Raw genomic sequence first — 56,247 nt, forward strand, 5'->3', positions numbered from 1 at the left:
GAGGCGGTGGCGCGGCCGTATCTGCAACGCGGGGAACTGGTGCGGGTGCTGCCGGAGTGGTCCTTCCCGACCGTGACCGGCTGGGCGGTGTTCCCCGGCCGCCGCCTGATGCCGGCCAAAACCCGCGTCTTCCTCGATATGCTGGAAGGGGCGTTCGCCGACGTTTAGGCAACGAACAACGGCGCGATGCCAGCTGGCATGACGATATTCAGGACGATCAGGCTGGCTGGACGGGTGTGCAAGCGCGCCTTGCGCTTACTTTAGCTGCGCCATCTGTTCGCCCAGCTTGACGGGCGCGGCTGGCTGCCAGTCCGGGTTGAACTTCAGCACATCTTTTTGGAACAGCATGACGACGGTGGAGCCGAGCAGGAAGCGGCCCAGCTCGTCGCCTTTTTTCAGCACGATGTTCTGGTCGGCGTACTGCCATTCGGTCACTTGCGGCAGCCGTGGCGGATTGACCACGCCATGCCACACGGTCGCCATGCTGCCAACGATGGTGGCGCCCACCAGCGTCATGACAAACGGGCCGTGGGCGGTGTCGAACACGCACACCACGCGCTCGTTGCGGGCGAACAGGCCGGGGATGCCGCGCGCGGTGGTCGGATTGACCGAAAACAGCTCGCCCGGCACATAGATCATGCGGGTCAGCTTGCCATCGATCGGCATGTGGATGCGGTGGTAATCGCGCGGGCTCAGGTACAGATTGGCGAAGCTGCCATGCTGGAATTGCGCGGCCAGCTGGGCGTCGCCGCCGACCAGCGCGGTGGTGCTGAATTTATGGCCCTTGGCCTGGAAAATCTGGTCGTCCTCGATATCGCCGAACTGGCTGATGCGGCCGTCTACCGGGCAGACGTAAGCGGCGTCCGCCAGCGGGCGCGCGTCCGGGCGCAGCGCGCGGGTAAAGAATTCGTTAAACGTCTTGTAATTGGCGATATTCGAATCGAGCGCCTCGTCCATATTGACGTTGTAGCGACCGACAAACCAGCGGATCAGGCGGGTCGTATAAGCGCCGCCCCTGGCGCCGGCGACGCGCCCGGCGAAATTGGTCAGCGCTCCCTTGGGGAGCAAATACTGCGGCAAGACGGCGAGGCGATCGGACACGATAGCAAATCCATGCAAATTAACGATCGCGCATTATAGCGCCCGGAATTGTCATATTCGCGAGGCGGCGTTATGAAATTTCGCGAAACCTTGTTAAAAACTGAATTATCTCCATTGAATGGAGGCATAATTTCAGGCATTCCAAAACTTGCCGAGCCCGCATCATGCCTATTCGTTTGACGCAAATAGCCGCCGCCGCGATTTCCCTTGGTGTTACCGCCGCCCGGGCCGATGTCGAACAGCCCAAGCCCGCCGAGCAAATGATGAAAGTGGAGATAAAAGGCTCCGCCGCAAAATATGACGCGCGGCGCGATGATACCGCCAGCAAAACCGTGGTTAGCGCCGAGGAAATACAGAAATATGGCGATACCTCGGTCAATGACGTGCTCAAGCGCCTGCCCGGCATTACGGTCGGCGGCGCGGCTGGCCGCAGCGGCGGCGAAATCCGCATGCGCGGACTCGGCGCCGGTTACACGCAGATTCTGATTAACGGCGAACGCGCGCCGGCCGGCTTTGCCATCGACTCGCTGGCGCCGGACGTAATTGAACGCATCGAGGTGCTGCGCGCCGCCAGCGCCGAGTTCAGCACGCAGTCGATCGCCGGCACCATCAATATTGTGTTGAAGAAGGCGCTGAAATCCGCGCAGCGCGAGGTGAAGTTCAGCCAGTCCAAGAGCAGCCGCGCCAGCTCGCCGAGCGCCAGCCTGCAAATGTCGGACAAGAATGGCGCCACTTCGTACTCGCTGGGCGCCAACGCCTGGCGCTTCATGTATGACCGCGCCACGCCGACGCTGGAAACCGGCACCGACGCCGACGGCATGCCGGACCTGGCGCGCACCGCCACCTGGCAAGACGCGGGCCGCGGCGAAGGCTTCAATCTGTCGCCGCGCATCAACTGGGCGCTGGACAATGGCGACACGCTGACTTCGCAATCGTTCGTCAACTGGAACCGCTTCAACAGCAACAGCCGCAGCCGCACGGAAGTGGAGTTCGGCGAAGGCCCGGACTACGACCGCATCGACAGCAGCTACAGCAACCACGGCGGCTTCGCCCGCACCGAGCTGAACTGGATACACAAGCTGGAGGAGGGCGCCAAGCTGGACCTGAAGGCGGCCGTCAGCGCCAACCGCAACACCTCGGATTCGCACCAGCTGGGCGGCAACCACGGCGAGCTTGCCACGCTGTACCGCGTTGTACACTCGGAAAGCCGCGAGCAGGGCTTCAGCACCCAGGGCAAGTATTCGACGCCATTCACCTTCGGCAAGCCCGACAAGGAGGCGGATGCCACCGAGCACGCGCTGTCGCTCGGCTGGGACGCCGGCGTGACTGAGCGCGACGATCTGCGCATCCAGCGCGACGCCGACCTGCCCGGCAGCATGCCGATGAACAGCGATGAAGGATTCGACGCCCGCGTCACGCGGCTTGCGCTGTATGGCCAGGATGAATGGAATATCACGCCCAACTGGTCGGTCTACGCCGGCGTGCGCTGGGAAGGACTGGACACGCGCGCCGATGGCGGCGCCGTGGATGCCGTCGAGAACCGCTCCAGCGTGCTCAGCCCATTGATGCAGACGCTGATCAAGCTGCCCAACAAGAAAGACCAGATCCGCCTGGCGCTGACCCGCACTTATAAAGCGCCATCGACCGCGTCGCTGATTCCGCGCCGCTCGACGTCCACCAACAACAGCCCGACCGAGCCGGATCGCCGCGGCAATCCCAACCTGAAGCCGGAGCTGGCGCTGGGCCTCGACGCCTCGTTCGAGCATTACTGGGGCGAGGGCGGCCTGCTGAGCGCCAGCGCCTCGGTGCGCCGCATCGAAAACTACACGCATCAGGGCTTGTTCTACGAGGATGGCCGCTGGGTGGCGAACGCGATCAACGATGGCCGCGCCGAGACGCGCGGCATCGAACTGGAGGCCAAGCTGCCGGCCAGCGTGCTGATGGATGATGCGCCCAGGCTCGATCTGCGCGCCAGCATCAGCCGCAACTGGTCGCGCGTGGACGCGGTGCCGGGGCCGGACAACCGTCTCGACCAGCAGGTGCCGCTCAGCGCCACTATTGGCATCGACTATAAAACGCCGGATGGCCAATTGAGCACCGGTAGTAATTTCAGTTTCCGCAACGGCGGTCTGGCGCGCGTCAGCGGCACGCAGGGCGGCTATACGTCGGTGCGGCGCGATCTGGATGTTTATGCGCTGTGGAAGCTGGACGAGCAGAATAAGCTGCGCTTCGCCATTTCGAATTTATTGGCGCAGGATTACACCACCGAGAGTATCTATAACGACGCCAACGGCACGCTGAACCGGATCAGCGTGGCCGCCGGGGAAACCCAGTTCCGGCTCACCGTGGAAACCCGGTTTTAACCACGCCCCCGTCATTCCCGCGCAGGCGGGAATCCAAAGAACGCGTGCCAGTTCGCTCAACATGGATTCCCGCCTGCGCGGGAATGACGCGGTACTAGATTCTCGCCGCGCCTTATTCTTCTATTACACCGCACACAGTTGTGGAAAATATCCGTTTTTATCGCTATATTGGTATTTGTTTGGATATCTGTGGAATATCTTCGTCAAGTTATGGTAAATTGCGGCTATCAAATCTCACACATTGTCACTTGTGGTTTTTAAATCCAACCCATCGATAAGAAGGAAATAAGATGACGACTTACCAGGAATACAAAGCCAAGATCGCCGAGCTGGAAAATCTGGCCGAAACCGCGCGCAAAGATGAAATCGCACAGGCGAAAGAGAAAATCGCCAGCATCATGCGCGACTATGGCCTGACCATTGCGGATCTGAGCGGCGTAGCCAAGGCTAAAACGTCCAAACCGCGCGCGCCGGTACCAACCAAATACCGTGACGACGCCACCGGCCAAACCTGGACCGGCCGTGGCCGCGCGCCAAAATGGCTTGAAGGCAAGAACAAAGACGATTATCTGATTAAGTAATCATTTTGCCAAAGCTGGTGGCCAGGGTTTATATTGAATAAACCGGGCACCAGCTTTATTCTTTTTCATCGGCCGTGAGCCAGACTGATGCATTTCGTGAGATGATTGCGACATGCCATCCATTCCACTGTTTCCACTGAAAACAATTCTCTTCCCTGATGGGCATTTGCCCTTGCAGGTGTTTGAAGTGCGTTATCTGGATCTGGTCAAACGCTGCATCGCCAAGGGCGAGGAATTCGGCGTCGTCTCGCTGCTCGATGGCAGCGAAGTGCGCTTGCCGGATCAGCATGAAACATTGTCCGCCTGCGGCACCATGGCGCGCATCATGGATTGGGCGGCGCCGTTGCCGGGGCTGCTGCAAATCTCCTGCATCGGCACCACGCGCTTCCAGATCAAATCCGCCGAGCAGCTCAAGCATGGGCTGTGGATGGCCGAGGTCGACGAGGTGGCGGAAGACATGGTCGTACCGATTCCGAGCGAACAGCAGGACGTCGCCAATGCGCTGGGCGCGCTGATCCGCTCGCTTCAAAAGAAACAGATTTCGACCGCCAATATGTCGCTGGCGCCGCCGTACCGGCTGGACGAGGCGGGCTGGGTGGCCAACCGCTGGTGCGAGCTGTTGCGGCTCGACCTGGAAGAGAAACAGCGCCTGCTGTTGCAGGAGAACCCGGTGCTGCGCCTGGAACTGGTGCAGGACGTCCTGAGCGAGAACGGCCTGCTCGACTCGCATTAATCGGCGTGGGCAGCGCCGGGCTCATCCAGCGCGTGGATGCGCACCGACCACATCACGCCCGCCACCAGTAATGCCATGGCGGCGATTTCCAGCCCGCGCGGCCACTGCTGCTTGTAGATGAAGCCGTACAGCAGCGCGAACAGCGTTTCAAACAGGATCAACTGGCCGGACAAGGTCAGCGGCACCTTGCGGCTGGCGACATTCCACAAGTGGTTGCCGATGGCCGAGGCGCCGAGCGCAATGATCCCGTTGACGGTCCAGAACAGCGTCCAGTCGCGCCCGCTGGCTTGCGCTGCCGCGCCGGTCACGTCGCCGAGGAACAAGGCCAGCGCGGCCAGCGCGATCACCAGCGCGATCAGGCCGCTGGACACGCCGTACAGCGCCGACCATTCGCCGCTGCTGAAGTGGGGATTGCGCTTCAGGTAGCGGGTGTTGTCGACCGAGTACCAGGTCCAGCACGCCAGCGCGCCGGCCGCGCACGATACGCCGAACAGTTTCTGCCCCAGCGGCAAGCCGTTGCCGGCATCATGGGTGAAGACGTCGAGATTGATGCAGGCGATGCCGGCTGCAACCAGCAATAGCGGCCAGGTCAGCTGTTTCAGCGGCACCGCGCCGTGGTCTTTCTGGCCCATCAGCGTGACCGAGATCGGCAACACGCCAATGATCAGCGAGGTGGCCGCCACGCCGGCGAACTTGACGCCCAGCGCGAGCAACATGTAATAGACGATGTTGCCGGCCAGCGCGTGCTTGACCATGGCGCTGATGTCGGCGCGGTCGAGCCGGCGCAGCAGCGGCAGCAGGCGCGTCGACATCAGCGCGGCGGCGATCAGCCCGTAGGCGATATAGCGGCCGCAGGCCATTTCCAGCGGCGTGAACGCGCGCAGGAATTCCGGCGCGATGAACACCATGCCCCACAGCGCGCCCGCCAGCAAGCCACACAACACCCCTTGCCACATGGTTGAAAATCCTTAGAAGAGGGCGTGCATCAGCCACCAAATGCCGGCGACGTTGAGCGCCACCGTGCACCAGTAGGCCAGCTGGAACGAGGTCTTGACGGTCTTGTGGCGCAGCAGGCGCTGCGCCAGCAGGCCGCCGGGCCAGCCGCATAGCAGGCCCATCAGCAGCAGCGTGCGCTCCGGGATGCGGCTGCGCCGGTCGATGGCGGCCGACTTGTCGAGCGCGTAGGCGATGAAGCAGGCGACGCTGGCGACGCCGTAGAACGACGCCAGCCACAGCCAGGTCAGCGCGGCGTCGGGCGCGATCAGAAGTAGCTCAGGCCGAGCGCGGCCTTGACTTCATCGGCGGTCCTGGCCGCCACTTCGCGCGCCTGCATCGTGCCTTCCTTCAGCAGCTGCATGATGTAGCCCTTGTCTTTTTCCAGCTCCTCGCGGCGCGCGCGGATCGGCGCCAGCAGTTCCTGCAGCACCAGTTCCAGGCGCTTCTTGACGATGGAGTCGCCCAGGCCGCCTCGCACGTAGTGGGCTTTCATTTCTTCCAGCTTGTCCTTTTCCGGATCGAAGGCGTCCAGGTAGATGAAGGCGACGTTGCCTTCCAGGTGGCCGGGGTCTTCCACGCGCAGGTGCAGCGGGTCGGTGTAGACCTTTTTGACGGCGGCGGTGATCTCGGCGGCGCTGGCGCCCAGGTTGATGGTGTTGCCCAGCGACTTGCTCATCTTGGCCTTGCCGTCGATGCCCGGCAGGCGGCCGATGTCCGGCACCAGCGCCTTGCACTCGGTCAGGATGTCCTTGTTGGCGATGCGGTTGAAGCGGCGCACGATTTCGTTGGTCTGCTCGATCATCGGAATCTGGTCTTCGCCGACCGGCACCAGCGTGGCCTTGAAGGCCGAGATGTCGGCCGCCTGCGAGGCCGGGTAGGTGAGGAAGCCGGCCGGGATGTCGCGCTCGAAGCCGCGCAGCGCGATTTCGGTCTTGACGGTCGGGTTGCGCTCGAGGCGGGCGACGGTGACCATGTTCAGGTAATAGAAGGTCAGTTCGGCCAGTTCCGGAATCTGCGACTGGATCAGGATGGTCGACTTGGCCGGGTCGATGCCGACGGCCAGGTAGTCCAGCGCCACTTCGACCACGTTGCGGTGCACCTTGTTGGTGTCGTCCATATTGTCGGTCAGCGCCTGGGAGTCGGCCAGCATGATGAATTGCTTGAACTGGTGCTGGTATTCGACGCGGTTGCGCAGGCTGCCGACGTAGTGGCCCAGGTGCAGCGGACCGGTCGGACGGTCGCCGGTCAGGATGATTTGCGGGCCTTTCGGCGCGGTGGCGACAGCTTCGTTGGTTTGTTCGGTCAGACTCATCAGGGTTCCTTGACGTTGCCCCGAATCTGGCGCTTTGGATGTAAAAACGCCACCAGACTAGGGCGGCGTTGATAAAAATATCACATCACTATGGGTATACAGTGGCCGCGCTCGCTAGGAGCGGCGCCAATATGTGCGGGTGTGAAGCGGGGCATAAAAAATCATGGCCGTATGGTTGCAGTTTGGTGGCGGTCTGTCAAGGTGCTGTGCCGCCGCAAGATGGCGCGGCGGCACGGAACTATGCTGGAGGAGGGCGGTCTGACAAGGATGTAGTATGCCAAACATCGATATGGTTGCTGTAATGGATAATCTGATCAAGGGCGGCTTTACCGAGCAGCAAGCGCATGTGTTGTCGCAAGAGCTGCTCAAGCTGATTGACACCCATCTGGCCACCCGGGATTACCTCGATCTGCGCCTGGCACAGCTTAAGATTGAAATTATTCAATGGATGGTGGGCTTACTAGTGGTGCAATCCGGCGTGATTGCCGCGCTCTTCAAGCTGCTGCATTAGTGGTATATTGCTTCACTGGAAATCTTTCTCGTGGAGCCGTCATGCGATTTACCGCTGTAGCAGCGTTGCTTGCCTTGTCCTTCCCCGTCTTTGCGCAAACGCCGGCCATGGCGCCGGACATCCCGGCCAAGTTCGACACCATCATCCCCAACGCCGACTACGTCAAGCGTGAGGTCATGATCCCGATGCGCGATGGCGTCAAACTGCACACGGTTATCCTGATCCCGAACGGCGCCAGCAAGGCGCCCATCGTCCTGACCCGCACGCCGTACAACGCCAGCGGCCGCGCCAGCCGCAACGTCAGCCCGAGCGTGCTGGCCACCGCCGGCCAGGGCGACGAAACCATGCTTGGCGAAGGCTACATCCGCGTGTTCCAGGACGTGCGCGGCAAATACGGGTCCGAGGGCGACTACGTCATGACCCGCCCGCTGATCGGCCCGCTGAACAACACCCGCAACGACCAGTCCACCGACGCCTGGGATACGATTGACTGGCTGGTCAAGAACATCCCGGAAACCAACGGCAAGGTCGGCATGATCGGCTCGTCGTACGAAGGCTTCACCGTGCTGATGGCGCTGACCAATCCGCATCCGGCGCTGAAAGCGGCCGTGCCGATGAGCCCGATGGTGGACGGCTGGCGCGGCGACGACTGGTTCCACAACGGCGCTTTCCGCATGCCCAACCTGCGCTACATCGCCAGCCAGACCGCCGCGCGCGGCGCCGGCAAGCAGCTGGCCACCGGCGTCTACGACGATTACGAAGGCATGCTGCGCGCCGGCTCGGCCGCCAGCTACGCCGCGCAATTCGGCCTGGATAAACTGAATTTCACCAAAAGCTGTTCGAGCATCCGTCCTACGACAGCTATTGGCAGCACCAGGCGCTGGACAAAATCCTTGCCGGGCGCGAGCTGAAAGTGCCGACCATGAACGTGGTCGGCTACTGGGACCAGGAAGACATCTACGGCGCCTACGCGGTCTACGCCGCGCTGGAGCCCAAGGACAAGGACAACAACAAGAACTACCTGGTGGTCGGCCCGTGGCGCCACAGCGGCGTCAATTACGAAGGCTCGACCCTGGGCGCGCTGAAATTCACCGGCGACACGGCGCTGGAATTTCGCCGTGACTTCATGCAGCCCTTTCTTGACCAGTACCTGAAGGATGGCGCGCCGGTGGCCGACACGCCGCCGGTGCTGTTCTACCAGACCGGCGTGAACCGCTGGCAAAAGCTGCCGCAATGGCCGCTGGCCTGCGCCGACAACTGCGCCACGCCGCTCAAGCCGATCTACCTGCAGGCCGGCGCCAGAGCTGGGCTTCGAGGCGCCGCAGGCGGACCCCGGCTACGACGAATACGTGTCCGACCCGGCCAAGCCGGTGCCGTTCGTGCCGCGTCCCGTGCGCATGGGGGAGCGCAATGTGTGGCAGCCATGGCTGGTGTCGGACCAGCGCAGCTTCTCCGACCGGCCGGACGTGCTGACCTATGTGACGGAGCCGCTGAAAGCCGGGCTGCAGATCGCCGGCGCGCCGGTGGTCAACCTGTGGGCGTCGACCACCGGCACCGATGCCGACTGGGTGGTCAAGCTGATCGACGTCTATCCGGACGAAGTGCCGTCGCAGCCGGAGCTGGGGGGCTACCAGCTCGGCATCAGCATGGATATTTTCCGCGGCCGCTACCGCAACAGCCTGGAAACGCCGGCGCCGATACCTGCCAACGCGGTGGAGCGCTACCGCTTCGCGCTGCCGAACGCCAACCACGTGTTCCTGCCGGGGCACCGCATCATGGTGCAGGTGCAATCGAGCTGGTTCCCGCTGTACGACCGCAACCCGCAAACCTATGTGCCGAACATCTTCTACGCCAAGCCATCCGATTATCGGAAGGCGACGCTGAAGGTGTTCCACAATAGCGCGATCGAATTGCCGGTGGTCGAGGCGGCCAAGCGTTAAGCACATGGCGATGGCAGCCGGCGCACTGCCAGTTCATCCAGCACATGGCGGTGCGCTAGCGTGGGCGCACGCTGTCGGTCAGCACGTCGGCGCGGAAGTAGCGCAGGTAGCCTTCCATGATCTGGTTGGATTTGCCGGCCTTGTCCAGCGCCTCGCGCAGAATGGCCTGGTCGTCCGGCTTGAGCGCGTTGGACAGGTAGGCGCCGCTATGGCGCCACGGCAGTTCCGGGATCGGCTCCATCTTCAGCTTCTCTTGCAAGCCATGCACGCGCGGGTCGCGGCGGATCGCGCCAGCCATCAGCGTCGGCCCCATGATGGTGACGTCGGCCGACCCGGCGTTCAGCAGCCGCGCCACGGCGATCACATCCACCTCCACAAACAAGCGCCCCTGTTTTTGCAGCTCGTTGACCAGCGCCGCGTAGTGTTCGCCGTAGTCGAAGCCGCGCACCACCGCCACGCGCAGCTCCTTGCGTGCCAGCAGGTCCTGCGCGCTGGTGAGCGGCGCGCGGCCGGTTGCCACGGAAATCAGCATCGCCCGGTGATTAATCATCGGCACAAACGTGCCTAGCTGGTCGCGCTCCGGCGTGCGCGACGCCGGCACCAGCAGGTCCGCCTTGCCAGCCTTGAACATGGCCACCTGGCGCGCGCGCGGCACTACCGAGAAGACGATATTGCAGCCGGTTTTGCTGGCGACGGTGCGCAACAGGTCCGGGTAAATCCCTTTCACATGCTCGCCATCGATGATGACGCTGGCGCCGTTGGACGACACCGGCGCGGCGATCGCACGCGAGCAGCTGGCGCTGGCCTGCGCCGCCAGCACCGTCTGCGCCGCCAGGCAGGCCGCCAGCAGGCCGCGCAGCCTCATGCCGGCACCTCGTGCTTGCGGAAGTAGCCGCGCGCCACGAAGATGGCAACCGCCTGCATCGCCGCGCACAGATAGAAGGTGCTGCCGACACGCCAGTCATCCAAGGCCAGGTGGCTGACTTCACCCAGAATCGCGGAACCCAGCAGCGGCATGATGATCACGCCCACGCTGCTGATCGATTGCAGTGATCCCATCAACTCGCCCTGTTCATTCGGCGGCGTGCTCTTGGAGATGATGCTTTGCAGCGCCGGGCCGATGGCGAACGACAGCACATTGCACAGGATGAGCACATACATCATCCAGCCCTGCGTCACCAGGCCATACAGCAGATAGGTGATGGCGCCCGACACCAGGCCGAGCACCGACAGCCGCACCTCGCCGAAACGCTTGATGAGGAAGCCGAGCAGGCCCGCCTGCACCACGGCCGCCGTCAGGCCGACGCAGAACAGCGCCGCGCCATTCTGGCCCGGCGTCCAGTTGAAGCGGAAGGTGGTGTACAGCACCCAGGTGGTTTGCAGCAGCATCGCCGCCAGCGTCACCAGCGTGTAGGTCAGGATCAGGCCGCGAATGTCGGTGCGGCGCGCCAGCTTGTTCAGCGCCGCCAGCGGATTCAGCTTGGACAGCGTGAACGGCGCGCGCTGCGCCGCCGGCAGCGACTCCGGCACCACGAAATAGCCGTAGACGAAATTGGCGGCCGACAGCGCGCCTGCCACGTAGAACGGCAGATGCAGGTCGACAGTGCCGAGCAGCCCGCCCAGCATCGGCCCGCAGATGAAGCCCAGGCCAAACGCCGCGCCGATCTTGCCGAAGCTCTTGGCGCGGTTCTCCGGCGTCGAGATGTCCGAGGCGTAGGCCGCCGCCACCGACATGCTGGCCGACGACATGCCGCCGATCACGCGGCCGAGAAACAGCCAGGCCAGGTTCGGCGCCCACGCCGTGGTGAGGAAGTTGATGCACATGCCGGCCATCGAATACAGCAGCACCGGGCGGCGGCCGATCCGGTCGCTCATCGCGCCCAGCATCGGCATGAACAGGAATTGCATCAGGCCGAAGACGGCGCTCATCATGCCGTACCAGTAGGCCTGGCCCTCGCGCGTGCCGGTGAATTCGCCCACCAGCACCGGCAGCACCGGCACGATCAGGCCGATGCCCAGCATGTCGATGAAGACGCAGATCAGGACGAAATTCAGATTGCCCGGCGCCGCCGCCGTGTCGGTTTTGCTCATGGGAGGAGGGCGCCGCTTAAGTCGCGGCCGGGCTGGCGGCCCATTCGACGATGAAGTTGTCGCGGAAGGCGACCAGTTCCCGCATGCGCGCCTCGCCCAGCCGGCGGCCGGCGGCGGTCTGCATCTTGCCGGGCAGCGTGGCCAGCTTGGTGTCGATGTGGTCGAGCGCATAGCCCTTGTCGTCCAGCTCGCGGTGCAGCGCCATCGGATCGTCCGGATGCGCCAGCGCGGAACCCATGCGGCCGGCCGTGTAGAACAGCCGCGCCAGGCCGACCGCGCCCAGCGCGTCGAGGCGGTCGGCGTCCTGCACGATTTGGGCTTCGATGGTCTCGGGGCGGAGGTTGGCGGAAAAACTGTGGGTTTCGATGGCGTGGGCCACCGCCGCCAGTTTGTCTGGCGGGAAGTTCAGCGCCGCCAGCTGGCGGCTGGCCAGCAGCGCCGCCTTGCGCGAGGCCAGGTGGCGCTCCGGATCGTTCTTCGGCAGGTTGACCAGGTCGTGCAGGTAGCAGGCGGCCAGCACCACCAGCGCGTCGGCCTCGGGATGGTCGTCCAGCAGCAGGCCGGCGTTGCGCCAGACGCGGTGCAGGTGGTTGGTGTCGTGCGCGCCGTCGGCGTCCTGCGCGGCGGTGGCCAGGGCGACCAGCCGCGGGTGCCAGCTACTGAGCAAGCTATTCATCTGTCTCTCTGTGATATCGGCGATGTGTGGCAAATCATACAGGCTTGCCGCCGCCTTGTGCAGCCAAAACCATGGTCTGACTGTCAATCTGTGTATTGCGGAAAGGTTATTTTGTTGCCTTAACGCACTTATTCAGTGCTATTGATCTTGACTTAGGGTAACATTACGCCTAGTTACCAGTCACTTTAGCAATGAAGGAAAAGCTATGTCCAACGTAAGCGAACTCAACGCCTCGGCCTCGACCGCCGGCGAATACCTGGCCTTTACCCTCGGCCAGGAAGAGTATGGCATCGATATCCAGAAGGTCAGCGAGATCCGCAGCTACGAAACGCCAACCCGCATCGCCAATGCGCCGGATTTCGTCAAGGGCGTGGTCAATCTGCGCGGCATCATCGTGCCGATCGTCGACATGCGCATCAAGTTCAACCTTGGCACGCCGTCGTATGACCAGTTCACCGTCGTCATCATCCTCAACATCGGCCACCGCGTGGTGGGCATGGTGGTGGACCGCGTGTCGGACGTGACCACGCTGACGCCGGACCAGATCAAGCCGGCGCCGGAAATCGGCTCGGCGCTCAACACCGAACATATCGTCGGCCTGGGCACGATCGAAGAGCGCATGCTGATCCTGGTCGATATCGACAAGCTGATGTCCAGCGCGGACATGGGCCTGATAGACAGTACGGCGCTGGCGGCATAACCACCGGCGACATCACAGCGGGCCACCCCCGATGCTGATTCCGTAGTTTTGTTTTTGTTGTTACTCTGAGAGGTAGGTGCAAGAATGAATATGTTGGCGAATATCAGTATCGGAAAACGCCTGGCGTTGGGTTTCACGATTATTCTGGCGTTTGCGATGCTGATTACCGGCATCAGCGTGTGGCGTCTGCAGGGCGTGGCTTCGGCCACCAGCGAAATGATGCAGGTGCCGCTGGCCAAGGAACGCATGATTTCCGACTGGTCGGGCAAAATCGACAGCGGCATCCGCCGCACCACCGCCATCGCCCGTAGCAGCGACCTGTCGCTGGGCACCTACTTCGCCGAAGAGTCCAAGGCTTCGTCGGCCGGCTCCTCCGAGCTGCAAAAGAAAATCGAGGCGCTGATTACCGACGCCGACGAGAAAGAGCTGTTTACCCGCATCGGCGAGCAGCGCAAGGTCTACCTGTCGTCGCGCGACCAGATCAACAAGCTGAAAACCGCCGGCGAACTGGAAGAAGCGACGCGCATCTTTGAAACCGTTTTCCGCCCCGGCACCGCCAAGTACCAGGAGTTGATCGTCGAGCTGCTGAAAATGCAGCGCGCGAAGATCGACGCCAGCGCCGCCCACATCGACGAAGTGGCCAACAGCAGCCGTCATCTGCTGTTCGTGCTGGCCGCGCTGGTGCTGGTGTTCGGCCTGACCGCCGCCTGGCTGCTGACCACCGGCATCGTGCGTCCGCTGCAGGAAGCGGTGACCGCCGCGCGCCGTGTCGCCAGCGGCGACCTGACCGGCCATATCGACGACAGCGCCAAGGACGAAACCGGCCAGCTGCTGTCGGCGCTGAAGGAAATGAATTCCAGCCTGCTCAACATCGTCACCGAGGTCCGTCACGGCACCGACCATATCACCACCTCGTCGACCGAAATCGCCCAGGGCAACCAGGACCTGTCGCGCCGCACCGAGCAGCAGGCCGGCGCGCTGGAGGAAACCGCGTCGTCGATGGAAGAACTGACGTCCACCGTCAAGCACAACGCCGACAACGCGCGCCAGGCCAACCAGCTGGCCGCGTCGGCCGCGCAGGTGGCCGTCAAGGGCGGCGCCGTGGTGGCGGAAGTGGTGGGCACCATGGATTCGATCAACCAGTCGTCGAGCAAGATCGTCGACATTATTTCGGTCATCGACGGCATCGCCTTCCAGACCAATATCCTGGCGCTGAACGCCGCCGTGGAAGCGGCGCGCGCCGGTGAGCAGGGCCGCGGCTTCGCCGTGGTGGCGTCGGAAGTGCGCAACCTGGCGCAGCGCTCCGCCTCGGCCGCCAAGGAAATCAAGGCGCTGATCGGCGACTCGGTGGAGAAGGTCAACCAGGGCAGCAAGCTGGTGGCCGACGCCGGCACCACGATGGACGAAATCGTCGCCAGCGTGCACAAGGTCAGCGACATGATCTCTGAAATTACCGCCGCCAGCAGCGAGCAAAGCGCCGGCATCAATGAAGTGAATCAGGCCATCGGCTCGATGGACGCGGTGACGCAGCAGAACGCGGCGCTGGTCGAGCAAGCCGCCGCCGCGGCGGAATCGATGCAACAGCAGGCCGCCGCGCTGGCGCAAGCGGTCAGTGTGTTCAAGGTCGATGGCACGCCGCGCCTGCAAAACGCGCGCGCTGCGCGCTCGCCGCTGCAAATCGCCCGCAGCGTTTAAGCCTCCACGGCCGCTTGTGCGGCCGCGCGGTCGATCGCCTGCTGCGACAGGCGGTCGGCCTCGACGTTGCGATGGCGCGGCACCCAGCGCAGGCTGACGCCGTCCAGCGCCGCCATCAGCGCCACCACGCGCGCCCGATGTTCCTCCACGCCCTTGGCGCCGCGCGCCGCGCCGAGATTCACATCGTTGATCACCACCTGGCTGTCGCCATACACGGCCAGGCCGGTGGCGCCGATCTCGCGCGCGGCTTCCAGCAGCGCCGTCAACGCCAGGTATTCCGCTTCGCTGCTGTTGCCATGGCCGGCGCGGCGGCTGATTTCCACTCGCTGCCCGTCCGGCCCGCACAGCAGGGCGCCAATGCCGATCTGGCCTGGATTCGGATGGGCGGAGCCGTCAAACCAGCCGCGCCACGCGGCGGACGGTTGCATGCCGGCCTTGCGCTGCGCCAGCTTGTGGGCGGCATTGGCCTGGCGCGCCAGGCGACGAGCCTCGTCGCGCTGGCGCTGCGCCTCACGTTCGGCCAGCAGGTGCGCGAGTCCCGGCGCGCCGGCGGCCAGCGTCAATACCTGCAACAGCGCCTGTGCTTCGCTCACCTGCGTGCGCGCCGCCAAACGGCGCGCGGCCACGCGCTCGCCCTTGAAGGCGGCCGTGGCCAGCGTATCGAAATCAGAATGATCCATTAATCGCGGCGGCGGTTGTCCGGATGGTGGTCGTAGCGGTTCGGCACACCGTCGCCATCGCGGTCGCGGTCATAGCGGTTGGGCACACCGTCATGGTCGCGGTCCCCGCGTCCGCCGCGTCCATGATGGTCGCCGCGGTTGTCGTGACGGTCGTAGCGGTTGGGGATGCCGTCATGATCGCGGTCGCCGTTCGGGCCCCGGTTCCAGCGGGCTTGTTCGCGATACCAGCGGCCATCACGCTGCTCCCATCGCGGCTGCTGGTAGACGTAGCCAGGACGCGAAGCTTATCCAGCTGCCGCCCACCCATTCGTGGCGGTTGCCGCGCCAGTCCCAGTAGCCGGGCGCCCAGATGTAGCCGGCGCGCGGTGCTGGAATGCGCTCATAGCGCGGCGGCGGCGGCGCGACGGTGATGTAATCGACGCGGCCTGGGCCGCCAACGGTGACCCAGCCGCCCGGCGCAAAGCGCCAACCGCCGCCGTCACGCACCCATTCGGCCTGACGCCAGCTGCTGCCGACCACTTCGCGCTCCCAGTGGCCTGCCGCCCAGACGTGGCGGTGGCCATCCCAGTTCCAGTAGCCCGGCGCCCAGACGTATCCCCGCCGCGGCGCGGGCAGGGTTTCAATGCGTGGAGGTGGCGGAGCATTGCCAATCACGATGCTGACACCGACTTGCGCGGAGGCGGTGGATGGTGCAAACGCTGCCGCGCTCAGTGCGAGGATGGCGGTAGCAAAAATTGGCTTGATCATGATAGTTCCTCCGTTCTTTGATTGCGCTGCTGATGCGCATGAACGAACTATATCAAGCGGTGTTGTTCGTGGTGCTGTCTGATGCAACTTTTTACATATGACACAAAGCCGAGCAAATCAAATGTGCGCCGGCGCACAGCTTCAGATGTTGTTGGCTTTGGTGGCTTCTGCTGCCATCACGGTGGCGCGTTCTTCCAGCACCGACTGCAGTTTTTGTTCAGGCGTCAGGCGCTTGGCGCTGACCACCACCGTTTGCATGTTGGCGTCCGGTGCGGTCGCGCCGGTGTGGGTGAGCGCGTACGCGGCGCCGCAAGTCAGGGCGGCGGTGACGACGAACAGGGCTTCAAAGTTTTTCAGGACATTCATGATGATCTCCTTGCGTTGGTTAAAGTGAGCTTCGATGTAGTCACTGTATCCAAAGGCGCCGCAAGCTGCGCCGGGATTGCGACGAGACGCCGTTTCGGCGGGCCGAAATGCATTCTGGCGGGATGGGAGGGCGGTTTTCCCCGCTCCCCCGGCTAAGGAGGTGCAAATCGATAGCGAGGGGCTTATGCCGCAATTCATCCGCACCATCCTGCAAGCCTGGGCCGAGCGGCGCCGCGCCCGTCGCCGTGGCGCCAACCTGCGCGCAGGGAGGGATGCCGGCCGGCGCTTGGGCCGCGTTGGCGGCGGTGGCCATGTGCCCGCGTCTGCGCGCGGCCACGGCTCGGCGCGCGTGCTGTGGATCGCCGTCGCCGGCGTCATCCTCGCTGCGGCGGGCGGCGCGCTGATCGCAGGTCACGCCCGCCATCTTGCCGCGTCTACCGGCAGCACGCCGCAATCCGCCGCCAACGTCCGCGCCGCCAATGCCTACCAATCCACGCTGCCGGGCATCGCCTTCATCGTGCCGCAGCAACCCGGCATCAGCGCCAGCTTGCATCCAGGCGGCGCCTTGCTGATCGCCGCCAATCTGCAAGCCGCGCCGCCGGTGCGAGTGGACCTGTGCAGCCAGTTGCGCGGCCCCGGCGACCCGCGCCTGTTGCCGCTGCGGATAGGCTACCGCTTCGACGACGTCAAACGCTGGGTCAAGCGCAATGAGGAAAGCAGCGTCCAGATCTCGTTGCGCAATGTGCTGTTGATCGCGGACCGGGATAGCGGCGCCGACGCCATGCCCGAGGTGCAAATCGAAGGCAGCGCCCGTGCCGATTTCAACGACCCGCTCAGCGAACCGTTGCAACTCAGCTGGCGCGCCCGTGGGGGCGACACCCGCTGGCTCAGCGACGCCAGCTTCGGCCAGATCGAGCAGGGCGCCAGAGGCCAGGTGGCGTTGCGCCAGCAAGGCTGGCTGCTTTGGGGCGCCGGCTCCGCGCTGCGCATCGAACGCCGCTCCAACGCCATGTGCCCGCAGGCCGGCGAACTGCTGGTCCAGCTCTATCGGCCCGCCATGCCCGAGGACAGCCGGGTGGCGCAAGGCGTATTCGGCGCGCGCGCGCAGGCCGGAGCAGGCGCGGCGCTGGTCACCGCGTTTCCGGCGCGCGGCCGCGCCGTCAGCGCCTATCTGGCGCCGGGCGAGTATCAGGTGCCACAGGCTGCCGCCGTCGCGCTGGAAGACCAGGCCTTGTTTGAGCAGTTGCAGGCGCAAGGCCTGATCCGGCTCTCGGCCAGCGGCGCCATCGACATCGCGCCACGCGATTTACCGCAATGGCAAGCGGCGAACAGTACAGAGCGCGCGGCTGAACTCAGCGACTGGAAGCAGGTCCGGCCCGGCGTCGCCACGCGCAAGCTGGTCAAGCGCCTTTACTACCAGGCCGACGGCGCTTATGTCCGCCAGCAGATCGACATCTACAACAGCGAACGCCGCCTGCTGGCATGGCGTATCAAAGGCCCTGCCGATCTGCCGCTGGACTGGAGCGTGACGGCCGGCGGCAACGCCAATGGCAAGGCGCCGCTGATGGTCGCCACGACCAGCCAGATGCCGGTGGCTGCATCGCGCCTGTTCGCATCGCTTCCACAAGGCTGGCAACCATGGAGCCGTGTCGCCCGCTGGCCGCAAGCCGCCGAAGGGCGCGACGGCAAACCCACCGTGCGGCTGACGCTTGCCTTGCCGCGCCCCGCCAGCGGCGGCGAAGTCCTGCACATACTGGTGGCGGGCCATGTGGCGACGGCCGGCAGCGAAAACCTCGACAGCGTCCATGGCGCCAGCGCGCGCCTGGCGCCGGCCTGCACCGGCCGCGCCTGTGCCAGCGGCAGCGATGTCCAGCAGATCACACTTACCTTGCTATCCGGCGCGCGCGATATCCGTCTCGACCTGCAACCGCTGGATTTCAATGCGCCGGAAGACCAAAAATACCGGCACCTCCGCGTGGCGGGCGGGCGGCTGACCTGGCAGCCGCTGGCGCCGGGCGATCGTGGCGCGCCGCGCAGCGCTGCGCCGTCTGCGGTGCAGCTGCAGGACCGCAACGGCACCCCGCTCTGGACCGATGGCGCGCCGAGCGACGCTGCTTTGCAAGCCGGCCTCGCGCCGCTGCTGGGCGTTGAGACGGAGCATGCCAGCAGCGTGGCGGGCATGCTGGCCCGCCTTCCTGCGCCAGCCGGCACGGTCAACGCGACGCTGACACTCGACCTGCCACTGCAAACCTTGAGCCAACGGGTGCTCGAATGCGTCGCCATGCAGCGTGGCCGCTGGCACGACAGCGCGTGCAGCGGCGGTCAGCCGGTGCCGGAAGGCCGGCACGCAGGCCTGGTTATTCTTGATACGGAAAGCGGTGACATTCTTGCCGCCGCTGGCGCCGGCGCAGGCGAAGTCAGCGCCGCCAACTGGGCCGAAGTGCGCGACTTCGACCGCACCAGTCCTGCACGCAGCCCCCTGCGCCTGCCGGCGCTACAGCATGATGGTGGGGCCCACCAAAGTCCCGGCTCGACCTTCAAGGTCATCAGCGCATTGGGCCTGGAACTGGCGGCACAAGGCGATACGCAAGTTGACGCGCTGTTGGGCGGCATGCCGCTTCCCGCCATCAACCGGCTGGCGGCGCAGCGCGGCTACGGCTTCCAGACCGACGCCGCCAGCTATCCCATGAATCCGCGGCTGGCGCATATCACCAACTACCGCGAACAAAGCCTGGACCGCCGCGCGCAAGAGGGGCGGCTTGGATTGGCGCAAGCGCTGACATACAGCCTGAATACCTGGTTCGCCTGGTCCAGCGAGCTGAGTGACCGCAGCCTGTTTGGCCGTCCGGACGGCGGCGCGCCCGATCTTCAGGCGCTGGACGCGGATGCGCTGGACAGTGTGCGTCCGATCATCGCCGCAGCGCGCCGGCTGGGTTTCGAGCAAGCGTTGCGCCTCGATGGCGGCTTGCTGCCGGCGGACTTCAACTGGCGCGCGTGGGATGCGCTGCAAGCCACGCCAGCCCGCATCGATCCGATACACACGCGGCACGAGCTTCGGCAGATGGCGATCGGCCTGCGCATGCAGGTCACGCCGTTACAAATGGCGCTGGCATCGGCGGCCGTGGGGCAGGGGCGGGTGGTGGCGCCGCGCATGCTGCTGTCGCTGGACGGCGCGGCCAGCACCACGCCGCCCGCCGCGCCGCTGGGCATTCGCCTTGACCGGATCAGGGCCGGCATGAAAGGCGTGGTCGATGTCGGCACCGGCGCGGGCGCCTTCCGTGGCGCCGCGCTCACTGGCGTGCGCCCCGGCCTGTATGGCAAAACGGGCACCGCGCCAAGTGGCGAGCATACGGCCACCGTCTGGTTCACCGGCTGGCTGGAGCCCGGCAGCTTGCCGGGCCAGGCGCACCGGTTGGCGATGGCCGCATTCGTCAGCCACTCCGACGCTACGGGCGGCGAACATGCGGCGCCGGTGATTGCCGCCATCCTGTCCACACTGGCGGCGCAGAACGGTGAACAGAAGGGGAAATAGCCTTGTAAACGGGATAATGCGCAGGGCGTTTTTGTGGCATGCTTGAAAAGCCTTTTGACTTATCTTTTTATACAGGACTTTATGCGCTTGCCAGGAACCCGGTACCAGGAGCACGGCTGGGAACAAGTGCGCAAGCTGCTGGGACTTTGCTCGCTGCAGGCTTTCCGGCAGATTGAAATGCACCAGGTACTCGACCCCGCGCAGCATGCCGCGCTGCTCGACGCCTATACCGACGCGGTAGCCGCAGCCCTGCGCGCCAACGCCCGTAGCGCGCGCGGGGAGGCGGAAGGCAACAGCTATGGCGAGAGCGTTTATGAGTTGTCGCTCGGACTGGTGTTTGAGTTGCAGGCGCAAACGTCCTATTGGACGGCGTTTGTCGCCGCCATGGCAGGCGAATGCGCGCGCAGCGGCGCGTTCTGGCGCGATCCGGCCGCGGAAGGCGTGATGCGCAAGAAGGTCAATGATATGTATGCGACCTTGCGCGACAAGGTGGATGCGGATAACTATGTGGTCGCCACCGGGCGCGAATGCTCGCCGAATAAAATCTACACCTACCGCATGCTGGACATGGCCTATCGCGAGATATCCGGCCTGTTCGCAGCCTGGGAGCATCATGCCGCGCAAGTTGGCGCTATTCTCGGGCGTCCGCTGGCTGGCACGCCGATCGAGGTGCGGCAGATGAAGTCCATTGGCGGCTGCAAGGCGGAGTGGATTATTCGCTGGAGCGCGACGCTGGAACAGTTTGGCGGCTCGCCAGGGCCGCTGCATACCAGGTCCAAGCGTTTCGCCAGCCTGAAAAACAGCCCGGACAAGATTGCGGCGCTGCTGGCGGAGATTGGCGACTATGAAGAGCTGTCTCGCGAATATGGACAGCGCCGAGGATTGGCATTCCGATGCCGGCGAGGCCGCGCTGTGGCTGGAAGATTATTGGCGTGTGCTGGGCGAGTCCGAACAGGCCGAGGCCAGCGGCGAGCAGCCGGATGAGGACCGCATCCTCGCCGCGCCGGAGCCGGGCCCGCTGGCGGACGACGACGCCGACGCGCAGGCTGCGCCCCCGTCAGGCGCGCACGACGCGTTGAATATCGAAGCGCCGGTCAGCGACGCGCAACTGGCCGCCGAACAGTCCCGCGCTGAAGAGCTTTCTCTCCCCTCCGCTATCTGGAAATGGCCAGGACCGCGCAGGACGCCGGCAGCTGGACGTTGCGCATGTTGCGCGACGCGTCGCTGCCGGTGCGCCTGGCCGTGTACCACAAGCTGCTGGGCGCAGCAGACGACACGTACCCGGACGCCTGGCTGGACCCGGCCACCGGCGAGCTGCCAACCCTGCAACAACTGGCAGCGCTGGACCAGATTTCAATGCCGACGCTGCGCAAGCGCCGTAATGAAGCGATCGCCCGGCTGCAAGCCGTTGGCGCGCGATGAAGGAGAACGATTTGAATTCGCCACACGATGATCTGGATGCCCGCTTGCACGAGCGCCTGCTGCTGTCGCGCGCCGTGCCGGGCGACCGTCTGATGCTGGCCGACGCCACCATGCTGGCGGCGCTCGACGGTACGCGCGCGCTGACGCCCAACGAGCGTCAAGCCTTGTCGGCGTCGCCGTTGACGCTGCGCCGTTTCCGGCAGTTGTCGCTGGAACGCCGCGCTGCCGCGCAGCCGCTGGCCGCCAACGATGCGCTGTGGACTGGCAGCATAGGCATGCTGCGTGCCGCATCCACGGCCGAAGCGCTGGAGGAGCTGGTGACTGACGATGGCTGCTGGACGTTGCATTTTCTGTCGCAGGACGGCGGCTGGCAGGTGATTTTGAGCCTTTCGGCGGATGCGCCGTTTGCCGCGCGTGTGCTGCGCGAACAGCCGCAATTGCGCGTGATCGATGGAGGCGGCGCAATTGTGCTGCAAGGCCGGCTGGACGGCGATGGCGAGTGCGAGCGCGCCTGGCCGTTTGCCATCGCACCGGGATCGCATTTTCAACTGTATGGAGCCGGCTTTGCCGTCGAACCGGTGGCGCCGTAGATGATGGGTATATTCAGCCGCCGCCGCAAACAAGCCGCCGACACCGGCGGCTTGGGCGAAACCTTGATCGCGCTGCGGCTCGACGCCGGCAATATCGCGCCAGCGCAGGCCACGGTGGTGGTGTTCAATGCGGCCGGGCATGCGCGCCGGACGGCGGCCGGCAGGGTTGCGTGCGAACCAGGAGAAATGGCGTTCTGCTTTCATCCGGGCCCGTATTCGGTGGACCTGACACCATTCGCGACGGCGCCGGAGTGGGGCTTGCGCTTGCGCTTTGTGATCGACGCTGCCAATCCGCGTGTGACGCAGCAGCGCTTTGATTTGTATTTGTACAGCGAGACGGCCGGGCGGCTGGCGTTGGCCGATTTCGCCGCGACCGTGGAAATGGCGCTGCAGGCCGAGTTGGCGCAGGGAGCGCTGGATCTGCCGCCGTGTACATCAGTGGAGGAATGGCATGCCTTCCGCGCGGGGCTGAATCAATTGATGTACACGCGTTATGGGGTGACGGTTGACGATTGTGTGCCGGTGGATCTCGGCGAGCAAGTCGACTATGCCGCCATTCTTCAAACCCGCGCCCGGGTGGCCGCACTCGAAGCCAGTATCGCCGCAGCGCGTGACGAAGACGAGCGGCAAAGCGGCGGCGACATCCTTCCGAGCGCGGCGGTGATCCCGGCCACAGGCGCCGACACTGGAAGCGGCGCCGGCCGCGTTGCGGATGTCGGCAGGCGGCCGATGGCAACGCAAGCCAGCGTCGCCGAACAGGATGCGCGCGCGTTGCGCCGCCTGTTCCTGGAACTGCCAGTCCTGAGCGCCGAATTGCGCCTGCTAACCCTGCCCGAGGGCACGGAGATCTTCCAGCAGCATCAATCGCTGCTGCTGCGACTTGGCATGGCCGCGCTCAACGTCAACACCATGCCGTCGCTGGCCTGGGCCGCGCCCGACCAGCCGCTGCCCGCTGAAGACCAGGCCCTGCGCAGCGCCCAAACGCTCATCGCCCAGTCAGCGCTGGACGAAGCCTGGTCCTTGCTGGCCCGCCTTCAGGGCGCAAGCCACGAACAATGGTCATCATTGCTGGACGAAGCAGACCGCATCTGCGCCAACCTGGAAACCGGCCTGTCCCTGCGCCGCATCACTTACGTCCCGCGGCAGGAGCCTTCGCTATGAGCACCATCTCGACCAGCAATGTCCCCGGCAATGCCGAGTGCCGCTGCACACTGGCAGATGGCCGCGAACTCACCATCACCGCCAGCCGCCGTCCCCGCGCAAATCGCGCCGACGTCAAATGCACCGTACCCAACGCGCCGGCCATCGCCGACCGCATGCAGCAAATCGTCCGCCTGGCACGCCACACCGAAGCGCGGCTGGACAGCCGCGACCAGGTGGTGCTCAGCATGGACATCGCTCCCGCAGTCCTTGAGCGCGACTGGGAGCTGGCCGCCGTCCTTGCCGACCGCATGGTGCGCGGCCTGCAACCGAATCGCCCGGTCAGCGCGCAAGGCAGCTCGGAGGCCTGGCACGTCGGCCGCGTCACTGGCACGGTGACCAGCGCCGATGGCGAAACGCTGTCCATCACGCACCTCGGCGCCCTGGCTGGCCATAGCGACCCGTCGGCCGCCGTCTCCACCGTGCGCACCTGGTTCCCGCTGCACAGCGGCGGCATCAATGACACGCTAGGCTGGCTCGAAGTCAGCGTCTTCCCGCTCGAAGTCCTGGCAGCAAGCGAAGAAGACGCCATCGCCGCTCCTGGGCTGGACCTCGCGGCGCAACAGGAGGTCAGGCAGACGCTGACCGCAGCGCGCCATTTCGACGGCAAAGGATTGGGGCGCTGGCGCACCGTGGTCCGTTTTGGACAAGCGCGTTTCCAGGGCGGCTCTTACCAGCTGGCGCTGGTCATGGCCGACCGCCTTGCGCGCGGAAGGGAGTTCATCCCGCGCGGCCGCATCATCGCCACCGGCTGTTCCAGCGCCTGGCACGCCGGCCGCGTCGACTCGGTGGACGGGCGCGAATCGAAGCTGGCGTTAATATTCAATCAAGCCGGCAAGGGCGACCGCGTACTGCTGCCCAGGGACTGGGAAGCGCAACTGCCGCCCGGATTTTGCGCCGGATTGCGGCAAAAGGGCGCCACACTGGCTTGTATCGACAAGATTGGCATGATTTAAAGCGTGCGCAAGAAGCAAACCGGGCCCGCCCTGCTAAAATCGGCAGATCGAAGGGCAGCCTGGAAGATGAATCGTAGAAGGAGTCTGGCATGTTCCAAATGTTTGGTTTTGGCGGCGTCAAGTGCCCGCGTTGCGAGCACAAAAACGGCGACCAGTCGGGCTATTGCAAGCACTGCGGCCTGACGCTCGGCGCGCCGCGCAGCGAGCCCGTATTGCGCGACAACCGCTGGATACCCGGCGATAACGAGCTGGCCGTCTACTTCGGCGTCAGCACGCTGTCGGGCATCTTCACCAAGACACTGCGCGTGCCGGCCACGACGCGCGCCTATATCCTGCAAGCCGACAAAGCCACCGAAGTGCCGCAGGGCGAATATGAGATCGAGGGCTTTTTCACCCGTTTGAACCACCTGCTGCGCAACCAGAACGCCGAAATCCTCATCACCCGCACCTTGCCGCTGCCGGTAGAGTTCTCGTTCGAAGACCTGCACACGGCGGAACACCTGAAAATATCGGCGCGCTTTACTATCGCCGTCCGCATTGAAAACGTGCCGGCGTTCGCGCAGCACTTCATGACCGTGCCGGGGGTGGTCAACACGACCCATCTGCACGAACTGCTGGAACCATCGGTGCGCCAGCTGGCGGCGGAATTCGTCGGCAGCCGTTCGATCCGCGAAATGGCCGGCAACGCCGACTTGCGCCTGCAATTGGACGAACGCCTGCAAGCGGCGCTCAAGCTGCGTCTTGCCACTTATGGGTTGGCGGTGGACGGTGTGGAAACCGCCGCGCTGCGCCACGACAAATTCGACCACAATCGCGCCCGCATCGGCACCTTATGGCTGGTTGCCGACGAGCGCCATGTGCAGCTGGAACACGTGAAGCAGCTGGATCAGATTTATAACGACGAGGAATGGCAGGCCATCGCGCGCGAAGAACAGAAGATGCATTCGGACTTCCGCCGCGCGGAACTGCGCCAGGACGCCAGCGTCAACAAGGCCGAACTGACGCTGAAAGAGTCGGAACGCATACAGGCCTTGCGCGCGCGTGAAGTGGAACTGTACAGCCGCGTGATGGACTCAAAGACGCGCAAGGTCGCCATCGACAAGGGCGCCGGCACTGTGCTGGCGGATCTGGAGCATGAACTGGCGAAGAATAAATCGCACCGCCAGGGAGAGCAGGCCGAGTGGGACCACGTGCGGCAGCTGGCGCAAATCCGGATGCGCACCGAACTGGAGGTGTTGCAGCAGACCGCCGCCGAGCAGCGCCAGATCGCGCAACAGCGGCTGTCGCATCAGCTGCGCCAGCAAGCGATTGAAAACCAGATCGCTCAGGCGCTATTGATTGAAGACGAGTCGCACAAGCGCGCCGAGCTGGCCGCGCTGCGCCAGCGCGAGAAGGACGAAAAGTCCCGCGAACTGCAAATCGAAGCGGAAGCCCATGCGGCGCGCATCCAGGGCATGAGCATTGCGAGTGCGGCGCGTCGGCGCGAGGCCGAGCGCGTGCAGGAGTGGGAAGACCAACTGGCGCTGGCGCGCCAGCGCGACCTGCTGCGCGGCGATGCCGTCAAGGACGCCGGCAACGCAGTGCAGGTGGCGGAAATCAATCAGAAAATCGAGGATCTCAAGCGCGCCGGCGCGCAGGCCGATGCGGTGGCGCAGTATGAAAAGCTGTTGCGCACCATCGAAGCCGATGGCGTGCATGCACGGCAGAATCAGGCCAATGCCAAACAGGCGATGTTGGATCAACTGGCGGTGGATGAGCAGCGCCTGGTACTCAAGCAGCGGGAGCAGGAGGCCTTGTGGCAGCACGAGCTGCGCAAGTTCGAGCAGGAGCGCGCTGCCGCTTTCAGCACCCAGCAATCGCAGCAGGATCATGAGATCCGCCGCATGGAAACCATCAACCGCATGAGCGACCTGGCGATAGCGGCGGTTGCCGCGCCGTCCAACGTGGAAGCGGTGACGCAGATCATGAAGCTGCAAATCCAGGGCGGCATGACGGCCGACCAGATACAGGCTTTGTCGCAGGTGGTGGCGGCCGAGCAGGGCGTCTCGCCGGTGGAGGCGGCGCGCATGGCGTATGAGCGAGTACTCGAAGAGCGCGCGCACCGCGATGCGGAGGTGGACAAGGACCGCCGTCACCAGGTTGACCTGATCGGCGCGGCCAGGCAGGTTGCGCCGGCGAGCGTGCATGTGCAGGTAACGGCTGCCGGAGCGCGTCGCTGTCCCAATGGCCACGTGGTGCCGACAGGCCGCGAGCATGACAAGTTTTGCGCCGAATGCGGCGCCCCCTTGCAGTAACTTATCGGGTAAAGATGCAGACAGCAAGAGACAAGATCCGCGAATTGCGGGCCTTACATGATGACGGTTTGTTGAGTCTCCAAGAGTTCGACCGTCGCAAGAACGCCATCCTGGATGCGGAATATGCGCCGCCGGGAGGCCGCGCCGCGCCTGCACAGCTGCCGCAGCGGCAGGGCACGGAACTGGGGCTGATGACCGGCCAGGAGATCGGACCGCAGAACCGGCGCTATCGGCTGGAACGCCTGATCGGCATGGGCGGCATGGGGCAGGTGTGGCTGGCAACCGACCTGGCGACGCACGCGGAACTGGGGCACAGCGATCTGGTGGCGCTGAAAATCCTGCCGCCGCAGCTGACGCAAAGCGCCACGCACGCCAAGCTACTGATCGAGGAAGCCACGCAGGCGCGCAAGCTGGCGCATGAGAATATCGTCCGCGTGTACGAGTGGGCGCAGGACCCGGCCACTTCCAGTTACTTCATCATCATGGAGTATCTGGAAGGGCAGGACCTGGACGCCTATCTGGCGGAACAGGGGCCGCTGCCGCTGGAATCGGTGTACAAGCTGCTGTCGCCGATCGGCGATGCGCTGCAATATGCGTGGGAAAAGCACAAGCTGGTGCACCGCGACATCAAGCCTGGCAACGTGTTCCTGACCCAGCGCGGAGAAATCAAGCTGCTGGACTTCGGCATCGCCTCGCGCGCGCGCAGCGCCGGCAGCAGCCTGGGCTTGCAGACGCCGAACGCCGGCACCGCCGGCTATCGCGCGCCGGAGGCTGGAACGCACCAACGCCAGCCCGCGCCGAAACTGGACGTGTATGCGGTGGCGGTGATGATCTACCAGTTGCTGGAAGGCCGCATGCCCTTCGACGACATGCGGCCGGCCGATTTCCATCCATCGCCGCCGCGCGGCCTGAATGAACGCCAGTGGAAGGTGCTGCAGGACGGCTTTGCCTACTTGCAGGAGCGCCGTCCGGCCTCGGTTAACGAGCTGCTGGCGGCATTGCGCCGCGCCGCGGGGCCGAGCGAGGCGGAGCTGGCGGCGCAGGCCGAGCAGGCCGCGCGCGATAAGGCGGAGCGCGAGCAGAAGCTCAGGAAAGAGCAGGCCGCGCAGGCCGAACAGGCGCGCCTGGCAGAAGAAAAGCGCAAGGCCATGGTGGCCGAACTGACCGCGCGCCGGCAGGCCGAGATGCAGGCGGCAGCCGCCGACAAGCAGCGGCAGGAACAGCAGCGGCGCGCGCTCGAGGCGAAACAGCGCGCCGAAGCGGAAGCCGCCGCGCAGGCGCGCAAGCAGGTGCTGCGCGAGCAGTTGCAGGCGCGCCGCGATGCGGACGCCAAAAAGGCGCGTGAAGAACGCGAAGAGCAGCAGCGCAAGGCCGCGCAGTTGAAGGCGGAAGCAGCCTATCGGCAGGAACAGGAGCGCCATCGCAAGCAGCAGGCGGAACGCCATGCGGCCGAACTGGCGGCGCTGACCGCCAGTACGCCGGTGGCCGACGCCAATGGCGTGTTGCGCGACCGCTTCCGCGACGGCAGCGGCGCCGGGCCCGATCTGGTGCTGATACCGACCGGGCGATTCCAGATGGGATCCCAAGAGCATGAACAGGCGCTGGCTGTGAAAGCCGGCGCGCAGAAAAACTGGCTGGACCGCGAGCAGCCGCCGCACTGGGTCGGTATCGAGTATTCGTTCGCGCTGGGGCGTTTCCCTGTAACGGTGGGCGAGTGGCGGCGGTTTGTGAAAGACACCGGCTGGGAATCGCAGTCCGACACCGACTGGCGCGCGCCGGGCTTCGCGCAAACGGACGAGCATCCGGTGATAGGCGTCAGCTGGATCGACGCGCAGCTCTACCTGCGCTGGCTGTCGGAGAAGACCGGCCAGGTGTATCGCCTGCCGACCGAAGCGGAGTGGGAGTACGCCTGCCGCGCCGGCACCAAGAGCGCTTTCAGCTTCGGCGACACCATCAGCACCGAACAGGCCAACTACGACGGCCACTACACCTTCAACGGCGGTCCGCGCGGCGCCTTCCTGCAGGGGACCAGCAAGGTCGGCTCGTTCCAGCCGAATCCATGGGGCCTGTTCGACATGCACGGCAACGTGTGGGAGTGGACGCAGGACGTGGTGCACGATAACTACGTTGGCGCCCCGCTTGACGGCAGCGCATGGGAGGACGGCGGGGACCCGGTGCGGCGCGTGCTGCGCGGCGGCTCGTGGCTGTACAACCCGCGCTACCTGCGTTCCGCCGTGCGCAACGGCTTTTCGGCGGTGCTGGCCAATGACATCGTCGGCTTTAGAGTCGCTCGAAAGCTCGCATGAGGTATACTGCCGGGCTTTGAAAGTCAGGATTTGATATGAGCGCCTTGCCCCCATGCCCTAAATGCAGTTCCGAATACACTTATGAAGACGGCGCGCAGCTGGTATGCCCGGAGTGCGCGCACGAGTGGACCGCCGGCGCGGCGGCTGACGCGGAAGAAGGCGCGCGCGTCTACCGCGATTCGGTCGGCAACATCCTGCAGGACGGCGATACCGTGACCGTCATCAAGGACCTGAAACTGAAGGGGGCGGCGGCACCGTCAAAGTCGGCACCAAGGTAAAGAATATCCGCCTGGTGGATTCCGACCACGATATCGACTGCAAGATCGATGGCTTCGGCGCCATGAGCCTGAAGACTGAATTCGTCAAGAAAGTAGTATGAGGTATAAACTTTTCCTGTTTGACCTGGACGACACGCTTGCTGGACTTCAAGGCCTCCGAACAGCTGTCGTTTGCCCGCACCATGCGGGCGCTGGGCGCGGCCGGCGACATGACGGCGTTGTTCCTGCAATACCAGGCGATCAATCTTGCGCTGTGGCGCGCCTTTGAAACCGGCTCCGTGTCCAAGGACTTCCTGAAGGTCGAGCGCTTCCGCAAAACCTTCATGGAGAACGGTCTCGAACTGGACCCGGAACAGGCCAGCAAACTGTATCTCGAATCGCTGTCCGATACGGTGGTGTTGCTCGACGGTGCGGTGCAGCTGTGCGAAACCTTGGCCGCTGCCGGCGAAGTGGGCATCATCACCAACGGCGTGGAGGCGATTCAGAATCAGCGCATCGCCAAGTCGGGGTTGAAGAACACCATTTCGTTCGTCGCCACCTCGGAAGCGTGCGGCTACGCCAAGCCGGATGTGCACTTCTTTGAGTACGCGGCGCGCATGGCGCGGCCGTTCGCCAAGGAACAGGCAATCATCATCGGCGACCGCCTGGACGCGGACATCCTCGGCGCCAACCGCTATGGCATCGATAGCTGCTGGTTTAATCCGGAGCGCTTGCCGAATGCGTCGGAAGCTGTGCCGACTTATGAAGTCAGCAGCCTGCACGAGGTTATTCGTTCGCTGGCGTAAGCGCGACTGTGGAATAGGGCGACAGCACGCGCCAGCCCAGTGTGACGTACAGGGCGCGTCCCATTTCGGTGGCAACCAGCAGGCGCTGCGCCGCCCGCGACTGCTGCGCCGTTCCCAGCGCCGCCATCAGCGCGGCGCCCAGCCCCTGCTGGCGGTGCATCACATCGACCGCGATGCGGTCGAATATGAAAACGCCCTCATGTTCCACCGCGTAGCCGCTGGCGACCTGCATATCGCTTTCGGTGTAGATGCGCGCGCTCGTTACCTGCTCCTCGGTCTTCAGTTGCATCCAGTAGCCGGGCGGCAGCGAAGGCACCGGATTGATGCCGGGCGCCTTCATCATCAGATAGGCCCCCGGCTGCAAATGCCAGCGTTGCGTAACGCGTGACAGTAAATGCTCCCTCGGCCCGCACATCTTGATGAATACCCGCGGATCGTCGATTTCCCGCGCCAGTTCGCTGATGCCGGCCTCGGGGCCGGCGAACACATGGCGGCGCAGCTCCTCCGGCGATCCGGTATCGACGCGCAAGCCGCCGCGATCCGTCACCGGCATCGGCAGGCCGCGCGCGATCGAGCGCGCCGCCAGCCAGTTTTGCAGCAGTTCGAGCGATACGCCGTTCATCTCATGTCTCCTGGCAGATGCTGAATTATATGGTGGTCTTTTAGTAGAAGCATAGCCCCGCCATTCGGTGTACATTGTCGGTTCTGATTCAACGCCCACAAGGAACACAGAATGACTATCAAAGCCCTGCGTGATCAATCCCTGCCTATGCGCCATATCGTCCATGTGCGCAACCACATCATCTCCGCCGACGGTTCGGTGGAAGAGGGCGGCAACGATGCCGGCCCGTCGCCGCACGACCTGTATGATGCCGCGCTGAGCGCGTGCAAGGCGCTGACCGTGGTGTGGTACGCCAAGCGCAAGAACATCCCGCTGGAAAACGTGGAAGTCAGCATGGAACGTGACGCCAGCGAGGAACGCCAGGGCACGTACCGCCTGGCCGCCACGCTGCACCTGAGCGGCGACCTGACCGAGGCGCAGCGCGCCGAATTGCTGTCGGCCGCGCAGAAATGCCCGATCCACAAGTTGATGACCTCCGTAACCACCGAAGTGACCACTGTTCTGGGCTGACCATCATGACCATCTCGAATCTGCTGAAGGGCCACGAGAAAGACCTGGGCGGCGGCCTGATGGTGCGCCGCTACCTGCCATCCGCCGTCAAGCAGGCGGTCGGCCCGTTCATTTTCTTCGACCATTTCGGCCCGGTCGACGTGCCGCTGGACGCCGATCATGACGTGCGTGCGCATCCGCACATCGGCCTGGCCACCGTGACTTATCTGTTCGAGGGCGCGATGGACCACCGCGACAGCCTTGGCACCTTCCAGCGCATCGAACCGGGCGCGGTCAACTGGATGACCGCCGGCAGCGGCATCGTCCATTCCGAGCGCACGCCGCAAGACCTGGTCGGCAAGCCGCACCGCACCCACGGCCTGCAACTGTGGGCCGCGCTGCCGGTGGCGCACGAGGAAGAGGCGCCGGGCTTCTGCCACACGCCGGCTGCGGCCATCCCGGAATTGAACGTGGACGGCGCCAAGGTCCGTGTGCTGATCGGCTCCGCCTTCGGCCAGACCTCGCCGGTACAGACCTACAGCCAGACGCTGTACCTGGACGTCGCGCTGCAAGCCGGTCATGAGCTGGTGCTGGCCAACCTGCCGGCGGAAGCGGCCATCTACCCGATCAGCGGCGAGCTGGAAATCGATACCGCGCCCCTGGCGCTGCACACGATGGCGCTGCTCAACACCACCGGGCCGCAACGCGTTAAAGCCAATACCGAGGCGCGCTTTGTGGTGATCGGCGGCGAGCCGCTGGACGGCCACCGCTTCATGTACTGGAATTTTGTTTCGTCGCGCAAGGAGCGTATCGCGCAGGCGGCGGAGGACTGGGAAGCGCAGCGCTTCGCCAAAGTGCCGGGAGAGACGGACTGGATACCGCTGCCGGCGAAGAAGCCGTCAGCGTAAGCCGGAATCAGGCGGTGGACATGGCGTTCGCCGCCACCGTGCTGTAGATGTCGTTGCCGTTGGTGCGGATGATCCAGTGCTCCGGGTACGGATCGCTGGCGAAGCGGGTGTGACGCGGCACGCGGCTCAGCTTATCGAGCGACACAGCCGGCGCCAGCGCGGTTTCCTTGCCGGTCAACTGGTCCAGATGCCAGAAGCCGCCGTCGCGGTGGAACATCAGCGGCAGCGCGGCCGCGTGCGGCGCGGCGGCAAACGACTTGACCGGGTAGCCCGGATGCGTTTCCGGCGCCAGCAGGCAGAAACACTCGGCGTTGGCGCCATGATCGACGCGGTGCAGGATTACGCCATGCGGCATGATGGCCGATACCGACAGCGTGACAATGCCCTTGATGCTGGCGCTGAATTCAATCCGCATGCCGAGGCGCAGCGCGGCCGGCTTGTGCTTGCCGGGCCAGACGCCGTCCAGCAGGATGCCGTAGCGCGACACGTCTTCAATCTCAAATCCAAGGCCGGAACGGCGGATGATGGCGTGGCGCCCCGACAGGCGGCGCGTGAGGCCATTGGTGTCCTGGCCGTCCGCCGTGTAGTGGGTCAGCATGACGTCCGACTCCGGATCGACCAGCTCGAAGCGGCCGATCACGCATTCCTCCATCGCGAATAAACGGATCTGGCGCTGCGCCCCTGCTTCCGGCGCCGCGTTGACCAGCGACGCCGCTTGGCTGGCGTGCGGATGAACCGCCGCCGCTTGCGGCATGTCGATTTCGATCAGGTCTTCGTCCCAGGCGATGGTCGAGAAGCCCAGGTCCACCTTGCCGGCCGGCGCGTTCAGGTCGAGATGGGCGATGCCGGCGTTGCGCGCGGTGACGTCGATATCGAGGCTGTCGCCGCCCTGCGCGCTGACGCGGGCGATGGAAGCGTCATCGGCCATCACGCGCACGTTCTTGTGGGTGCTGAGGAAGATGCGGTGGATTTCGGTCAGCGTTGCGTCCAGGCGCGGCACCAGGATGACGAAGGTGCACACCCACTTGCGCGCCGCCATGCCGGGATGCTGGCTAAGCAGCTCGATACTGATCTGGTACTGCCCATGCTCTTTGCCGCGCGACGAGAACTCGGCGAACACCGGGCGCCATTCGCCGCCGACCGCGCGCACGAAGTGCTGACGCGCGGCGCCGTTGGGGATCAGATCCGATTGCAGTTGCAGCGTCAGTTGCGGCGCGCACGCCTCGGGCATGCCGCGCAGCTCCATCTTCAGCGTCTGGCGGCCGCCGGCGGCGCGCGGGTCGAAACCGCTGATGTGCAATTGCGGCCGGCTGGCCTGCGTGCGCTGGTGCGGACGGGAGTAATTGTGGGATGGTTCAGCGGCTGGCGTGGCGGTGGCAGGTACGGCATCCAGCACCGTGGCCGGCGAGGCGGCACGGGTGGAGCGCATGGCAGTCAGCAGGTCGAAGCTGGAGGGCTCTGCTTGGGCGTGGCCGCCTTCGCAAGTTTGCGCTCCGGACAAGACCCAGAAGGTGCAATGCGGGTGCTGGGCATTACTGCATTTTTTCATGACAAACCGACCGATGGGATACCCGTCAGTTTATGCGGTTTCCGCGCTGTTTGGCAAACTTTGCAACCGATTTTTGACGTCGCCTGTGCGGGTATCAAAAATGAGACGAAATTGCTGCCGTGGGTAGTGCTGTTTCGTCAACATTGCCGGGGTTCCGTGCCGATGCGAAGCGGATGGCGATGGCGCTCAGGTTGTCGATGTGGAGTTGCGGCGGCGGCTTGCTGGCGTAGTCCTCGAACAGCGCGTCGAGCGCCGCGCCGGCGGACGGCTGCGCGAACAGCGCCGGCCAGCGGTCTATCCACGGCAGCGGGCGGCCGCAGGACCAGAATCCGTCCGTGGCTAGCAGATAGGTAGCGTCGGCGCGCACGGTCAGGGCGCGGCGGTCGGGCAGGTGGCGCAAGAATGGCGGCAGGTTGGTTGCGTCCAGCGGCAGCAGGCCGTCGTCGAGAACCTGCGGATTGGCGAAGGCGTTGCCGAGGATGTAGGCCTGCGAGATTTGCGGCCGGTGCTCGCCGTGCACTTGCTGGCGCCATTCCTGTTCGCCCAGCAGTCCGTGCATGGCGAAGGCGGTGGCGGGGACGTGATCGACCGTCAGCGGCGTGGCGCCGCGCTGCGTGATTTCGTACAGGCGCGAGTCGCCGGTGTGGAACAGCAGCGGCGCGCGGCCGGGCGGCAGTTCCAGTAGCGTGAGCGTGGTGCCGGGGCGGCGGAAGGTGTCGTGATCGTCGGGATGGCTGAAGCGTGCTTGCAGTTCATGGTGCAGCAGGTCCAGCCGCGTGTTGAGTTCTTCCTGCGTGGCGCAGGCTGGAATGCGCAGCAGGCCGGCGGCCACCGCTTCCGCCGCCTGCCGTCCGTGCCCGTGGCCGCCCATGCCGTCGAGGACCGCCAGCCGCACGTGGCCCTGCGGCCAGCCGGCGATGCTGGTGGCGTGCGGTTGCTGGTCGCGCAGCAGGACGGCACGGCCGTCGGCATCGATGATCAGCAGGTTGTCCTGATTTTCCGGCGCCTGCAGCTTGCTGATGCTGGCGGCGCTGCGCGCGGCGACGTCCAGCGCGGGTCCGAAGTGAAGTTGGTCGGTGATGCGTGTCATCGTTGCGGGCGCCGCGGCGCGGGATGCGAAAGGCCACAGCTTAGCTGAAAAAATGCTGCTCGCGGTGGCTGGCGTGTCGGTCATTCGCCGCTCCGGCGCAGCCACAGGCTGCTGACCCAGCCGGCGCTGACGGTGTCGTCGAGGATGGTTTTGATTTGCCACCAGTCGCCGTCGCACGCACCGGTGGGAATCACGTCCGCGCCGGCCGGCACAATGGCGATGCGCGCCGCGCTCACACCGGGAGCTGCGCGCAGGTTCAGATCGCGGTGGACTCGGAACGGTTGGCCGGCTTGCGGCGCAATGGCGTTGGCGCATGCCGCCGGTGCGGACGTTTCACTTCCGGCTTCGGCCTGACCTGCCACCGCTGACACCGCTGCCGCCGGCTCCGCGGCGACCGCGGGCTGGCCGTGCGTCGCGTACAGTATCAGGCTGCCGAAGCCCCAGGCGCCGGCCACCATGATGAATAGCGCACGCGCGTTCGGGCGCCGCCACCAGGCGCGCGGCGTCAGATGCGCGGCCAGGAACAGCGTCACTATCAAGCCTGCCGCAAAGGCGGCGACGGCGTGGAGTTTAACGGCCTCCATGATGGCTCAGGCCTCGAAGCGCAGCACGTAGTGGCCGGCCACAAGGTGATGGCCATGCGGCAGCGGGTAGGGCGCATCGCCGATGCTGGCGATGAATTGCAGCTTGTCGTCGAGGTGATACAGCGCCTGCGTCGCACTTTGACGCACGATCGTGTAACCCTTGCCCGCCGCCTCGAAGCTGAAGGCGTTGCGCGACAAGCCTATGCGGTCCGCGCTGGCCGTGCAGGCGCCATCGGCGCGTTTGATAAAGCGCGGCGAATCGAGCAGGCGCAAGGCCGCCAGCATCGGCGAATTCCGGCCGAAGGAAAAGCGCACGCCACCCGCCACGCCGGCGCTGACAGGCTGCGCGAGGCAGATGATGGCGCGGTAGCGGTCCGCCATCTCGGCCGCTGCCGGCAGCAGGCGCAGGGCGCGGGCATCTACCGGGGAGAAGGTGGCGGGAGCTTCGATGCGTTGGCGGCCTTCTGGCGTGCAGGCGTACAAATCGTCCGCCGCGTCGACAGCCAATGTAATCGCCGGCTGCCCGGCGATGGACAGCGACAGCGCGCGGTCAAACGGTAGCTCCAGCGACTGCGCGCCGGTATCGCGGTATCGGCTCAGGCGTGGCAAGGCCAGTGCGACCAGTGATACACGCTGCTGCGACACCGGCGCGTAGGTCGCGTCGCTCTCGCCGCTGCGGTTGGCGGGCTTGTGGCTGGCGGCTGCCGGCACGGCGGTCAGGTCTATCGCGCCCGCCGGGCTTTGTGTCGCCGGCGCGCCGCCAACGCTGCGCGCGGAGGTGCTGGGGGCGGGCGTGGCGGCGTGCTGGCCTGGCGGCGCGGAGGTGGCACGGTTTTGCCATACTGCCGGATTGCTGGCCGCGACGGGCGCCGCGCTGGCCGCGTCGTTGTACTGCCGCAGGCGCGCGGGGAAGGCAGAGGTCCGGGCGATTTTTACCAGCAGCCGTTGCCCGCCTTGCGGCTCGCGCAGAGACTTGATGGTGTAGTAGCCGCTGCGTGGATCATAGCGGCAATCGAAGGCGTCCTTGGGGCGCATTTGCAGTACGGGCGGCGCGTCGGGGCCATCATTGAGGATCAGCAGCGCCGCATCCGGGCCAAAGGGCCAGCCCTGGGCGACCGCGCTGTTTTCGCCGCCCTCGTCGCCGATCAGCGCCAGGCGCTGGCTAGGATAGATCGGGCATGCCGGGTGCCAGATGGCGCTGTCGCGCGAGACGTTGACGTGATAGAGAATTTTCTCGTCAGGCGCAGGCAAGTACACAGCGTGGCCGAATTTGACTTCGATTTCGCCGGGCGCCAGCGACTCGGCGCCGACCACGTCGTAGCGCACCTGGTCGCTGCCCAGCAGGTCGCCGAAGTCTTTCTGGTGCAGTGCGGTCAAGGTCTGCGCCAGATCGCGCGCGCGGGCGCCACGGGTCAGGTGGTAGTCGTCGTCGACTTCCTCCTGCGGCAGCATCAGCGTTACATGCGAGAAGCAGCGGGTGGCGGCGCGGCCTTTGTGTTCGCGCGGGCTGCGTTCCAGCAGGTCGCGCAGCAGGGGCGGCGCGAAAACAGCGACAGGCCGGGCGCCTGCCAGATCGCCTCGGCGTTGAATACGTCCGGAATGCGTCCCAGGACGGCGTGTTGAACATAGGTCGGCATGATTCAGACTCCTTCAGTAGATATCGCAACGAAGGTAAGCAGGGGGCACAGGAAAAACAGCAGGTGGCTGCCGCCGGCGGACAGAAAACTCATCGGCTGGCCCATGATGGGGAAGATCGCCAGATTGGTCCCCCACGACAGCAGGAAGTGCGCCAGCACGAAGGCGGCCCCGCCGCATAGTGCGAAGTAGCGGAAGCGGCCCAGCCACGCGTGGCGGAAGTTGCGCGCTTGCGTGCCGCTGCGATAGCAGTGCACGGCGGCCAGCATGATCCCGGCGAGGAAGGCCGCTTGCACGGTCCATAGCAGCAAGCCGCCCAGCAGGCCGTGACGATTGAGGAAGAATGATGCGGCAAAGTCGTCCTGCACCGCCGGAATGCCGGTGACGTTGCCCGCGCCCTGTCCGAGGGCGCGCAGGCCGAGCCAGTGATCCGCGCCGAACCAGCCGCCTTCGCCAACCGCGCGCGCCCCCAGCAGCAACTGCTGGCCGGTGTGCGGGTGCTCGGACGGGTTGAGCCAGACCAGGAAGCGTTCGGCGTAGAAGCCCCAGCGTATCAGCTCATCGGTGCCGGACAGGCGCAGGTAGGCGATGGCGGCGACGGCCAGCAGCGCGGCGATGGTCAGCAGCGCGGCCAGCAAACGGTTGCCGGCGGCGAGGGCGTAGGCGAGCCCCATGCCGGCGCTCCACACCAGCAGCAGGATCAAGGGCGAAAAATCGTCCACTTGCACCAGCGCGAGGCCGAGCAGGGCGAGGAACAGCAGGGCTGGGGCGATCAGTTGCAGCCAGCGCGCGCCCTGGTTGGTGAGTCGTTGCGGGCCGTTGTGCCAGTTGAAGCGCAGCGCCAGGCAATGGGCGGTAAGGGCGGTCAGCGCGAGCTTTGCCAGTTCGACCGGTTGCAGGTCGAAGACGCCGGTTTCGTCGCCCCACAGCACCTGGGCAGCTAGTGCGGCCAGCGCAATGGCTGCGAACAGCGCGAGCAGCCATTCGATGCTGCGTTGTGGCAGGTGGACGCCACGCTCGGCCTGGCGTTGTGTCCAGAGCCGCAGCATGGCTCCAAGTCCCGCGCCGATGGCAAGCAGGGACGCGCTTTTCTGGTAGAAGCGTAGCCAGGACGATTCCGGCGCGGCGAGGCCGAGTTCCAGTTGTGCCAGCAATCCGGCGGCGAGCAGGATGGCGCCTGCGGCTGTCGCCAGCGTCAAGCGTCCCGGCAACGCAAGCCATAGCAGCAGGGCGCCGGCGCCCATGGTCAACGAGCAGGCGGCGCCTGGCGGATGGCCCGCGCGTTGCGACACCAGTGTCATTAGTCCAATGGCCAGCATGGCGAGCGCCGACAGCCAGGCGCCGCCCCGCGCGACGCGCGAGGTCCAGTGTTGCGCCGTGCCGGCCTGCCGTGTGCTGGCTGCGCGGCGTGCCGAGGCGGCGCCGTTGGTATCCGTCCATGCGGGCGGCGTGAAAGCCGCGCAGGCTGCGAGACCGACGGCGAAGATGGCCAGGCCGATCCAGACCGCGTCCGCGTGGGCGCCGCTCCACAAGGAGCGCTGCTGCCATTGCCAGGTGATTTGGGACGGCAGCTTTAACTCAGGCTCGTTGAATAGCTTCACGCGACGGCTGGGTTGCAGCGTCAGTCGATCCTCGCTGATCGCCAGGGAGAAGCGCGTATGCCCAACAACCAAGGCATGCACACCGGCCAGCGGGACTTCCTGCTTGCGCAGGTCAGTTTGCCCGACGGCGCCAGTCACCAGCACCGCCGCGCGATCACCATCCGGATTGCCGGCCGATAGCTGCAAGTTGCCATTCACGCGAGCCATCTGTGCGGCGCCATATGTCACCTGCGCCAGCCCAAGGCGATTGTCGCAATACAGATTGCCGCCAAAGCTCAACGGGCGCGCAATCGTCAGTGCCGATGGCATGGCGCGATTCCACAATGCCAGCGCACGTGTGGAGAGGCGCGCATCCGGGCAGGCGGGCTGCTGGCGACCGTCGCGCCACAGTACCGCGCCGTCATAGCGCCACTGATGGCCCTCACGCATGAAGTCAACTTCGCGTCCGCTGCTGTCTCGCACCTCGAAAACCTCACCATCGATCTGAAAGGCCCGCATGCCTTGCACGTCCATGCTACCCATGCGCTGATCGGCTGCCTCGCGCATCAGCATCAGCTGTTTCGTGGCGCTCAGATTGCGCACCATCCAGCCGCCGCTCGCATCGCGCCGCAAGGCCAGGTGCTGGCGGTCCGTTTGCGGCGCCGCCAACTCGCGCTGGCCAAGCGCAATGCTGCCGCCAGCGGGAAGCGTTACCGTAATGGCGGATGGAAGCCACATGGCGGGTGCGCGAAGCAAAGCCAGCGCCTGCAATCCGCACAGGCCAGTCAGTGCGGCCAGCGTCACCGCCAGCCCAAGGTTACGGCGTGCGGCAAGCGCCAAAGCATGCAGGGCACCGATGATCGCCGTTATCAGCCAGTCGCCCAGCCGCTTGCCGATGGAAGGCCGCAGTATCAGGCGATGTGGCGCATTGCGCGGTATGGTGCGCGACGTGAGAGCCGCCATCATGCCGCCCGCATGGCTTGCCAGCCATTGAACGCCGTAGGCCGGTGCATGCCCAAGGCGGGATCGGCCGCATCGAATTCCGCGCGCGCGGGTTTCACGTCTTGTAGCGCGTTCAGCATGCGGCTGATCTGGATCGCATGCCGCGGGCGCTGGGCTGGATCGGTATGGAGCAGTGCGCGCAGCAGTTCCAGCGCCGGATCACGCTTGTTGGCGGGCATGGTAGCGGTGTAGCGCTCCTCCTCGTCGGCATGCAGCGCGGATGGGACTTCGCCGCCATGCCGCCCGCGCAGCGCGTCGGCGCCGGCGACATGGTGTTCCCGGTACGCCAGGCCGCAATCGACGCAAAAGCGCAGCGGCGTGCCGCCGGTAACCAGGAAATACAACATCGCGCCCAGCGAAAAGTAGTCGCTGCGCGGCCCGGTGGCATAGCCGCCACCTTCTGCGGGGAAGAATTGTTCGGGCGCCTGCCAGTTGGCGGTGCCGGCGTAGGAGTGCGCTTGCACGCTGCCCAATGCGCGGTTGGTGCCGAAGTCCGCCAGCTTGACGGTGTGCGAATCAGCATCGAGCAGCACATTTGCCGGTTTCAGGTCCAGGTATCGCCAGCCATATTGGTGCACCTTGGCCAGCGCCTGATTGATCTGCGCGACCCAGCCCAGCGCCTGCGCCAGCGGAACGGTGTCGCCGCGCCCCTTCAGCGCGATCATGTGCTTGCCCAGATCGGTACCCATCAGTTCCAGCGCCAGCACCGGCAGTCCCTCGTGCCAGCCGCTGTCGAGCAGGCGCACGATATGCCGCTCGTCCCACGGCTCCAGCGATTGCAGGAAAGCGATCTCGTTATGCGCGCTGGCGGTCCAGCGTTCCCGCTGGGCGGGTAGCGCGCGCGCCATCTGTTCCTGGTTGATTAACTTGATGGCGACGTCGCGCGTTGCTTGCGGTCCGCTGGCGCGCCAGATGACGCCATACGCCGAACCGCCGATCTGCTCGCGCAGCCGGTAGTGGCCCAATTCCAAAGCGATGATTGCGTTCTGCTGTTGTCATGATTCCCCCGTCGCAAGACGCTAGCGGAGGGACCATGAAAAAAGCCCCGGCGGTGTGCCGGGGCTTGTGGACTAACTACTATTATTAACGATCCCAGCGGTCGCGGTGGCGATGCTCGTGACGGTATTCGCGGTAGTACGGGCGTGGTGGCTCAACGTAGACCACGCGAGGCGGCGGCGCGTAGTAGCGTGGCGGCGGTGCATAGTACACAGGCGCCGGGCGCTCATAGTACACAGGGGCAGGGCGCTCGTAGTAGACCGGCGCCGGCTGCGTGTAGACGCGGGTTTCGACGTAATCGCTACGGCCGCCGCGATAGTAGCGGTCATCCGAGGTGCGGATGCTGTTGCCCACGGCCGCGCCAACCAGGCCGCCGACGATTGCGCCGTCACGGCCGCCGGTGCTATTGCCGATCGCTGCGCCGACGACGGCGCCGGCCACCGTGTTGAAATCACGGTCGCTGGCGAAAACCGACGACGATACCGCTGCAGTGGCCAGTAACGCTACACCCAATAATTTTTTGCTCAACATGGTAATCCCCTTGCGATGGCACCGGATCGGAATGATTCGTAAGCCAGTGACTCCACTATAAATCCTGGACAGGGAAATGCCATGTCTTATACAGATGCTTACAAACCAGCCTTGCCGGTAATGGCTTGTAACAATTTGAGATACATTCAAAGACGCCGTGCTTCCCACTCCGGCCGCAGCAGGCCGAATACCGTCACATCCTGGTAACGACCGTTGATGAAGAACGACTGGCGCAGCGTGCCTTCGGCTTGAAAGCCGCATTTCTGCGCGATGCGGACCGAGGCCGCGTTCTCCGGCGCTGTCAAAAGTTCAAGCCGGTGGTACGAGTGCACATTGAACAAATAATCGACCAGCAGCCGGCAAGCCTCTGTTACATATCCCTTGCCGGCCAGTGTGGTGTCGAACAGGCGGTAGCCGATTTCGCGCGATACCGGCGTGCGGCTTTTGAAGTGGGTGATGACGCCGACAAGGTGGTGCAGCGCGTCCTCGATGATAAACAGCTCGCTGTCCTCGGTAACGAAGCTGTTCTGCAAGAACTCCTTGCGCAGCGTCTCCGGCGATTTGAAGTGGGCCGAGAAATAGTCGCCGCGCGAGGGCAGGTCGTTGGCCAGCGCGATGAAGGTGTTCAGATCGGCGGTCACCAGATGGCGGACGGTGCAGAGTTGACCCTTGAGCATAGGCGCTTTTCCCCGGAGAGTGAGCCTACATGGTAGAGCAAGCGGGATAGCAAATCAACATGATGACAATTGCGTCATGTTGGGTTATCGTTTAAGACTAACTTCATCTCAACACAGGAACCGCATGAAATCCGTCATCAAGAAATCCCTGTCGCTGACCGTCCTGGCCAGCAGCCTGCTGAGCATCGGCGCCATCGCCGCGCCCAATGATTCCGCTACGCTGGACCAGATCCGCGACAGCGCGATGAAGAGTGACTGGGCCTACGAGCGCCTTGCCGACCTGACCGACCTGGTCGGCCCGCGCCTGTCCGGCTCTGCGGGTGCGGCGGCGGCGGTGGAGCAGGTGGCGGCGGCCATGCGCAAGCTGGGCGCCAAGGTGACGCTGGAGCCGGTCAAGGTGCCGCACTGGGTGCGCGGTGAAGAGAAGGCGGAACTGGTTGAATACACGGGCCGTCCGGCCGGCATTACGCAGAAAGTGGTGCTGAGCGCACTGGGTGGCTCCGGCGCCACCCCGGCCGCCGGCCTGACCGCGCCGGTGATCGTGGTGCGGAATTTCGATGAGCTGAAGTCCAAGGCCGCGCAGGTGAAAGGCGCGATTGTGCTGTTCGACGTCGCCTTCGACCAGGAGATGGCGGATCGCGGCCACGCCGGCCCGGCCTATGGCGCCGGCTCGCGCTATCGCACGCAAGGCCCGAAGGCCGCCGCTGAACTTGGCGCGGTGGCCGCGCTGGTGCGCTCCGTGGGCGGCGCCAATTACCGCATCCCGCATACCGGCATGACTGTATTGACGGATGGTGCGCGCATTCCCGCCGCCGCTGTGACGGCGGAAGATGCGATGCTGATCGGCCGCCTGTCGGCGCGCGGTCCGCTGAAAATGCACCTGACGCTGACGCCGCAAAACCTGCCGGACGCCGACAGCTTCAATGTTATCGCCGACCTGCCGGGCACCGACAAGGCGGACGAGGTGGTGATCGTGTCCGGCCACCTGGATTCGTGGGACCTGGCCACCGGCGCCCACGATGACGGCACCGGCGTGGTCGGCGCCATGGGCGTGATCGATACGCTGAACAAGCTGAAACTGAAGCCGCGCCGCACCATCCGCGTGATCGCGTGGATGAACGAGGAAAACGGCACCCAGGGCGGCAAGACCTACTTCGAGAATAACAAGGCCAGGCTGGAAAAGCACTTCGCCGCGATTGAGTCGGACAGCGGCGGCGGCCGTCCGTTCGGCTTTATCGGCAGCGTAACGCCGCCGATGGTGAAGTATTTCGCGCCGCTCAAGAACGCACTGCAGCCGATCGGCGCCGGCATCTTCGAGCGCCGCGACTACGCCGGTGCGGCCGATACCGGCCCGCTGGAGCGCGCCGGCGTGCCGGTGTTCATGCCGCTGGTGGACGCCAGCTCGTACTTCAGCTATCACCACACGCCGGCCGACACGCTGGACAAGGTCAGCCCGCTGGAACTGAAGCGCCACGTGGCGGTCATGACCTCGCTGACGTGGTACCTGGCTAACATGGAAGAGAACATCGGCCGTACCGCCAGGCAGGATTAAGTCCGGCCTCAGAATGGGCGGCTGCCGCTTGTGATAACATTGCGGCATGACTGTCCTGTTCCGATCCATCGTTGTGTGGCTGGTGATGCTGGCGCTCCCGTACCAAGGGTACGCGGCGGCCCGGATGATGCTGTGCGCCGCACCGGCGCCGGCGCAAGCCAGTCACGCTGCGATGGTCATGCCATCATGGCCGCACGATCACGCGGCCATGATGGCGGCCATGGACAACTCCAGTTCTGCGCGCGCCTCGTCCGACGATGGCGCATCGTCTTCCCACACCAGCATGAAGTGCGGCGGCTCGGCGTGCTGCGTGGCGGTGGCGCCGGTGCTGGCGGTGCAGGTGGCGCCTCCCGGCTTGCCAATCGCCTCGCGCCCGATTTCTTTCTATTCCGGCTTCCTGCCGGCGGTCTACCTGGCCAATCCTGAACGTCCTCCTCAAGGCAGCTTCGCCTGATCACACGACAGCTCCGTTCGCGAGCTGGGTTTTCATCGATTTTTTGAGGTAGAGGACATGACTTCTCTGTATAAATTCGCCAGCGGCGCCGGCCTGGTGCTGCTGTTGAGCGGCTGCGCGTCGCTGTCCGGCGACGCCGGCTTTGGCGCCGCCGCCGGCGTCAGCGAGCAACGCACAGGCATGCGCGCCAGCGTCGAGGGGCGCTTGCCGCGTAACGAGGATGACGCGCGCGCGCTGGACGCCGTCATCAACAAAAAACTGGAGCAGCCGCTGGCTGCGGATGATGCGGTGCAGGTCGCGCTGCTGAACAATCGCGCGCTGCAGGCGAGCTACTGGTCGCTTGGCGTGGCCGAAGCAGACCTGGTGCAGGCTGGCCGCCTGCAAAACCCGGTGTTCGACTTTAAACGTAGTCATGGCGGTGGTGAGGTAGGCTATGAGCGCACGCTGACTTTCAATCTGGTCAGCCTGATTACGGCGCCAATGGCCAGCCGCATCGAAGGCCGGCGCTTTGAGCAAACCAGGCTGCTGGTGGCAAATGCGGCACTGAAGGTCGCAACCGATACGCGCCGCGCATGGGTGGACGCGGTAGCGGCCGCGCAGACGGCCGATTACGCCGGTCAGGTCGAGGCCTCGGCGCAGGCCAGCGCCGAACTGGCGGAGCGCATGCGCAAGGCGGGCAATTGGAGTGCGCTGGATCAGGCGCGCGAGCAGGCTTACCACGCGCAGACGGTGGCCGATCTGACGCATGCACGGAAGGCCGCCGTGGCGGCGCGCGAGAAGCTGACACGTTTGCTGGGCCTCGGCGGCGAACAGGCGGCAAAGTATCGCTTGCCGGATCATCTGCCGGACTTGCCGGCGGCGCCGCGGGAACTGGCGGATGTCGAGCAGGCCGCCGTCAGCGAACGGCTGGACATTCAGGCCGCAAAGCTCGATACCGAGCAGACTGCGGCCACGCTGGGCTTGACGCGCACCACGCGCTTCATCAACGTGCTGGATTTGGGTGCGGTGCGCAATACCGAAGGTGGCACGGCCACGCGCGGCTATGAAATTTCGCTGGAAATTCCATTGTTTGACTGGGGCTCGGCGCGCGTGGCGCGGGCCGAGGCGACGTATATGCAATCGGTGAATCTGCTGGCGCAAGCAGCTGTCGATGCGCGCAGCGAGGCGCGCGAGAGCTATGCCGATTACCGCGCATCGTATGACCTGGCGCGGCATTACCGCGATCATGTGGTCCCGCTGCGCAAGCAGATTTCGGACCAGACGCTGTTGCGCTACAACGGCATGCTGATGAGCGTCTTCGAACTGCTGGCCGATGCGCGCGAGCAGGCCGCCGCCGTTAGCGGCTACATCGGCGCGTTGAAGGACTACTGGACCGCGCAAGCCAATCTGGAGGCCGCGCTGGGCGGCCGCCTGCCAACCAATAAGGGAGTACAGCCATGACCAACCGCAGATCTTTCCTGAGTGGCGCAGCCTTGATCGGCGCCGGCATGGTGAGCAAGGTCGGGGCGGCGTCGCTGCCGGAGGCGCATGTGCATTCGTCGGCCGCCACGGTGCCGCCGGCGGCGCCGCCGAACGGGCGTCCATATAACCCGGTGGTTACGCTGAACGGCTGGACGCTGCCCTGGCGGATGAAGGATGGCGTCAAGGAGTTTCACCTGGTGGCGGAGCCGGTGGTGCGTGAGATCGCGCCCGGCATGACGGCCAACCTGTGGGGCTATAACGGCCAGAGTCCCGGCCCGACCATCGAGGTGGTGGAGGGCGACCGGGTGCGTATCTTCGTCACCAACAAGCTGCCCGAGCATACCAGCGTGCATTGGCATGGTCAGCGCCTGCCGAACGGCATGGATGGCGTGACCGGCCTGACGCAGCCTGGCATACCGCCGGGGAAGACGTTTGTGTACGAATTCGTCGCCAGGAACGCCGGCACCTTTATGTATCATCCGCATGCGGATGAGATGGCGCAGATGGCGATGGGGATGATGGGCTTTTGGGTGACGCATCCACGCGATCCGAAGCTGCACGCGGTGGACAGGGATTTCGTGTTTCTGCTGAATGCCTATGATATCGATCCGGGCAGCTATACGCCGAAGATCAATACGATGACGGACTTCAATCTGTGGACGTTTAACAGCCGCGCCTTCCCTGGCATCGATCCTATGGTGGTGCGCAAGAATGACCGGGTGCGGATCCGGGTGGGGAATCTGACGATGACCAATCATCCGGTGCATATCCATGGCCATACGTTCGAGGTGACGGGGACCGATGGCGGTTGGGTGCGGCCGTCGGCGCGCTGGCCGGAGGTGACGACCGATATCGCGGTGGGGCAGATGCGGGCGATCGAGTTCATCGCCGATGAGCCGGGGGATTGGGCTTTCCATTGCCATAAGTCGCATCACACGATGAACGCGATGGGGCATGATGTGCCGACCATGATCGGTGTCGATCATTCCGGCGTGGCGCAGAAGATCAATAACCTGGTGCCCGGTTATATGGTCATGGGCGACAAGGGCGGTGCGATGGGCGACATGAAGATGCCGCTGCCGGAGAACACGCTGCCGATGATGACCGGGACCGGCCCGTTCGGCGGGTTGGACATGGGGGGCATGTTCACGGTGCTGAAGGTGAGGGAAGGACTGGCGCGCAATGATTACAAGGACCCTGGCTGGTACCAGCATCCGGCAGGCACGGTGGCGCGCGAGTGGAACGGCGAGCTTCCGGCCGCGCCGCACGCGCCTGACGCGGCGCCATCCAAACCGTCAACCCCGGTGGAGGTAAAGCGGGACGGCGATATGCACCATCATCACTAACCGGGGTAAGCCCTGGCCAGCAGCGCCGCCAGTCGCAGCATGACGGTGGCGTGAAATCTTCCCCTTGATGAGCGATATTTGCAATGGCGGGCTGGAAAAGAGTCAGGCCTAGCCACACGAGATTTGATCCATCCCGGCAGATTTGCTAGTATGGAAAGTTCCATGACCAAGCCATTCCGCTACCCCGAGCCGCTGCTGCTGTTGCCCTACATCGGCAAATGGACGCTGCTCGCCGGCCTCATCGCGGTGCTCAGCGGCACCGCCTCGGCATTCTTCCTGTTCGCGCTGGACTGGGCGACCAACTGGCGCGAAACGCATCCCGCCATCATTTGGCTGTTGCCGCTGGCCGGCTTCGCGGTCGGCTGGATTTACCTGAAACTCGGCAGCAGCGTCGAAGCCGGCAACAACCTGCTGATCGATGAAATTCACGATCCAAAAAACGTCGTCCCGCTGCGCATGGCGCCCCTGGTATTGCTCGGCACCGTGGTATCGCACTGGTTCGGCGCCTCTGTCGGGCGCGAAGGCACGGCGGTGCAGATGGGGGGCACACTGGCCGACCAGCTCACCCCCATCTTCCGCCTGCGCCACAGCGAACGCCGCATCGTGCTCATGGCCGGCATCAGCGCCGGTTTCGCCTCGGTATTCGGCACGCCGCTGGCCGGCGCCATCTTCGGACTGGAGGTGCTCGCCATCGGCCGCCTGCGTTACGACGCCATCTTCCCCTGCATGGTGGCAGCCATCGCCGCCGACCAGGTGGGCATGGCATGGGGCGTGCATCACACGCACTACGCGATGAGCGCCATCGTGCCGGTCAGCTTCTGGAGCGTCGCCGCCGTGCTGGTGGCCGGCGTCGTCTTCGGACTGGCCGGCATGGCCTTCGCCAAATCCACCCATGCCGCATCGGCCTTCATGAAGCGCCACATAGCCTACGCGCCGCTGCGGCCGATGATCGGTGGCGCGCTGGTGGCGCTGGCTGTCTGGTGGCTGGGCACACGTTACATCGGGCTGGGAATTCCGGTCATCGTGGAAGCGTTCCGGCAGCCGGTGGCGCCGTGGGATTTCCTCGGCAAGTTTGCGTTCACGGTGGCGTCCCTCGGCAGCGGCTTCAAAGGCGGCGAGGTCACGCCGCTGTTCTACATCGGCGCCACGCTGGGCAATGCGCTGGCGCCGCTGCTGCAACTGCCGTTTGCGCTGCTGGCGGGGCTGGGCTTCGTCGCGGTGTTCGCCGGCGCCGCCAACACGCCGCTGGCGTCGACCATCATGGCGATCGAATTATTCGGGCCGCAGATCGGGCCTTACGCGGCGCTGGCATGCGTGGTGGCGTACCTGTTCTCGGGCCATAGCGGCATTTACCGTTCGCAGCGCGTCGGGCTGCTCAAGCACCGCCTGCCGCCGGTGGCGCGCGACCGCAAGCCGCCTTTATCGTAGCCGCGCCATCAGATTCTGCGCATCGAAGGGCGCGCGCACCTTGATGTCATTATCGAAGTAGCAGTAGATATCGCGGCTGGCGCGGCGTGGCGGCGGCTGGTCCGAAATCAGCCTGGCGCCTGCCGGCTGGCCGCCGCCGGCCCAGGCGCGGATGCGCGCAGCCCAATGCTCCAGCGCCGCGTCGTCGTAGCCGCTGGCGTACAGTTCCTCGGCGCCGTGCAGGCGGATATACATGAAATCCGCCGTTACGTCCTCGTAGTCCGGCCATTTGCCGGCGGTGTCGGCCACCACCAGCGCCACCTTGTACTTGCGCAGCAGCGCCACAAAGGCCGGATCGTTAAAACTCTCGTGGCGGATTTCCAGCGCGTGGCGCAGCTTGTGATTGGCGTCGATGTCGAGCGCGACACGGCCGTTCATGCGCGGCTCATGCCGCCGTGCCAGCGCCTGCGCATCATGCAGGTCGCGCGGCAAAAGCTGAAAGAACCGTTCCAGCCGCCCGGCATCGAAGCGGAAATTCGGCGGCAGCTGCCACAGGAAGGGACCGAGCTTTTCCTTCAGCGCGAACACGCCGGACGCCATCACATTCGCCAGCGCCGGCTCGATGCCATCGCCCAGCCGCAAGATATGCGTCAGATACCGGTTGCCCTTATGGCTGAAGACAAAACCCGGCGGCGTGGCCGCGTACCACGCGGCATAGCTGGACGGCCGTTGCAAGGAATAGAACGATCCGTTCAGTTCTATGGACGGCGGCTGGCGCGACGCGAATTCCAGTTCGCGCGACTGCGCCAGTCCTTCCGGATAGAACACGCCGCGCCAAGGCCGGTAACGCCAGCCGGAAATGCCGATGTAGATTTTGCCCATGGGCCGACTATAGCCAGTTTCCACATCGGCCGCGGCACGTTACGGTTGGTTATCGGGCGCCTTGGCCGGCGCCGCGTACCATTTCTCTTTCGGGATCACGTGCGAGGTCGCCGGTTCCTGGATGTAGTGCGGCGATGTAATCTGCACGCCATACTCGTGGAAGATGTCGATGATGTTCTGGTGCAGCTGGTTCAGCACCTCGGCGCGCTGGCGCGGCGACTCGGCGCCGGCGTAGGCCACCAGCCGGTACTCCGTATAGAAATCCGACAGCGCCACCTGCACCACATACGGCTTGGGCGTGTCGGCGATATCGGCGGTGCGCTGCGCCGCCATCTCCAGCATGGCGTGCACCTGGCGCCACGGCGTGTCGTAGCCGATGGTCACGGTAGCGTCCAGCACAAAGCCGGTGCCGGGATGGGCGCGCGAAAAATTCTTGCTGGTGTTGGACAGCACCCAGGCGTTCGGCATGGTGATCTCCTCGCCAAGGCCGGTGCGCAAGCGCGTCTCGAACATGCCCAGCTCTATCACCGTGCCTTCCACTTCGCCGATGCGTACATATTCGCCCTTGCGCAGTGTGCGGGCGTACATCAGGATCAAGCCGGCCGCGCCCTGGCCCACAATGCTGGATGCGCCCAGCGACACCATCAGGCCGACCAGCACCGACAAGCCCTGAAACGCCGCCGTCTGCGCGCCCGGCAGGTAGGGGTAGGCCATTGCCAGCGCAAACAGCCAGATCACCACATTGGCTATGCGGCGCGTCGGCACGGCGGTATCCTGATCGAGCCAGCCGACCTGCAGTTCGCCGCTCTCCACGCGCTTGAACACCGAGCCTGAAGTCAGCATCACCAGCCGGGCGATGGCGACGATCACCGCCACCAGCACCAGCCCTGGCAGGGCGCTGACAATGCTGGCGGCAACGCCGCCGATCACATCGAGCAGATAGTCCTGCAGGCGTTCGCCCCAACTGCGCGTGTACGGCACCTTGCCCAGCACGAAGGCCAGCCACAGGTAGGTGGCGATCAGCCGCAGCGCCCAGATCAGCAGGTTCACCAGGTTGCGCATGAAACGCACGTAGTTGTCCGCATCGAGCACGCGCACGTTCTTGACCTTGACGCGGCCGAGATGGCGGCTCAAGGCCATCGTGGTGCGCCGCCCGACCCAGCGGTGCAGCAGCGACAGGCCGCGCAGCACCACGCCATACGCCAGCGTGGCCGCCGCGCACAGCGCCACGGCGATGGCAAGGTAGCGCGGGCTGGCCTGCTCGCGGCGCTCGGCCAGCGCCTTGGTCAGCTGCCCGGCGCTCTCGGTGGCGACGCTGTCGGTGGTGTCGCCGGCGAGCGGGTTGATGTCGGCCGGCGTCACAAGGAAGAGCAGCGTCCCGTCCAGCATCACCTGCGTACCCTCGTTGATCGGATGGATGCCAGCTTGCTGTGGCCCGTTTTTAGCGAGCACCGCGTCCAGCCGCTTGCGCGCGCCTTCGGCACGGTCGTCCGGCGTGAAGCCGGCCATCGCGGTGCGGAAAATGAAAATGGTGCGATTGGCCACCACCAGTTTGGCGGTGGGCGGCGCGGCCGGCGTGGCCGCCGGCGCCGGCAGGGGCAGGGCGGTGGAGCTGTCGGCAGCAACGGCGCCGCAGCACAGCATCAGCATCAGGACGCACAGCAGGCGACGCAGAGCAGACATGGGCATCCTCATACGGGTATTGGCAATGCCGCCATCTTAACGGATTCAATAGTTGTCTGGCAGTTACCGCTGGTTCATGTCATAATATCGGCCTTGTGTGGGCTCCGATGGTGAAATTGGTAGACACTGCAGACTTAAAATCTGCCGCCGCAAGGCGTGCCGGTTCGATTCCGGCTCGGAGCACCACCTCCCACCCTCCTGACGTATAACGATCGAGTTGAGAAATGGCGTCTGAAAAAGTTGTCAAGTTAGGCTTGGCGGCGGCGATGGTCGCCATTGTGCTCGGCGTGGCCGGCTATGTGCTGGTGTTCTGGCACAGCTACCAGGGCTGTCAGCAGCTGGAAGCCGAGGCTGCCAGGAACGGCAAGCCGATGTCGTGCGCCGAGATCAAGGCCGAGGCCAAAGCAGCCAGCAAGCGTTAATCAATTCTGATGGCCCGCTAAACTGCGGTATGATGTGGTGACAATCCGGTCGCGCCATTTTGCGCGGCCTGGTTTATCCGGCTCCGCCCCCGCCGACGCGCTCTGTTGAAACGAGGCCGCTGTGACGCATCATCCCCTTGTCCCCAAAAATGAATTCGAGCGCCTGGCTGCGCTGCATGAGCTATGTCTGTTGGATACGCCCGACGACCCGGCCTTCGACGCGCTGACCTCGCTGGCGGCGAAGATCTTCGGTGTGCCGATCGCGCTGGTGTCGCTGGTGGACGAGGGACGGCAGTGGTTCAAGTCGCGCATCGGCGTCAAGCCGCGCCAGACGCCGCGTTCGCAGGCCTTTTGCGCCTATGCGCTGCACAACCGCGACCCGCTGGTGGTGCTCGATACCCTGCAGGATGAGCGCTTCTCCAGCAACGCGCTGGTGACCGCTGAACCGTACATGCGTTTCTATGCTGGCGCGCCGCTGATCACCAACAATGGCATGTGCCTCGGCACCTTGTGCATCATCGACGTGGCGCCGCGCACCAGCTTCTCGGCGGCGCATCTGGATCAGCTACAGCACTTGGCCGCCATTATCATGATGCGCATTGAGACCTTGCGCAGCATCGGTTATGTCGATCAGCTGACGATGCTGCCAAACCGCGTGCGCTTTCTGGAGGATCTGGGCTTGTGGATGAAGGAGCTGGCCGTGCCGGATGCGCCGCCGCGCCATCTGTCGGCGGTGGCACTGGATGTCTGTGGCGCCGCCTACTTTCAGGAGATGGCGGCGGCGCTGGGTGGCGACTACGCCGACGGTTATTTGCAAACCGCACAGGCCAACATTGTGGTGGCGCTGGCGCCGGCGCCGGTCTACCGCATCGACATGACGGTGTTCGGTTGCGTGATCGAAGCCGAAGACGATGGCGCGCTGGCCGCCGAGCTGGAAATCCTGCAAACGATGTTCTCCAACCCGATCGAGTACCAGGGCATTCCACATGCGCCGCCGGTGGTGACCGGTGCGGCGCGGCTGCATGCCGGCGGCGCGGCGACCGAAGTGGCGCGAACGCTGAGCAGCACGCTGGCGCAGGCGCGCGGCCAGCAGGCCGGTTCCGGCATCTATCAGCAGGTGCTGGACGCCGAACAGCAGCGCGCCTTCCGCATTTTGGCGGCGATCCCGGAGGCGCTGGCCAGCGCCGGCCAACTGGCGCTGCATTACCAGCCGCGCGTATGTTTGCGCACCGGCCGCTGCGTGGGCGTGGAAGCGCTGCTGCGCTGGAGCCATCCGGTGCTTGGCGCGGTCAGCCCGGCGGAATTCATCCCGCTGGCGGAAAAGACGGCGCTGATGCGGCAGATGACGGCCTGGGTGCTGCGTACCGCTCTCAGTCAGGCGGAGGCCTGGCAACGCAGCGGCTTAGGTATTTGCGTGGCCTTGAATGTCTCCGCGCTGGACCTCGATTATGGCGACTTCGCCGGCCACCTCGGCCAGCATTTGAAGGCGCGCGCGCTCGACCCTTCGCTGGTGGAGGTCGAATTCACCGAAAGCGCGCTATGCCGCACGCCGGAGCGCCTGAAGGCGCAGCTGACAGAGCTGCGTGCACTGGGCGTGCAGGTGGCGATCGACGATTTTGGCGCGGGCTACAGCAACCTGAGTTATCTCAAGCAGATCCCGGCCACCGCCCTGAAGATCGACCAGTCCTTTGTGCGCGCCTTGCCCGACAACGAGCACGACGAAACGCTGGTGCGCTCGATGATCACGCTGGGCCACGACTTTGGCCACCGCGTGGTAGCCGAGGGCGTGGAGAGCGAGGAAGTCTACCGGCTGCTGGCCAGCTGGGGCTGTGACGAGGGGCAGGGCTATTGGATCGCCCGCCCGATGCTGGCGCCGGAATTCGCCGCCTGGCTCAAGAGGCGCACTGCGCTCGCGGTTTAGACGCCTTCGATCAGGCGCAGACCGCTCCATGCCAGCGTGGTCACTTCCACCACCAGCACCGACGGCTCCGGCTGCACGCTGGCGGCCAGGCGGTGGATGGCGTCGCGCACTTCGTTGATCGGCTCGGCGCCGCTGTAGCAATATTCGCCCTGCGGCAGGAAATAGCCTTTGCCGTCGTCCGCCTTGATGGCGCCGGCGATGTTGTATTTCGCCAATTCCGCATTCAGTTTGTCGAACGTGCCGGGCTGGGGCTCGGCGTATGCCACGCGGATGATGTAGTTGACCATGTAAAATCCTTAATGTTGGAACTGCATCATGGCATAAAAAGGTGCGCCGCAAAAGACAAAGCCCCGGGCAGGCGGGGAACCTGTCGGGGCTTTGCGTCAATTGGCGGAGAAAGCACGTTTGACTGGGTGTGATAGTAAAGTAGTTTTCTTAAAATTGCCTTAGTAACCATCTTGTAACCGTCTTGCCAGTTGGCGCTTTTGGTAGTAGGCCGGATGGTGTAGCATGCTGGACGGCGTTCGGGCAGGGCCCGCGCCGGTAATTCAAGGATAGATATGCAAATCAAAATTAACGACACGTTGCGCGCTTATATCGAGCCGCTGACCGAGAGCGAATACCAGGCGTTGGAGCGCAGCATCCTGACCGAAGGTTGCCGCGACGCGCTGGTGCTATGGGAAGACGTGCTGGTGGACGGCCATAACCGCTACCAGATCTGCCAGGAACACGGCATTCCGTTCAAGGCGATTGAAAATACCAGCTTCCGCAGCCTGGAGGACGTCAAGCTGTGGATGATCGATAACAATCTGGGCCGCCGCAGCATTTCCGACTACCAGCGCGGCGTGCTGGCGCTGCGCAAAAAGAAATCATGACCGCGCGCGCACTGGAACTGGCCGCCGAAGCGGCTGCCGAAGACGCCAAGATCGCGCCGCCGGAAGATGGCGAGGCGCCGGCCAGGAAGCCGGCCGCCATGCCGCTGGCCTCGCGCGAAGACATCGCCCGCGCCGCGCGCCTGAGCAGCGCCACCATCGGCCAGATCGAAAAGATCCAGAAGACGGCCACGCCGGAACTGGTGGAAGCGGTGCGCGCCGGCACCATCTCGATCAACGCCGCCGCCACCGTGGCCTCGCTGCCGGAAGAGGTGCAACTGGCGGCCGTCGCCGGCGGCAAGAAGGAGTTGCAAAAAGCCGCCAAGGAAGTGCGCGAAATGCGCGCCGCCTCGCGTCCGGCCAAGGAGCCGAAGGAGGCGAAGACCGCGCCGGCCGTCGATTACGGTGACATTCCGATGGACGTGCAGGAGCTGCGCGCCGAGAACGCCGCGCTGCGCGAGAAGAACGCCGCCCTGCTGGAGGAAATCACTGTTCTGCAACGCCGTATTTCGGAATTGGCGAGTGCCTGATCGATGGGAGTTTGACTGATGCAGCGACTGCATGCGCCGTTGGCTTTGACTTGTCTGGTTGCGATAAGCGCGGCGGCAGGCGCTGCCCCCGTAACAGCCGCGGCGCCCGCGGCGCCCGCAGTTGGCGAAGAGGCGCGCCTCAAGGCCGCCGCCCGGCGCGTCACCATCCTGCGCGACAAATGGGGCATCCCGCACGTCTACGGCAGGACCGACGCCGATGCCGTGTTTGGCCTGGTCTACGCGCAGGCGGAGGACGACTTCCGCCGCGTGGAGTTGAACTTCATCAACGCCATGGGCCGCCTGGCGGAAGTGGAGGGTGAGGCGGAGCTGTATAAAGACCTGCGCATGAAGCTGTTCATCAATCCCGATGAGCTGAAGCGCCAATACGCGCAAGCGCCGGCGTGGCTGAAAAAGCTGATGAACGCCTGGGCCGATGGCCTGAACTTCTACCTGCAAACGCATCCCGGCGTAACGCCCGCGCTGCTGACGCGCTTTGAACCATGGATGGCGCTCAGCTTCAGCGAAGGCAGCATCGGCGGCGATATCGAAACCATCGACATCAAGCAGCTGCAAGCTTTGTACGAAGGCGGCGCCAGGCTGCCGCTGATGCCGCCGGTGCTGATGTCGGCCGGCGACGGCGTGGATCCGGACAAGGAGCCGGGCGGCTCCAACGGCTTTGCCATTGCCCCGGCGCTGACGAAGAACAAGCGCGCGCTGTTGATGATCAACCCGCACACCTCGTTCTACTTCCGTCCCGAGGTGCACGTGCAAAGCCAGGAAGGGCTGAACGCCTACGGCGCAGTGACCTGGGGGCAGTTCTTTGTCTACCAGGGCTTTAACGACCGCGTGGGCTGGATGCACACGTCCGGCGGCGGCGACGTGATCGACGAGTACCTCGAAACCATCGCCGAAAAGGACGGCCAGTTCTTCTATGCGTACGGCGGCGAGCAGCGGCCGCTGAAGGCGGTCGATATCGAATTGCCATACAAGACCAAGGACGGCATGGCCAGCAAGACCGTGCGTGTCTACTATAGCCACCATGGTCCTATCGTGCGCGCCAAGGATGGCAAGTGGGTAGCCGTGCGTTTGATGAACGAGCCGCTGAAGGCGTTGACGCAGTCCTTCATCCGCACCAAGGCGCGCAACTACAAGCAGTTCTACAAATCGATGGAGCTGCGCACCAATTCGTCCAACAACACCGTGTATGCGGACGCCGACGGCAATATCGCCTACTTCCACGGCAACTTCATTCCGCGCCGCGATGCGCGGTTCGACTGGAAGCATCCGGTCGATGGCAGCAATCCGGCCACCGAGTGGCAAGGCCTGCACGAGGTTAAAGAGACGATCACGCTGTTCAATCCAAAGAACGGCTGGATTCAGAACACGAATAACTGGCCGTACACGGCCGCCGGCCCTTACAGCCCGAAGGTCAAGGACTATCCGGCCTATATGTCGGTATTCCCCGAGAATCCGCGCGGCATCCACGCATTGCGCGTGCTGGAAAATAAAAAAGACTTCACCATCGAGAGCCTGATCGCCGCGTCCTACGATACGCAACTGCCGGCCTTCGAGTCGCTGCTGCCGCAGCTGTTCGAGGCTTACGATGCGCTGCCGGACGATGCGCGCAAGGCCGCGCTGGCGCCGCAGGTCAAGGCGCTGCGCGCGTGGGATATGCGCTATTCGCTGGAATCGACCAGCACTTCGCTGGCGGTGTACTGGGCGCAGGATTTGTGGAACACGTATCAGCCACTGGCCAAGACGAAGGAAGTGCCGGTGCTGGACTACATCCAGGCGGCGATCACTCCGCAGCAGCGCATCGAAGCGCTGGAGCGCGCGGTGGCAAGGCTGACCGCCGATTTCGGCAGCTGGCAGACGCCATGGGGCGAGATCAATCGCTTCCAGCGCCTGACTGGCGATATCGTGCAGCCGTTCGACGACAGCAAGCCTAGCCTGCCGGTGGCTTTTGCCTCGGCCAACTGGGGTTCGCTGGCCGCGTATGGCATGACGTCGAAGCAGAAAACCAGGCGTATCTACGGCGAGCGAGGCAACAGCTTCGTGGCGGCGGTGGAGTTCGGGCCGCGCATCAAGGCGCGCAGCATCCTTGCCGGTGGCCAGAGCGGCGACCCGGCGTCACCGCACTTCAACGACCAAGCGGCGATGTACGCGCGCGGCGAATTCAAGGATGTCCTGTTCTACAAG

At 64.8% G+C, this 56,247-nt stretch carries 50 protein-coding genes, 1 tRNA gene and 4 pseudogenes (2 of these 55 cut by a window edge); 32 read left to right on the plus strand and 23 right to left on the minus strand.

All coding sequences use genetic code 11. From position 1 onward, the window contains the following. Window positions 1-168, plus strand: partial view of a LysR substrate-binding domain-containing protein gene (locus ACRQ5J_RS12915; RefSeq protein ID WP_432377332.1) — the 3' portion only. 114 nt of this gene lie to the left of the window's left edge; only the last 168 of its 282 coding nucleotides appear in the window; the start codon falls outside the window, past its left edge; it ends in the stop codon at window positions 166-168. Window positions 169-255: 87 nt separating this feature from the next. On the opposite strand, the gene asd is transcribed toward ACRQ5J_RS12915, so the two are convergent. Beyond that, complete coding sequence (asd, locus tag ACRQ5J_RS12920; RefSeq protein ID WP_432377333.1) at window positions 256-1,101, minus strand: archaetidylserine decarboxylase; 846 nt, start codon at window positions 1,099-1,101, stop codon at window positions 256-258. 164 nt (window positions 1,102-1,265) lie between these two features. Here asd and ACRQ5J_RS12925 point away from each other — a divergent pair, with 164 nt between their 5' ends. From ACRQ5J_RS12925 to ACRQ5J_RS12935, 3 genes are all read left to right on the plus strand, one after another. Beyond that, window positions 1,266-3,464 carry a TonB-dependent receptor plug domain-containing protein gene (locus tag ACRQ5J_RS12925; RefSeq protein WP_432377334.1) on the plus strand — a complete coding sequence of 733 codons (2,199 nt, stop codon included), beginning with the start codon at window positions 1,266-1,268 and terminating at the stop codon, window positions 3,462-3,464. 290 nt (window positions 3,465-3,754) lie between these two features. Beyond that, window positions 3,755-4,045, plus strand: coding sequence for an H-NS family nucleoid-associated regulatory protein (locus ACRQ5J_RS12930; RefSeq protein ID WP_432377335.1), 291 nt, complete (start codon window positions 3,755-3,757; stop codon window positions 4,043-4,045). 112 nt (window positions 4,046-4,157) lie between these two features. Beyond that, complete coding sequence (locus ACRQ5J_RS12935) at window positions 4,158-4,778, plus strand: LON peptidase substrate-binding domain-containing protein (protein ID WP_432377336.1); 621 nt, start codon at window positions 4,158-4,160, stop codon at window positions 4,776-4,778. Here the strand turns inward: ACRQ5J_RS12935 and ACRQ5J_RS12940 are convergent. The 3 genes from ACRQ5J_RS12940 to trpS are packed head-to-tail and all read right to left on the minus strand — an operon-like array spanning window position 4,775 to window position 7,086. Then, a complete protein-coding gene (locus ACRQ5J_RS12940; protein WP_432377337.1) occupies window positions 4,775-5,734 on the minus strand; it encodes a DMT family transporter in 960 nt (319 codons plus the stop codon). The two genes, ACRQ5J_RS12935 and ACRQ5J_RS12940, sit on opposite strands and share 4 nt — an antisense overlap. Window positions 5,735-5,746: 12 nt before the next feature. Continuing rightward, on the minus strand, window positions 5,747-6,043 hold the full coding sequence (locus ACRQ5J_RS12945) for a DUF1294 domain-containing protein (RefSeq protein WP_432383642.1): 297 nt from the start codon (window positions 6,041-6,043) through the stop codon (window positions 5,747-5,749). Next, window positions 6,040-7,086 carry a tryptophan--tRNA ligase gene (trpS, locus tag ACRQ5J_RS12950; RefSeq protein ID WP_432377338.1) on the minus strand — a complete coding sequence of 349 codons (1,047 nt, stop codon included), beginning with the start codon at window positions 7,084-7,086 and terminating at the stop codon, window positions 6,040-6,042. The genes ACRQ5J_RS12945 and trpS overlap by 4 nt, the downstream gene beginning before the upstream one ends. A 274-nt stretch (window positions 7,087-7,360) precedes the next feature. Here trpS and ACRQ5J_RS12955 point away from each other — a divergent pair, with 274 nt between their 5' ends. From ACRQ5J_RS12955 to ACRQ5J_RS12970, 4 genes and pseudogenes are all read left to right on the plus strand, one after another. Continuing rightward, on the plus strand, window positions 7,361-7,597 hold the full coding sequence (locus ACRQ5J_RS12955; protein WP_432377339.1) for a hypothetical protein: 237 nt from the start codon (window positions 7,361-7,363) through the stop codon (window positions 7,595-7,597). A gap of 41 nt (window positions 7,598-7,638) precedes the next feature. After that, window positions 7,639-8,508, plus strand: a complete 870-nt coding sequence (locus ACRQ5J_RS12960) for a CocE/NonD family hydrolase (RefSeq protein ID WP_432377340.1) — start codon at window positions 7,639-7,641, stop codon at window positions 8,506-8,508. Next, a pseudogene (locus ACRQ5J_RS12965) lies at window positions 8,478-8,585 on the plus strand (hypothetical protein); the annotation flags it as partial. The gene ACRQ5J_RS12960 and the pseudogene ACRQ5J_RS12965, both read left to right, overlap by 31 nt. A 265-nt stretch (window positions 8,586-8,850) precedes the next feature. Further along, window positions 8,851-9,537: pseudogene (locus ACRQ5J_RS12970) on the plus strand (CocE/NonD family hydrolase); the annotation flags it as partial. A 55-nt stretch (window positions 9,538-9,592) separates the two neighbouring features. On the opposite strand, the gene ACRQ5J_RS12975 reads toward ACRQ5J_RS12970, so the two are convergent. The 3 genes from ACRQ5J_RS12975 to ACRQ5J_RS12985 are packed head-to-tail and all read right to left on the minus strand — an operon-like array spanning window position 9,593 to window position 12,304. Further along, entirely contained in the window at window positions 9,593-10,402 is an 810-nt protein-coding gene (locus tag ACRQ5J_RS12975) for a substrate-binding periplasmic protein (RefSeq protein WP_432377341.1), read from the minus strand. After that, the gene (locus ACRQ5J_RS12980; protein WP_432377342.1) at window positions 10,399-11,628 is read right to left on the minus strand and encodes a TCR/Tet family MFS transporter; all 1,230 of its coding nucleotides are present in this window, start codon (window positions 11,626-11,628) and stop codon (window positions 10,399-10,401) included. Before ACRQ5J_RS12980 ends, ACRQ5J_RS12975 begins: the two co-directional genes overlap by 4 nt. A gap of 16 nt (window positions 11,629-11,644) precedes the next feature. Next, entirely contained in the window at window positions 11,645-12,304 is a 660-nt protein-coding gene (locus ACRQ5J_RS12985) for an HD domain-containing protein (protein WP_432377343.1), read from the minus strand. A 205-nt stretch (window positions 12,305-12,509) separates the two neighbouring features. On the opposite strand from ACRQ5J_RS12985, the gene ACRQ5J_RS12990 reads away from it, so the two are divergent. Together ACRQ5J_RS12990 and ACRQ5J_RS12995 are read left to right on the plus strand one after the other, a co-directional pair. Further along, on the plus strand, window positions 12,510-13,004 hold the full coding sequence (locus ACRQ5J_RS12990) for a chemotaxis protein CheW (protein ID WP_432377344.1): 495 nt from the start codon (window positions 12,510-12,512) through the stop codon (window positions 13,002-13,004). Window positions 13,005-13,088: 84 nt separating this feature from the next. After that, window positions 13,089-14,699 carry a methyl-accepting chemotaxis protein gene (locus ACRQ5J_RS12995; RefSeq protein ID WP_432377345.1) on the plus strand — a complete coding sequence of 537 codons (1,611 nt, stop codon included), beginning with the start codon at window positions 13,089-13,091 and terminating at the stop codon, window positions 14,697-14,699. Here the strand turns inward: ACRQ5J_RS12995 and ACRQ5J_RS13000 are convergent. From ACRQ5J_RS13000 to ACRQ5J_RS13010, 3 genes are all read right to left on the minus strand, one after another. Beyond that, complete coding sequence (locus ACRQ5J_RS13000) at window positions 14,696-15,379, minus strand: ribonuclease HI family protein (RefSeq protein ID WP_432377346.1); 684 nt, start codon at window positions 15,377-15,379, stop codon at window positions 14,696-14,698. The two genes, ACRQ5J_RS12995 and ACRQ5J_RS13000, sit on opposite strands and share 4 nt — an antisense overlap. Window positions 15,380-15,613: 234 nt before the next feature. Continuing rightward, complete coding sequence (locus ACRQ5J_RS13005; RefSeq protein ID WP_432377347.1) at window positions 15,614-16,126, minus strand: YXWGXW repeat-containing protein; 513 nt, start codon at window positions 16,124-16,126, stop codon at window positions 15,614-15,616. Between the two features lie 141 nt (window positions 16,127-16,267). Beyond that, window positions 16,268-16,492, minus strand: a complete 225-nt coding sequence (locus ACRQ5J_RS13010; protein ID WP_432377348.1) for a hypothetical protein — start codon at window positions 16,490-16,492, stop codon at window positions 16,268-16,270. 184 nt (window positions 16,493-16,676) lie between these two features. Here ACRQ5J_RS13010 and ACRQ5J_RS13015 point away from each other — a divergent pair, with 184 nt between their 5' ends. From ACRQ5J_RS13015 to ACRQ5J_RS13060, 10 genes and pseudogenes are all read left to right on the plus strand, one after another. Further along, entirely contained in the window at window positions 16,677-20,024 is a 3,348-nt protein-coding gene (locus tag ACRQ5J_RS13015; RefSeq protein WP_432377349.1) for a penicillin-binding transpeptidase domain-containing protein, read from the plus strand. 126 nt (window positions 20,025-20,150) lie between these two features. Then, window positions 20,151-21,008, plus strand: a complete 858-nt coding sequence (locus ACRQ5J_RS13020) for a hypothetical protein (protein ID WP_432377350.1) — start codon at window positions 20,151-20,153, stop codon at window positions 21,006-21,008. Between the two features lie 180 nt (window positions 21,009-21,188). Then, window positions 21,189-21,446 carry a hypothetical protein gene (locus tag ACRQ5J_RS13025; protein ID WP_432377351.1) on the plus strand — a complete coding sequence of 86 codons (258 nt, stop codon included), beginning with the start codon at window positions 21,189-21,191 and terminating at the stop codon, window positions 21,444-21,446. Window positions 21,447-21,457: 11 nt separating this feature from the next. Then, the gene (locus ACRQ5J_RS13030) at window positions 21,458-22,036 is read left to right on the plus strand and encodes a hypothetical protein (RefSeq protein ID WP_432377352.1); all 579 of its coding nucleotides are present in this window, start codon (window positions 21,458-21,460) and stop codon (window positions 22,034-22,036) included. Then, window positions 22,037-23,197, plus strand: coding sequence for a hypothetical protein (locus ACRQ5J_RS13035; protein WP_432377353.1), 1,161 nt, complete (start codon window positions 22,037-22,039; stop codon window positions 23,195-23,197). Next, entirely contained in the window at window positions 23,194-24,192 is a 999-nt protein-coding gene (locus tag ACRQ5J_RS13040) for a hypothetical protein (RefSeq protein WP_432377354.1), read from the plus strand. The genes ACRQ5J_RS13035 and ACRQ5J_RS13040 overlap by 4 nt, the downstream gene beginning before the upstream one ends. A gap of 89 nt (window positions 24,193-24,281) precedes the next feature. Next, a complete protein-coding gene (locus ACRQ5J_RS13045) occupies window positions 24,282-26,486 on the plus strand; it encodes a hypothetical protein (protein ID WP_432377355.1) in 2,205 nt (734 codons plus the stop codon). A 14-nt stretch (window positions 26,487-26,500) separates the two neighbouring features. Further along, window positions 26,501-28,792 (plus strand): SUMF1/EgtB/PvdO family nonheme iron enzyme, encoded by a 2,292-nt coding sequence (locus ACRQ5J_RS13050; protein WP_432377356.1) that lies wholly within the window; start codon window positions 26,501-26,503, stop codon window positions 28,790-28,792. A 35-nt stretch (window positions 28,793-28,827) separates the two neighbouring features. Continuing rightward, window positions 28,828-29,171: pseudogene (locus ACRQ5J_RS13055) on the plus strand (zinc ribbon domain-containing protein YjdM). 36 nt (window positions 29,172-29,207) lie between these two features. Next, a complete protein-coding gene (locus tag ACRQ5J_RS13060) occupies window positions 29,208-29,855 on the plus strand; it encodes a YjjG family noncanonical pyrimidine nucleotidase (RefSeq protein WP_432377357.1) in 648 nt (215 codons plus the stop codon). On the opposite strand, the gene ACRQ5J_RS13065 is transcribed toward ACRQ5J_RS13060, so the two are convergent. Further along, on the minus strand, window positions 29,836-30,477 hold the full coding sequence (locus tag ACRQ5J_RS13065; RefSeq protein ID WP_432377358.1) for a GNAT family N-acetyltransferase: 642 nt from the start codon (window positions 30,475-30,477) through the stop codon (window positions 29,836-29,838). The genes ACRQ5J_RS13060 and ACRQ5J_RS13065 overlap by 20 nt on opposite strands. Before the next feature lie 111 nt (window positions 30,478-30,588). On the opposite strand from ACRQ5J_RS13065, the gene ACRQ5J_RS13070 reads away from it, so the two are divergent. Then, the gene (locus ACRQ5J_RS13070) at window positions 30,589-30,987 is read left to right on the plus strand and encodes an OsmC family protein (protein WP_432377359.1); all 399 of its coding nucleotides are present in this window, start codon (window positions 30,589-30,591) and stop codon (window positions 30,985-30,987) included. 5 nt (window positions 30,988-30,992) lie between these two features. Continuing rightward, window positions 30,993-31,874 carry a pirin family protein gene (locus tag ACRQ5J_RS13075; RefSeq protein ID WP_432377360.1) on the plus strand — a complete coding sequence of 294 codons (882 nt, stop codon included), beginning with the start codon at window positions 30,993-30,995 and terminating at the stop codon, window positions 31,872-31,874. Between the two features lie 7 nt (window positions 31,875-31,881). On the opposite strand, the gene ACRQ5J_RS13080 is transcribed toward ACRQ5J_RS13075, so the two are convergent. From ACRQ5J_RS13080 to ACRQ5J_RS13120, 9 genes are all read right to left on the minus strand, one after another. Next, window positions 31,882-33,303, minus strand: coding sequence for an FHA domain-containing protein (locus ACRQ5J_RS13080; protein ID WP_432377361.1), 1,422 nt, complete (start codon window positions 33,301-33,303; stop codon window positions 31,882-31,884). Between the two features lie 214 nt (window positions 33,304-33,517). After that, the gene (locus tag ACRQ5J_RS13085; protein WP_432377362.1) at window positions 33,518-34,513 is read right to left on the minus strand and encodes a PP2C family protein-serine/threonine phosphatase; all 996 of its coding nucleotides are present in this window, start codon (window positions 34,511-34,513) and stop codon (window positions 33,518-33,520) included. Between the two features lie 80 nt (window positions 34,514-34,593). Then, a complete protein-coding gene (locus ACRQ5J_RS13090) occupies window positions 34,594-35,097 on the minus strand; it encodes an SH3 domain-containing protein (protein WP_432377363.1) in 504 nt (167 codons plus the stop codon). A gap of 6 nt (window positions 35,098-35,103) precedes the next feature. After that, window positions 35,104-36,549 carry a hypothetical protein gene (locus ACRQ5J_RS13095; protein ID WP_432377364.1) on the minus strand — a complete coding sequence of 482 codons (1,446 nt, stop codon included), beginning with the start codon at window positions 36,547-36,549 and terminating at the stop codon, window positions 35,104-35,106. Window positions 36,550-36,554: 5 nt separating this feature from the next. Continuing rightward, window positions 36,555-36,734 (minus strand): hypothetical protein, encoded by a 180-nt coding sequence (locus ACRQ5J_RS13100; protein WP_432377365.1) that lies wholly within the window; start codon window positions 36,732-36,734, stop codon window positions 36,555-36,557. A 3-nt stretch (window positions 36,735-36,737) separates the two neighbouring features. After that, window positions 36,738-39,278, minus strand: a complete 2,541-nt coding sequence (locus ACRQ5J_RS13105) for an FtsW/RodA/SpoVE family cell cycle protein (protein WP_432377366.1) — start codon at window positions 39,276-39,278, stop codon at window positions 36,738-36,740. Continuing rightward, on the minus strand, window positions 39,275-40,285 hold the full coding sequence (locus ACRQ5J_RS13110) for a serine/threonine-protein kinase (protein ID WP_432377367.1): 1,011 nt from the start codon (window positions 40,283-40,285) through the stop codon (window positions 39,275-39,277). The genes ACRQ5J_RS13105 and ACRQ5J_RS13110 overlap by 4 nt, the downstream gene beginning before the upstream one ends. 112 nt (window positions 40,286-40,397) lie before the next feature. Beyond that, window positions 40,398-40,841 (minus strand): glycine zipper domain-containing protein, encoded by a 444-nt coding sequence (locus ACRQ5J_RS13115; protein WP_432377368.1) that lies wholly within the window; start codon window positions 40,839-40,841, stop codon window positions 40,398-40,400. 146 nt (window positions 40,842-40,987) lie between these two features. After that, window positions 40,988-41,518 carry a GNAT family N-acetyltransferase gene (locus ACRQ5J_RS13120; protein ID WP_432377369.1) on the minus strand — a complete coding sequence of 177 codons (531 nt, stop codon included), beginning with the start codon at window positions 41,516-41,518 and terminating at the stop codon, window positions 40,988-40,990. Window positions 41,519-41,642: 124 nt separating this feature from the next. Between ACRQ5J_RS13120 and ACRQ5J_RS13125 the strand changes: the two genes are divergently transcribed. From ACRQ5J_RS13125 to ACRQ5J_RS13145, 5 genes are all read left to right on the plus strand, one after another. Further along, window positions 41,643-43,070 carry a M20/M25/M40 family metallo-hydrolase gene (locus ACRQ5J_RS13125; RefSeq protein WP_432377370.1) on the plus strand — a complete coding sequence of 476 codons (1,428 nt, stop codon included), beginning with the start codon at window positions 41,643-41,645 and terminating at the stop codon, window positions 43,068-43,070. Window positions 43,071-43,116: 46 nt separating this feature from the next. Next, window positions 43,117-43,524 (plus strand): hypothetical protein, encoded by a 408-nt coding sequence (locus ACRQ5J_RS13130; RefSeq protein WP_432377371.1) that lies wholly within the window; start codon window positions 43,117-43,119, stop codon window positions 43,522-43,524. 57 nt (window positions 43,525-43,581) lie between these two features. Beyond that, complete coding sequence (locus tag ACRQ5J_RS13135; RefSeq protein ID WP_432377372.1) at window positions 43,582-44,964, plus strand: TolC family protein; 1,383 nt, start codon at window positions 43,582-43,584, stop codon at window positions 44,962-44,964. After that, window positions 44,961-46,331, plus strand: coding sequence for a multicopper oxidase family protein (locus ACRQ5J_RS13140; protein WP_432377373.1), 1,371 nt, complete (start codon window positions 44,961-44,963; stop codon window positions 46,329-46,331). The genes ACRQ5J_RS13135 and ACRQ5J_RS13140 overlap by 4 nt, the downstream gene beginning before the upstream one ends. 162 nt (window positions 46,332-46,493) lie before the next feature. After that, the gene (locus ACRQ5J_RS13145; protein ID WP_432377374.1) at window positions 46,494-47,759 is read left to right on the plus strand and encodes a voltage-gated chloride channel family protein; all 1,266 of its coding nucleotides are present in this window, start codon (window positions 46,494-46,496) and stop codon (window positions 47,757-47,759) included. Here ACRQ5J_RS13145 and ACRQ5J_RS13150 read toward each other — a convergent pair. Both ACRQ5J_RS13150 and ACRQ5J_RS13155 read right to left on the minus strand, forming a co-directional pair. Continuing rightward, window positions 47,751-48,620 carry a DUF72 domain-containing protein gene (locus tag ACRQ5J_RS13150; RefSeq protein ID WP_432377375.1) on the minus strand — a complete coding sequence of 290 codons (870 nt, stop codon included), beginning with the start codon at window positions 48,618-48,620 and terminating at the stop codon, window positions 47,751-47,753. The two genes, ACRQ5J_RS13145 and ACRQ5J_RS13150, sit on opposite strands and share 9 nt — an antisense overlap. Before the next feature lie 39 nt (window positions 48,621-48,659). Then, the gene (locus ACRQ5J_RS13155) at window positions 48,660-50,303 is read right to left on the minus strand and encodes a mechanosensitive ion channel family protein (protein WP_432377376.1); all 1,644 of its coding nucleotides are present in this window, start codon (window positions 50,301-50,303) and stop codon (window positions 48,660-48,662) included. A 101-nt stretch (window positions 50,304-50,404) separates the two neighbouring features. Here ACRQ5J_RS13155 and ACRQ5J_RS13160 point away from each other — a divergent pair. The 3 genes from ACRQ5J_RS13160 to ACRQ5J_RS13170 all read left to right on the plus strand — a co-directional run bounded on the left by ACRQ5J_RS13160 (window position 50,405) and on the right by ACRQ5J_RS13170 (window position 52,646). Next, window positions 50,405-50,489 (plus strand) — tRNA-Leu (locus ACRQ5J_RS13160). Between the two features lie 38 nt (window positions 50,490-50,527). Continuing rightward, entirely contained in the window at window positions 50,528-50,725 is a 198-nt protein-coding gene (locus ACRQ5J_RS13165; RefSeq protein ID WP_432377377.1) for a hypothetical protein, read from the plus strand. A gap of 190 nt (window positions 50,726-50,915) precedes the next feature. Further along, on the plus strand, window positions 50,916-52,646 hold the full coding sequence (locus tag ACRQ5J_RS13170) for a sensor domain-containing phosphodiesterase (protein WP_432377378.1): 1,731 nt from the start codon (window positions 50,916-50,918) through the stop codon (window positions 52,644-52,646). Here the strand turns inward: ACRQ5J_RS13170 and ACRQ5J_RS13175 are convergent. Next, entirely contained in the window at window positions 52,643-52,933 is a 291-nt protein-coding gene (locus ACRQ5J_RS13175; protein WP_432377379.1) for a hypothetical protein, read from the minus strand. The two genes, ACRQ5J_RS13170 and ACRQ5J_RS13175, sit on opposite strands and share 4 nt — an antisense overlap. Window positions 52,934-53,206: 273 nt before the next feature. Here ACRQ5J_RS13175 and ACRQ5J_RS13180 point away from each other — a divergent pair. Further along, window positions 53,207-54,048 (plus strand): annotated as a pseudogene (locus ACRQ5J_RS13180) (hypothetical protein). 18 nt (window positions 54,049-54,066) lie between these two features. Then, window positions 54,067-56,247, plus strand: partial view of an acylase gene (locus tag ACRQ5J_RS13185; protein WP_432377380.1) — the 5' portion only. It continues 48 nt past the right edge of the window; only the first 2,181 of its 2,229 coding nucleotides appear in the window; the start codon lies at window positions 54,067-54,069; its stop codon lies beyond the right edge, outside the window.

This window comes from Duganella sp. P38, from assembly GCF_050859475.1.
GTDB lineage: Bacteria > Pseudomonadota > Gammaproteobacteria > Burkholderiales > Burkholderiaceae_D > Rugamonas.

Bases quoted from the DNA above. Each gene is read 5' to 3' on its own strand.
- ACRQ5J_RS12990 (WP_432377344.1), top strand. From the start codon at position 12,510: ATGTCCAACGTAAGCGAACTCAACGCCTCGGCCTCGACCGCCGGCGAA.
- ACRQ5J_RS13145 (WP_432377374.1), top strand. From the start codon at position 46,494: ATGACCAAGCCATTCCGCTACCCCGAGCCGCTGCTGCTGTTGCCCTAC.
- ACRQ5J_RS13175 (WP_432377379.1), bottom strand. From the start codon at position 52,933: ATGGTCAACTACATCATCCGCGTGGCATACGCCGAGCCCCAGCCCGGC.
- ACRQ5J_RS12935 (WP_432377336.1), top strand. From the start codon at position 4,158: ATGCCATCCATTCCACTGTTTCCACTGAAAACAATTCTCTTCCCTGAT.
- ACRQ5J_RS12940 (WP_432377337.1), bottom strand. From the start codon at position 5,734: ATGTGGCAAGGGGTGTTGTGTGGCTTGCTGGCGGGCGCGCTGTGGGGC.
- ACRQ5J_RS13050 (WP_432377356.1), top strand. From the start codon at position 26,501: ATGCAGACAGCAAGAGACAAGATCCGCGAATTGCGGGCCTTACATGAT.
- ACRQ5J_RS13095 (WP_432377364.1), bottom strand. From the start codon at position 36,549: ATGCTGCCGCAGGAGGAAGTCGACGACGACTACCACCTGACCCGTGGC.
- ACRQ5J_RS12925 (WP_432377334.1), top strand. From the start codon at position 1,266: ATGCCTATTCGTTTGACGCAAATAGCCGCCGCCGCGATTTCCCTTGGT.
- ACRQ5J_RS12995 (WP_432377345.1), top strand. From the start codon at position 13,089: ATGAATATGTTGGCGAATATCAGTATCGGAAAACGCCTGGCGTTGGGT.
- ACRQ5J_RS12975 (WP_432377341.1), bottom strand. From the start codon at position 10,402: ATGAGGCTGCGCGGCCTGCTGGCGGCCTGCCTGGCGGCGCAGACGGTG.
- ACRQ5J_RS13150 (WP_432377375.1), bottom strand. From the start codon at position 48,620: ATGGGCAAAATCTACATCGGCATTTCCGGCTGGCGTTACCGGCCTTGG.
- ACRQ5J_RS13085 (WP_432377362.1), bottom strand. From the start codon at position 34,513: ATGACACGCATCACCGACCAACTTCACTTCGGACCCGCGCTGGACGTC.
- ACRQ5J_RS13040 (WP_432377354.1), top strand. From the start codon at position 23,194: ATGAGCACCATCTCGACCAGCAATGTCCCCGGCAATGCCGAGTGCCGC.
- ACRQ5J_RS13100 (WP_432377365.1), bottom strand. From the start codon at position 36,734: ATGCCGACCTATGTTCAACACGCCGTCCTGGGACGCATTCCGGACGTA.
- ACRQ5J_RS12930 (WP_432377335.1), top strand. From the start codon at position 3,755: ATGACGACTTACCAGGAATACAAAGCCAAGATCGCCGAGCTGGAAAAT.
- ACRQ5J_RS13165 (WP_432377377.1), top strand. From the start codon at position 50,528: ATGGCGTCTGAAAAAGTTGTCAAGTTAGGCTTGGCGGCGGCGATGGTC.
- ACRQ5J_RS13000 (WP_432377346.1), bottom strand. From the start codon at position 15,379: ATGGATCATTCTGATTTCGATACGCTGGCCACGGCCGCCTTCAAGGGC.
- ACRQ5J_RS13035 (WP_432377353.1), top strand. From the start codon at position 22,037: ATGATGGGTATATTCAGCCGCCGCCGCAAACAAGCCGCCGACACCGGC.
- ACRQ5J_RS12985 (WP_432377343.1), bottom strand. From the start codon at position 12,304: ATGAATAGCTTGCTCAGTAGCTGGCACCCGCGGCTGGTCGCCCTGGCC.
- ACRQ5J_RS13025 (WP_432377351.1), top strand. From the start codon at position 21,189: ATGGCCAGGACCGCGCAGGACGCCGGCAGCTGGACGTTGCGCATGTTG.
- ACRQ5J_RS13140 (WP_432377373.1), top strand. From the start codon at position 44,961: ATGACCAACCGCAGATCTTTCCTGAGTGGCGCAGCCTTGATCGGCGCC.
- ACRQ5J_RS13005 (WP_432377347.1), bottom strand. From the start codon at position 16,126: ATGATCAAGCCAATTTTTGCTACCGCCATCCTCGCACTGAGCGCGGCA.
- ACRQ5J_RS12980 (WP_432377342.1), bottom strand. From the start codon at position 11,628: ATGAGCAAAACCGACACGGCGGCGGCGCCGGGCAATCTGAATTTCGTC.
- ACRQ5J_RS13070 (WP_432377359.1), top strand. From the start codon at position 30,589: ATGACTATCAAAGCCCTGCGTGATCAATCCCTGCCTATGCGCCATATC.
- ACRQ5J_RS13155 (WP_432377376.1), bottom strand. From the start codon at position 50,303: ATGTCTGCTCTGCGTCGCCTGCTGTGCGTCCTGATGCTGATGCTGTGC.
- ACRQ5J_RS13130 (WP_432377371.1), top strand. From the start codon at position 43,117: ATGACTGTCCTGTTCCGATCCATCGTTGTGTGGCTGGTGATGCTGGCG.
- ACRQ5J_RS13015 (WP_432377349.1), top strand. From the start codon at position 16,677: ATGCCGCAATTCATCCGCACCATCCTGCAAGCCTGGGCCGAGCGGCGC.
- ACRQ5J_RS13125 (WP_432377370.1), top strand. From the start codon at position 41,643: ATGAAATCCGTCATCAAGAAATCCCTGTCGCTGACCGTCCTGGCCAGC.
- ACRQ5J_RS13105 (WP_432377366.1), bottom strand. From the start codon at position 39,278: ATGATGGCGGCTCTCACGTCGCGCACCATACCGCGCAATGCGCCACAT.
- ACRQ5J_RS13010 (WP_432377348.1), bottom strand. From the start codon at position 16,492: ATGAATGTCCTGAAAAACTTTGAAGCCCTGTTCGTCGTCACCGCCGCC.
- ACRQ5J_RS13120 (WP_432377369.1), bottom strand. From the start codon at position 41,518: ATGCTCAAGGGTCAACTCTGCACCGTCCGCCATCTGGTGACCGCCGAT.
- ACRQ5J_RS13115 (WP_432377368.1), bottom strand. From the start codon at position 40,841: ATGTTGAGCAAAAAATTATTGGGTGTAGCGTTACTGGCCACTGCAGCG.
- ACRQ5J_RS13080 (WP_432377361.1), bottom strand. From the start codon at position 33,303: ATGCGCTCCACCCGTGCCGCCTCGCCGGCCACGGTGCTGGATGCCGTA.
- ACRQ5J_RS13135 (WP_432377372.1), top strand. From the start codon at position 43,582: ATGACTTCTCTGTATAAATTCGCCAGCGGCGCCGGCCTGGTGCTGCTG.
- ACRQ5J_RS13075 (WP_432377360.1), top strand. From the start codon at position 30,993: ATGACCATCTCGAATCTGCTGAAGGGCCACGAGAAAGACCTGGGCGGC.
- ACRQ5J_RS13045 (WP_432377355.1), top strand. From the start codon at position 24,282: ATGTTCCAAATGTTTGGTTTTGGCGGCGTCAAGTGCCCGCGTTGCGAG.
- ACRQ5J_RS12955 (WP_432377339.1), top strand. From the start codon at position 7,361: ATGCCAAACATCGATATGGTTGCTGTAATGGATAATCTGATCAAGGGC.
- trpS (WP_432377338.1), bottom strand. From the start codon at position 7,086: ATGAGTCTGACCGAACAAACCAACGAAGCTGTCGCCACCGCGCCGAAA.
- ACRQ5J_RS12960 (WP_432377340.1), top strand. From the start codon at position 7,639: ATGCGATTTACCGCTGTAGCAGCGTTGCTTGCCTTGTCCTTCCCCGTC.
- ACRQ5J_RS13065 (WP_432377358.1), bottom strand. From the start codon at position 30,477: ATGAACGGCGTATCGCTCGAACTGCTGCAAAACTGGCTGGCGGCGCGC.
- ACRQ5J_RS13090 (WP_432377363.1), bottom strand. From the start codon at position 35,097: ATGGAGGCCGTTAAACTCCACGCCGTCGCCGCCTTTGCGGCAGGCTTG.